The sequence below is a fragment of the Streptomyces sp. NPDC048462 genome (assembly GCF_043200175.1).
Lineage (GTDB): Bacteria > Actinomycetota > Actinomycetes > Streptomycetales > Streptomycetaceae > Streptomyces.
The window spans coordinates 1-56,382 of record NZ_JBICXG010000038.1; the positions used below are offsets into that span (position 1 = coordinate 1).

The window sequence follows — 56,382 nt, forward strand, 5'->3', positions numbered from 1 at the left end:
CGCCTCGAAGAACCGCGCCTTCAACACCGCGAAATCCACGATCCCCGCAACTCCCTGAACTCCAGGGTGTTGCGGGGATCGATAGAACCCGCCGACACGGAGGGCGGGGTATCGGTGCGCGTAGGAAGACACCGGAGGAGACAGAGGGGCAGAGATCCGTGCCGAAGGCGTCCAGGTTCGACCAGCGAGCCGTCGCGCTCGTCGAGCTGCGCGGCACGCAGACCGAGTTCGAGATGTTCGAGGGTGCGCTGGCAGACCGTGGCTGGCCGGTGCTGGCGAAGCACGGTGGTGCGGCGAGCGCCGTCACCGAGCGAGGCGTCAAGTACACGGTCGAGGCGCGTTTCCCCGGAAGCGCCTTCAACGCGGTCAGGGGTGCCCGTGAGCGGATCGAGGTCATCTCCGACGAACTGCAACTGGACCTCAACGTAGAGGTGGTCGACCGGGTGGTCCGGGACCCGATCGACCGGCCGTACTGGTTCGCCTACGAGCGGCCGGAAGTCCGCCCGGACCCGTCTTCGGCGTCCGGGTGGCAGCGGCGGTCGGAAAGGTGGCGTGTCTGGGCGGCCGAGAAGCTGGGCAGCCGGGACACCGGGCGGCATATCACCGCCGTATCGGTCCAGGCGGCCCGGCTCCTCGCCGATCGCCCCCTTCCCGGTGCGAGACCGCGGGCCGGTGGAGCCGCCGTCCGGCGGCCGCTCGGAGTGGACGCTGAAGTGCGGGTCACCCTTGGCACGAGCCGTGAGTCCGCGAAGCTGCTGCCGCGGGTCTATTCCCTTGCAGCGCTTGAGCTGGTTCTCGGCACTCAACTGGCCGGTTCACGCGTCGCCGGATTCGGCTGGTGGATGCGCGCCCTGCTGGTATGCGTCGTCGTCTGGACGCTGTCCGTGGTGCTCCGGCGTGTGGCGCCGGAGATGAGATGCCTGTTTCGCTTCGTGACCGCTGTTGTGATCGGAGGCGCCGGGGTCGCCATGGGTGCCTTCATAGTGAGGACTGAGCCTGCGGCGGGCTACGGCGCACGCATAGCGATCCTCACGCTCGGGGCCGTTGCGGTGCTCAACGGAGTCCGGCTGCTCGTTCGGCAGTGGAGTTGGCAGCGCACAGCGCCATGGCTGCTGCCCGCCCTGCTGCCGATCTTCCTTGGATTCCTCTCGCCCCTGGGCCTTGGGCTGCATCCGTTCTATCTCGACGCCTTCCGGCTGAACCGGGAAGACATCGAGATTCCGGAGGTCTACCAGCTCCTTGCGTCCCTCAAGCTCGCGATGTGTATGAGCCTGTGGCTCGTCGCTCTCGCGTTTCTCGGGTACATGAAGCACCTGCATCTGTACGTGAAGGACCGCTGGCTCGCGAACATGCTGTTCCTTGTGCTCAGCACCGTTCTTCTGGTCTCGGGGGTGGGGACGCTCGGGGTCCTCTCCGCGGCCCGGGCCGGGACGGCGGCAGTGGCCGACGCGAAGCACGGCCGCACCCCGCGTGCCTACTTTGGCATCGCCCCCGAATGGGTCTGCGCGCACCCGATCGGCAAGCCGGAGACGATTCCCGTCGATGGAGGTGAGTTCGTTCCCGTCCGTCCGTACCTGAAGGTGGGTGACGCCGCCGATACCGTCGTGCTCTGGGACGCGGACAACTCTCAGGCCCTCAAGATGCCCATGGCCAGGCTCCGCATCGTCCCTGCTGAAGAGCGGCGCCCCGCCTCCTGCGGTTAGCCCGCCGCGCGAGGTCTGAGCAGTGGAGGATGTCAACGTCCTCCAGGTGTAAGGGAATTCCTCCTCGACCCGGCAACCCCCCCGCCCTCCGGCGACGACTACAGGGAGACAGCGGCCGCCAAGCGAACGCACCGCGCCGCGTACGAGCCGCTCGGCACAGCACCCTCCCCGCACGTCGTCGTACCGAAGGGACATCATGCGCACCCACCTCCGCACCGGCAGCCGAGGCCTCACGGCCCTCGCCGCCGGAACAGTCGCCGTCGTCGCCGTCGCCCTGCTCCCGGGCTCCGCCGGGGCCGCCGAAACCTCCCCCGTGGGCTACGGGGCCGGCACGACCGGCGGCGGCAGCTCCGCCGCCGTGACCGTCACCAGCCTCGACGCGTTCAAGACGGCCGTCACCGGCACCGCCGCCAAGACCGTCAAGGTCAGCGGGATCATCTCGCTGAGCGGCCAGGTCGACGTCGGGTCCAACACCACGGTCCTGGGCGTCGGTTCGTCCTCCGGCTTCACCGGTGGCGGGCTGCGGCTGAAGAACTCGACGAACATCGTGATCCGCAACCTCAACATCAGCAAGCCGGTCGCCCCCGCGGACGGGATCACCGTCCAGAAGTCCACAAAGGTGTGGATCGACCACAACACGTTCTCCGCAGACCGCGACCACGACAAGGACTACTACGACGGTCTGCTCGACATCACCCACGCGTCCGACCAGGTCACCGTCTCCTGGAACACCTTCAAGGACCACTACAAGGGCAGTCTGGTCGGCCACAGCGACAGCAACGCGAGCGAGGACACCGGGCACCTCCATGTGACCTACCACCACAACTACTTCAACAACGTCAACTCCCGTATCCCCAGCCTCCGGTTCGGCACCGGCCACTTCTACGACAACTACGTCGTGGGCGCCTCGACGGCCGTGCACTCCCGGATGGGCGCGCAGATGCTGGTGGAGAACAACGTCTTCCGCAGCACCGAAGTCGCCATCACCACCATCCGGGACAGCGACGAGGACGGCTACGTCGTGGAACGCGGCAACGACCTCGGCGGCGCGGCCACCGAGATCTCGCAGGTCGGTACGTTGACCCAGGCGCCGTACTCGTACACCGCCGAACCCGCCTCGTCCGTCGTCTCCTCGGTGACCGGCGGAGCGGGCGCCGGAAAGATCCAGGGCCTCTCGTTTGGATCAGGCCGTGCCCCCGCACTGGTGGGGGTACGGCCCGCTGCCGGACCGGCCGCAACCCGCCGCCGGTCCGGCGCGTCCCCTTCAGCATGATCCGAACAGCCACGCCCGCCGATCTCGACGCGATCGTCCGCCTGCACACCGAAGCGCGTGCCACCTACTACCGCGGCCACCTCCCGGAGGAGGAGTACCTGGGCGCCGGGGAGGTCGGCCGCAGCCGCGGCGGCTGGGCGCGCGCCGTCGACCGGGACGACGCCACGGTGCTCTGTGCGGAGCGCGACGGTGTCCTCGCCGGCATCGCGGCCCACGCCGTGCGCGACGGCCGCATGCACCTGACCCAGCTCCACGTGGCACCGGACCGCTGGCGCCAGGGCGTCGGCACCGAGCTGCACGAGGCGTGTGTGGCCGCCTGGCAGCGCGACGGGGTGGCGGAGGCCCTGCTGGAGGTCTTCGTCCACAACACCCGGGCCCAGTCGTTCTACATGGCGCGTGGCTGGGCCCCCGACCCGAAGCACCCCCGCACGAGCGACCATCTGGTGCTGCGCCTGGCGGTGCCGGCCGCGGTGCGCGCCTGAGCGGGCGGGAATGACCGGGATTCACCAGAGGCACAGCCGGAAGTCCGGCCCGAGCTTGTTGGCCGCGTGCCGGACGCACCGGGTGATGGACAGCCATTCGTCCTCGGTCCGCCGCATGGCGTTGCCTTGGTCCTCCCACCCCCACAGGCCGAAGTCGTCCCCGTGAACCGTGTGGTTTCGGCCGCAACCGCAGCTATCTGCGGGTACGCCTCGTTCACAGCATAGAAGGAAGCTCCAGTCAGGCTGGATTCCTCGTTGTCCTTGAATGGGGCATGGGGGCCATCTCCGGATCGGGGTATCGCGTCAGTTGGACGCGAACGATACAACAGCGAAGTGACAAGGAAGAGCGGGGTTTGGCCTTGCTACGGCACCCCTCGCACAGGGCTCAATGGCCGCATGCCTGGAAAGACGGAAACTCAACGGCCGGCGTTCGAACTCCGCTGCGGCGGACTCCACTTGACGATTCAGCGCATCCCCGTACGCCTCTTGGCGGTTCTGGGGACGTGCGGTGGGTCGGCATTCACAGCGTGGCTTACCACGCGCTGAGGGGCCCGAACTCGATACGGGTCTTGATCCCGTGGCAGTCGTGGCACAGAGGCTGAACGTTGCCGTCCGTGTCCTCGCCGGCACGGGCAAGGGGCCGCACGGGGTCCACATCAACCGAGCCGGCGAGGACGAGCAGGCCGCACCGGGCACCACCACGGGCGCCGGCCGGAACACGGAGCCGAGCGGCCCCCGAGAACACCCGGACGAGCACCGCACGGCGGGCACGCCGAGCACGGACCGGAGCCGGCTTGCCGAAGTCCTGGTGGTGTTCCTCGCGGAGTCCGCGGTGCGTCGCCGGCTCGGTGCAGTCGATGCAGCGCACTGTGGCCCTCCTGCTTGATCCCGGCATCCGAGTGGGTTCACCGTGCCTGATGTCCGCTTTCGTCGTTTCATTGATCATGAAGAAGATCATTGCGGCCACCGCTCTCGTTCTCACCGGCATCGCTCTCGCCGCCCCTGCTCACGCCGACAACGACACCAACTTTGGCAGCGGCGTCAACGCAGCCAACAACTGGAATTTCACGGCCGCCGCCGTTTGTATGCAGGAGGTCGCCGTTGTTCCGGTCATGGGCGACTATGTGAGTGACCACGCGGACAGCTGTGCCAACGGCAACGTCGTCGACCACCCGGGCAACTGAGGGCTGTCCCGTAGCACGCCCTCGTCACTCTCCACCGGAGCCGAGCTCGCTGCACGAGGCGTGCGTGGCGGCCTGGCAACGGGCGGGGGTCGCGGAGGCCCCCGCCCGGAGGCGTTCGTCCACGACACGCGCGCAGTCGTTCTGCACGGAGGCCCGGGAATGACCCGGCCCCGGACGCGCGTTCTCCCAGGGTGCGGAGGGAGCCTCCGTGCCGCGTGAAGCGGCCCCCCGAGAGCCTGGAGAGTAGAAGAGTCATGCGCGTCGAGATCTGGAGCGACATCGCTTGTCCGTGGTGCTACATCGGCAAGGCCCGTTTCGAGAAGGGCCTGGCCGGGTTCGCCCACCGTGACGAGGTCGAGGTGGTGCACCGCTCCTTCGAGCTCGACCCGGGGCGGGCCAAGGGCGACACCGTGCAGGTTCTCGACATGCTGGCGCGGAAGTACGGGCGCAGCCCCGAGGAGGCGCGGTCCATGGAGGCGAACGTCGCCGCCAACGCGCACTCCGAGGGGCTCGGCTACCGCAGCGAGGGGCGCGACCACGGCAGCACCTTCGACATCCACCGGCTGCTGCACCTGGCCAAGGCCCGCGGCCGTCAGAACGAGCTGCTGGACCTCGCATACCGGGCGAACTTCGCCGAGGAGCGGTCCGTCTTCGACGGCGGGGTGCTGGTGGAGCTCGCCGTGGAGGCCGGACTGGACGCCGACGAGGCGCGTGCCGTGCTCGCCGACCCGCAGGCCTACGCGGACGAGGTGCGGGCCGACGAGCGGGAGGCGTCCGAGCTGGGCGCCAACGGGGTGCCGTTCTTCGTGCTGGACCGGCGGTACGGGATCTCCGGCGGCCAGCCCGCCGAGGTCTTCGCCCAGGCCCTGGAGCAGGCGTGGCAGGACCGCCCGCTGACCGCGATCGGCGGGGACGCCGCGGCCTGTGACGCCGACGGCGCGTGCGAGGTTTCGGCGGCGGGCGGCAAGGGCTGACCGCCGGCCACCTACACGCATAAGCATCGCTTGGGGATACCCCTTAACTATTGGTGATTGACTATGGGTTGGGGGGCCTCCAGGCTGGGCGCATGATGATCTCTTCGCTCAGCCGTGCGGTCGACGCCGAGTTCGCGCCGGAGACCGCCTACCTCAACACCTCCAGCTGCGGCCTGCTGCCACGTCGGACCGTGGCCGCTGTGAAAGCCCTGGCCGAGGAGAACGCCACCGGCCGCCGGGACAGTGCCGGGGACTTCGAGGCCGCCGACGCCGCGCGGGAGGGCTTCGCGCGGATCGCCGGTGTCGGGGCCGGCCGGGTCGCGGTCGGCAGCTCGGTCTCCGTCCACGTCGGGCTGATCGCCTGCTCGCTCCCGGCGGGGGCCGAAGTGCTTGCGCCCGAGGGGGAGTTCAGCTCTGTCGTCAGTCCGTTCGCGGTCCGCGGCGACCTCCGGATGCGGTACGTCCCGCTGGCGGGGCTGGCCGAAGCGGTGCGTCCGGAGACCGCGCTCGTGGCCTTCTCCGCCGTGCAGTCCGCCGACGGCCGCACCGCGGACCTGGACGCGGTGCGGGCAGCGGCCGCCGCCCACGGCGCCCGTACGCTCCTGGACGCCACCCAGTCCGCCGGCTGGCTGCCGCTGGACGCCGGGGCGTACGACTACACGGTCGCGGGCGGCTACAAGTTCCTGCTCTGCCCGCGCGGCGCGTCGTTCCTCACCGTCACCGAGGAGGCCCAGGAGTCACTCCCGGCGGTCTTCGCGGGCTGGGTCAGCGCCGAGGACCGGTGGGGCAGCACCTACGGGCCGGTCGCCCAGCTCGCCCCCGACGCCCGCCGCTACGACGAGCCGCCCGCATTCCTCTCGTACCACGGGGCCGATCACTCCCTCGCGCTGCTGAACGAGATCGGCATCGACGCCGTCCACGATCACGCCACCGGCCTGGCGGCCCGCTTCCGGGCCGGTCTGGCCGGGGCGGGACACGAGCCGGTGCCGGGGGACTCGGCCGTGGTCGCGGTGCCCGGACTCGGGGACCGTGCGGCGGAACTGATGCGGGCCGGGGTGATGGTCTCCAACCGGGCCGGCAACCTGCGCGCCGCCTTCCACCTGTACAACACGGCGGCCGACGTGGACCGCGCGCTGGACGTACTGACCGTCTGACCCCCGTGCTCCGCCCGCCGGCTACGACTGCGGGGCGTCCGCCGGCGGGGCTCCGTGCCACTTCCACGACGACACCCGTGCACGGCCCGGCAGTTCGGCGCGGCCGGTGGACCACAGCAGTACGGTCCACCGGTCGCTGTCGTCCGGGGCGTCGGGGAAGAGCCGGGCCAGCACCCGGTCGCACAGCTCCGCGGGGGGCGTCCAGTCGAGGCCCAGGCCCTCGGCCAGGTCATGGGTGTGCACCAGGGTCTCCACGATGCCCATCGCGGCGAATCCCTCCGCGTCGGAGATCCCGAAGCCGTGGTACGAGCGGACGTCCGGCGCGGTCGCGGCGACCATCGCCGCGAGCATCGCCCCGCTCGCCTCCAGGACCTGCAGCAGACCGGCCGTGCCGGCCGCCGGATCGGCGAAGATCGCGTTGGACGGTCCGCCCTCGCGGCGCGGGCTCCAGTGGAACGGCACCTCCCCGTCCAACGGCGGCGACTGCGGACCCAGTTGGGCCGCGTACGCGAAGAGGTCGTCGCTCAGGTGCTCCACGGTCTCCCAGCAGGTCCAGCTCAGCGTCCCGGCCGGGGAGTGCCAGTTGTCCGCCGGGGCCTCCTTGAGCGCGGCGACCGCGAGCCGGACCGACGAGGTCACGTCGGCCGCGGTGACCGGGAGCCTCGTCCCGGTCAGCTCCGCCCGCTCGCGCGCACTGCACTCCACGCAGAACTCGTTGCCCTCCGGATCGGCCAGGGTCGCCCAGCCACGCCCGTTCGGCTTGCGGTGATCGCCGACGAGGGTGGCGCCGAGGGCGAGCAGCCGCTCGACCTCCTCGTCCCGGGTGCGGTCGTCCGGCTGGACGTCGAAGTGCACGCGGTTCTTGGTGCTCTTGGGTTCGGGCACGGTGACGAAAAGCAGCGCGGTGCCGGGGGTCTCGACGAGGGCCTCGGGGTCACCGGGGAAGTCCTCGTCGGAGAGGGAGGAGCCCAGCGCCTGGGCCCAGAAGGTGGCGAGCTCGTAGGCGTCGGCGCAGTCGACGGTGACGTGGTGTACGTGTGAAGTCATGGGCCACACTGTCGCCCGAGGTCACCGGTCGGGTCCAGCGAGATACCCGGAGGCCCGGCAGGTCGGACGGGGTCCGACTCTCCCCGGGCGGGGCGGATCCGCCGCGGCGCCTCCTCGCGGTCAGGCGCCCAGGGGGTGCCGGGCGAAGGTGTCGCCGCGCGGCCGGACGCGGCCGAACACCACGTCGATCAGCAGTGCGCGGTCGCCCTTCTCCACCAGCAGGCCACCGATACTCGCCACCAGGCTGCCGGACTCGTCCAGGTACTCGGGCCGGGCGGCCCACGCCTCGTCGGTCGCGTCGGGGATCAGGTCGCGCGGCCGCAGCCGCACCGCTCCGTCCGGCACGCTTCAGGGCCTTCTTGAGCAAGCGAACACGCGTTCCTGAGAGCTGTCCGGCGCGTCCGGTGGGGGTAGGGGGGGGGGGGGGGGGGGGGGGGGGGGCCCCCCCCCCCCCCCCCCCCCCCCCCCCCCCCCCCCCACCGGCCTACTTCACCGGCATGAAGTCCCGCGCCCCGATGAACTCCGGGCGGCGGATCGGAGCCGCGAAGGGCTCCTCGGCCTCGTTCTCCACGCTGTTGAACACGATGAAGACGTTGCTGCGCGGGTACGGGGTGATGTTGTCGCCCGAGCCGTGCATGGCGTTGCAGTCGAACCAGGTCGCCGAACCGGCCTGCCCCGTGAAGAGCTTGATGCCGTGCCGGTCGGCCATCTTCGTCAGCGCCTCGTCGGACGGGGTGCCCGCGTCCTGCATCTGCAGCGACTTCTTGTAGTTGTCCTTCGGTGTCTCACCCGCACACCCGAGGAACGACTTGTGCGAGCCGGGCATGATCATCAGCCCGCCGTTGGTGTCGTAGTTCTCGGTCAGCGCGATCGAGACGGACACCGCCCGCATGTTCGGCAGACCGTCCTCGGCATGCCAGGTCTCGAAGTCCGAGTGCCAGTAGAACCCGGAGGCACCGAAGCCCGGCTTCACGTTGATCCGGGACTGGTGGACGTACACGTCCGAGCCGAGGATCTGCCGGGCCCGGCCCACCACGCGCTCGTCGCTGACCAGCCGGGCGAACACCTCGCTGAGCCGGTGGACCTCGAAGACCGACCGGACGTCCTGCGACGTCGGCTCGATGATCGAGCGTTCGTCGGCCCGGACCGCCGGATCGGCGATCAGCCGCTCCAGCTCGGCGTGGTAGCCGGCCACTTCGTCCGGCTCGATCAGCTGGCCGACGGTGAGGAAGCCGTCGCGCTCGAACCCCTGGAGGTCCTTCGCGGCGACCGGCCCCGGTGCGCCCGGCGCGGACCAGATGACCGGGTCCTGGCGGGGAGTGGTCATCTCGGCGGCGCCGCGCGATGGGTACAGGTCGGCGCGTACATCGGTGGTCATGATGGTTCAGCCCTCCTCGGTCAGCAGTGGGTAGACACCGTTCTCGTCGTGGTCCTCCCGTCCGGTGACGGGAGGGTTGAAGACGCACACGCACCGGAAGTCCGTCTTGGGACGCAGGGTGTGGTGCTCGTGTCCGTTCAACAGGTACATCGTGCCCGGGGCGATCCAGTGCTTCTCACCGGTCTCGTCGTTGGTGAGCTCTGCCTCGCCCTCCGTGCAGAGCACGGCCTCGATGTGGTTGGCGTACCACATCGACGTCTCCGTGCCCGCGTACAGCACGGTCTCGTGGAGCGAGAAGCCCACCTTCTCCTTGGCGAGCACGATGCGCTTGCTCTCCCAGGTGCCGGAGGCGGACTTCACATGCCGGTCGGTGTTCTCGACGTCACTGAACGATCGGACAATCACGGTGGGTCGGTGCCTTTCTCTCTACGGTGTATCTCATCGGGGCCGCCCTGGAGCGGCCCCGGGCCGGAGGCGGCCGGGTGACCTCGGAGACCGGGCACCCGGCCGCCTCTCAGGCGGTCTCGCGGACGCAGCGGGCCAGCGTGCGCAGGCCCTCGTCCAGCTCCTCGGGGGTGATGGTCAGCGGCGGGAGCAGCTTGACGACCTCGCTCTGCGGGCCGGATGTCTCCAGCAGCAGCCCCAGCTCGAAGGCGCGGGCGCACACGGCCGACGCACGCGCCGGGTCGTCGAACTCCATGCCCCACACCAGTCCTCGGCCCCGGAACTGCGCGCTGTCGTGCTCGCCGCAGATGGCCAGCAGGGTCTGCTCGACCTGCTCGCCCCGGGCCCGGGTCTGCTTCGCCATGTGGCCGTCGGCCCAGTAGGCGTCGAGCGCGGCGGCGGCGGTGACGAAGGCCGGGTTGTTGCCGCGGAAGGTGCCGTTGTGCTCGCCCGGCTCCCAGATGTCCAGCTCGCCCTTGAAGAGGCAGAGCGACATGGGCATGCCGTACCCGCTGATCGACTTCGACAGCGTGACGATGTCCGGGACGATGCCGGCCTCCTCGAAGGAGAAGAATTCGCCGGTACGGCCGCAGCCCATCTGGATGTCGTCGACGATCAGGAGCATGTCCTGGCGGTGGCACAGCTCCTGGAGCGCGCGGAGCCATTCGGCGCGGGCGACGTTGATGCCGCCCTCGCCCTGGACCGTCTCCACGATCACGGCGGCGGGCTTGTTGAGGCCGGAGCCCTGGTCCTCCAGGAGGCGCTCGAACCAGAGGAAGTCGGGGACCTGGCCGTCGAAGTAGTTGTCGAACGGCATCGGGGTGCCGTGCACCAGCGGGATGCCGGCGCCGGCCCGCTTGAAGGCGTTGCCGGTGACGGCCAGCGAGCCCAGCGACATGCCGTGGAAGGCGTTGGTGAACGACACCACGGACTCGCGGCCCTTGACCTTGCGGGCGAGCTTCAGCGCCGACTCGACGGCGTTGGTGCCCGTCGGGCCGGGGAACATCACCTTGTACGGCAGGTCGCGCGGCCGCAGGATGACGTTCTGGAAGGTCTCCAGGAAGGCCCGCTTGGCGGTGGTCGCCATGTCGAGGCCGTGGGTGATGCCGTCGCGCTCGATGTAGTCGATCAGCGCGCGTTTCAGCACCGGGTTGTTGTGGCCGTAGTTGAGCGATCCGGCTCCGGCGAAGAAGTCGAGGTACGAGTGGCCGTCCTCGTCCGTCAGGCGGGCGCCCTGCGCGCGGTCGAACACGGCGGGCCAGCCTCGGCAGTAGCTACGTACCTCGGACTCGAGGGACTCGAAGACACTCAGGGCGGGCGGGGTGATGGTCACAGCTGGTCTCCTGCGTGAGGGGGGTGTGACGTGCGGCGGTGAAGGGGATCGCGGCGGGCACCGGGGCCCGCCTGCGGAAGTGCGCGCTCAGGCGTGGAACGGGCCGATGCGGTAGAGCACTTCCGGCAGATGAGTGCCCTCCGGGAAGAGGCCGCCGTCGAAGAGCACCTCGCGCTCCAGCGCCACGTCGTGACGCTGGGCGTAGGACGTGAACAGCCGGTCCGACGCGGTGTTGTCCGGTGTGATCGTCGTCTCGACCGAGGCCAGGCCCTGGCCTGCGGCGACCCGTGAGGTCAGGTCGTCCAGCAGCTTCGCTGCCAGGCCGGTGCCACGGTGGCCGTGGTCGACGGCCACCTGCCAGACGACGAGCGTCTCGGGACGGTCTGGCCTGATGTACCCCGTCACGAAGGCGACCGGGCTGCCGGTCTCGTCGCGGGCGACCACGGAGGTCGCCGCGAAGTCACGGCACCACAGCAGGTAGCTGTACGAGGAGTTGAGGTCCAGGACCTTGGAGTCGCGGGCTATGCGCCAAATCGCGGCTCCGTCCTCCACTCGCGGGGTGTCGATGGTGATGAATTCGCTTCGGGCACGTGCAAAATCTGCTGGTGCGGCGGTCATGGATTTGAATTTACCCAGCAAATCCCGAAATCGCATCGAGGAAAGGGGTTGGGTGAAGACGCCTTCTGTGCTATCACGCGGGTGCGCGCTCCAGCGCGAACTGGTGGCGATTGCTCCCGAATTGACCCGGATTTATCGGGCAAAACGAACTCGATGTGGAGTCGGTCACAACGTGATAACTCTATGGAGACGCAACCGAAATGGGTGACAGGCCCTCGTGAAAACTGGTGCGTTTAGTCTTCGAGGAAGCGGGCAGAAGAATGCGGGGGGCTGTTCTCGATGAAACAGCTCCCCGCATTCTTGAATTGTGCACGATTTATTCGCTGGGCCAGGTTTCCGAAACCGCCTTGCGGGCAGCTTCGAAATTGACCTGCCGGCCCGTGTCGGCCAGCGCCGCCCCCAGAGCGGCGAGCGAGGAGAGCGCCGCGCCCCGCGTCGCGTCCACCCCGTAGTGATTGACCCGGATCATCTCCCCGGCCAGTGCCCCGCCGCCCGCGATCAGCGGCAGCGAGGGGTCCTCGGCCAGCGCCCGAGCCACCAGGCCCGCGGCGTCCACACCCTCCGGAGCGCGCAGCGTGGTCGCCACCGGTGCGGCGTCCTTCGCCTCGTGCACGTACGGGGCCAGCCCGCCGCCCAGCGCGAGCGCGCCGGCCCGGGTGGCGGCGGCCGCGGCGGCGTGCCGGGCCATGACGGCGTCCAGGCCCTCCGCCTCGATCCGCTCCGTACAGGCCTCCAGGGCCAGCATCTCCAGCTGGGCCGGAGCGTGCGGCAGCGCCTTGCGCCCGCCGTCGATCCAGCGCTCCTTCCAGTCCAGCAGCGAGAGGTAGGAGCGGCGCGGGGCCTGCGGATTGGCCGCCAGCCGCTCCCAGGCTCGGGCGCTCACCGACACCGCGGACACCCCGGCCGGGCCGCCCATCGCCTTCTGCGCGCCGATCACGCACAGGTCGACGCCCCACGCGTCCGGCAGCAGCGGCTCGGCGCCCACCGAGGCGACGGCGTCCAGCATGAACAGCGCCCCGTGCGCGCGCACGACCTCACCGATCTCCGCGACGGGGTTGGTGTTGCCGGTCGCCGCCTCCGCGTGCACCAGCGAGACGAAGTCGATCTCCGGGTTCGCGTCCAGCGCCCGCGCGACCTGTTCGGCGGTGACGGCGGTGTGGAAGGGCACAGCCAGGTCGACGACCTCGGCGCCGCAGTCGCGCAGCCAGTTGCCGAAGGTCTGCCCGTACGGACCCGTCACCACGTTCAGCGCGGTCGACCCGGGCCGGGCGCCGCCCCGGATGCAGCCTTCGAGGGGGAGCAGGGCCTCGCCCTGCGTGATGACGACATCCTGCTCGGTGGCCAGCAGACGGGCCACCCGCCGCTCGATCGCCGCGAAATGCGCGGCGGTGAGCGGGCTGAGGTCGAGGAAAGGGTGCGTCACGGTGGTGCTCTCTTCGGGATCGGTGCGGTGTGCGGGCCTGCGGACCGGGCCCGCACCGAGCGTACCCAGCACCTCGCGGCCCCCCGGGGGGTCCCTCGTACAGTGCTGTCCATGAGTGATCACCAGGCGCCGAGGGTGCTGCATGTGAAGGGGCGGGTGCTCGTCGGACCCGAAGAGGTCAGGGACGAACTCTGGGCGGTCGACGGGCGCGTCACGTACGAGCGGCCCGCCGGCGCGGACGGGGCGACGGTCCTCACCGGCTGGACGCTGCCGGGGCTGGTCGACGCCCACTGTCATGTCGGGCTGGACCACCACGGGGCCGTCGACACGGCGACCACCGAGAAGCAGGCCGTCGACGACCGGGAGGCCGGCGCGCTGCTCCTGCGCGACGCGGGTTCACCCGCCGACACCCGGTGGATCGACGACCGCGAGGACCTGCCGAAGATCATCAGGGCCGGCCGGCACATCGCCAGGACCCGGCGCTACACCAGGAACTACGCCTACGAGATCGAGCCGGACGAACTGGTGGCGTACGTGGCGCAGGAAGCGCGTCGCGGCGACGGCTGGGTGAAGCTCGTAGGGGACTGGATCGACCGGGAGGTGGGCGACCTGACCGCCTGCTGGCCGCGGGAGGCGGTCGGGGCCGCCATCGAGGAGGCGCACCGGCTGGGCGCCAGGGTCACCGCGCACTGCTTCGCGGAGGACTCGCTGCGCGATCTCGTGGAGGCCGGGATCGACTGCGTCGAGCACGCGACCGGGCTCACCGAGGAGACGGTCCCGCTCTTCGCGGAGCGCGGGGTCGCGATCGTCCCGACGCTGGTCAACATCGCCACCTTCCCCTCGCTGGCGCGCGGCGGCGACGCCAAGTACCCGCGCTGGTCGGCCCATATGCGCCGGCTGCACGAGCGGCGTTACGACACGGTGGGCGCCGCCTACGACGCCGGGGTCCCCGTCTTCGTGGGCACCGACGCGGGCGGGGTGCTGGCCCACGGGCTGGTGGCCGACGAGGTCGCGGAACTGGTGAAGGCGGGCATCCCGGCCCTGGAGGCGCTGTCCGCGGCGTCCTGGGGGGCCCGCGCGTGGCTCGGGCGGCCGGGCTTGGAGGAGGGGGCCCCGGCGGACCTGGTGATGTACGACGAGGACCCGCGGGCGGACGTGCGCGTGCTGGCCGCGCCCCGCAGGGTCGTGCTGAACGGACGGGTGATCGGCTGACCGGCGGGCCCCCGGGGCGGACCGGCCCGGGGGTGCGCCGTGTTGACCGGCAGTTACCGGAGCCCGGACCGTTCGTTGAACCACTTCTGCGTGCGCCCCGGTACTGCCGGCCCCGAGCCGCTCACACTCAGTGAAACGGGTGAACCCGAGGAACGCACGTGCCTGAATAATCGAATACAAGCACGGAAACCCCCCTTTGGGGTGAACTCACCTCAGGTATCCGCCAGTTCACCCTCTGTGCGTAAAGATTCACGGAGTCGAGGCCACCGGTGCCCGCGATGTCCCCCATTGGACGGCGCCGGCGGCTCCAAGTCTCTTGTGGGGGTTCCACCATCTTGAACAGCAACACCTTCCGCCTCGCTGCCCTTGCGGTCGCCGCCGCTCCCGTCGCGCTGCTGGTCGCCGTCCCGGCCCAGGCCGCCACCGCGACCACCGCCACGACCACCGGCGGCGGGAAGGCGAGCGCGGTAGTGCTCCGCACCGCACTCGACATCTCGCTCCTGAACAAGACGATCGATGTGCCGCTCAAGACCACGCTCAACGAGGTGCACGCCCCGGCCACCGCGAAGGAGACCGCGCTCAGCGTGCGGCTCGACGGCGTGGAGCACGGACAGCCGGTCAAGGTCCTGCGCGCGGATGTGGCGACGGCGAACGCGACCGTCGACAAGCACCGTGCCGAGGGCTACACGAACATCGCGAAGGCCCGGCTCCACCTGCCCGGACTGCCGTTGCTCTCGCTGATCGAGGTCGAGCAGATCACCACGAAGGCGGTCTGCGAGGTGGGCCACCGGCCGGTGGCCGAGGCGAACGTGCTGGGCCATGTGAAGGTGCTCGGCCGGCGCGTCACCCTCACCACCCAAGGCACCACCGAGATCAAGGTGCCCGGTGTCGGTGACGTGACGCTCGACCTGGCGAAGACGGACACGACCTCGCGCACCGCGGCGGCCACGGCGCTCCGGCTGAAGGTCTCGGTCAACCCGCTCAAGCTCAACGTCGCCGATGTGCAGGGCGAGGTCACACTCGCCGAGGCCACCTGCGAGACCCCGAAGGCGCCCGAGCCGGGCGGCTCCACGGGCGGTTCGTCAGACGGCGGCTCCTCGGACAGTGGTTCGTCCGACGGTGGTTCCGGTAACGGTGGTTCCGACAACGGAGGTTCGACCGACGGGGGCTCCAGCACCAACGGTTCCGGCAGCTCCGGCACTTCGGGCAACGGGGGTAGCTCGGGCAGCGGGGGCGGCAGCGGTTCCACCTCCGGTCACTCCGGTGGCGACTCCGGCGGCGGTGTGAAGACACAGACCGGAACCGGAACCGGCAACGCACCCGCGGCCACCGACGCCGACCTCGCGGAGACGGGCTCCAGCTCCACCACGCCGTACATCGCCGGTGGCGCGGCCCTGCTGCTGGCGGCCGGTGCGGGCGCCATGGTCGTGGCCAGGCGTCGTTCGCAGAACTGACATGCGGGGGAGTGAGTCAGGGCCCGAGGGGGCGGCCGGGGGGCCGTAGAAAACGGGGCGGGGAGCGGTGTTCCACGGACGGAGCACCGCTCCCCGTCCCTCGGCGCGATACCTGCCGGGCGGGACCGTCACCTGCTGACGGCGGTCAGCGCCTGGAGCGCCTGGTCGAGCACCTGCAGAAACCGGTTGGTCGTCGTACGGTCGCGCACGGCCAGCCGCAGCCAGTCGGTGCCCAGCCCCGGGAACGTGTCGCCGCGCCGGGCGGCGAAGCCCAGCATCCGCAGCCGCTCCCGTATCTCCGCGGCCCGTTCGAGCCGGATCAGGACGAACGGCGCCTCGGCCGGCTCCACCACCCGGATCTCGGTGAACTCGCGCAGCCCGGCGACCAGATGGCGCCGGTCCACCGCGATGCGCTCCGCGGCGGCCGCCGCCTCGGCCAGCGCGCTCGGCTCCACGCACGCCTCGGCCGCCGCCAGCGCGGGCGAGGAAACCGGCCACAACGGCTGCGCCTCCGCCAGCCTGCGCACGGTCTCCGGCGCGGCCGTGACGTAGCCGATCCGCAGCCCGGCGAGCCCCCAGGTCTTGGTGAGGCTGCGCAGGACCACGAGCCCGGGGACGTCCGTACGGGCGCACAGCGCCTCGCGCTCACCGGGCACCGCGTCCATGAACGCCTCGTCGACCACGAGCGTGCGCCCCGGGCGGGCCAGCTCCTCCAGGACGGCCGCGGGGTGCAGCACGGACGTCGGGTTGGTCGGATTGCCGACCACCACCAGATCCGCGTCATCGGGAACGGCGGCCGGATCCAGCCGGAAGCCGTCCTCGGCCCGCAGCAGCACCCGGCCCACCTCGTGCCCGGCCGCGCGCAGGGCGGCCTCGGGCTCGGTGAACTGGGGATGGACCACGACCGGCCGCCGGGCCGGCAGCGCGCGTGCGATCAGCACGAACGCCTCCGCCGCACCCGAGGTCAACAGGACCCGCTCGGGCGGCAGCCCGTGCCGTGCGGCGACCGCCGCGAGCGCGGGCCGCCCGTCCGGATAGGCGCAGAGCGCGCCCAGCGACGCGGCTATCCGCTCCTTCAGCCAGGCCGGTGGGGTACCGGCCCGTACGTTGACGGCGAGATCGGTCAGATCCCGGCCCCGTCCCCGTACCTCCGCGTCACCGTGATGCCGCAGATCGTGGGCGCCCGCGCCGGTCGCGTCGGGGCTCTCAGTGGGAGTGTGCATGACCGCCATGGTGGGGTGGGGGTGGGGGGAATGGCCGTCGTCGTCAGGGTGGGAGTACGGAAGAACGACTATGCGCCCCTCGACGGGCTTCACGCAACGGTCCGGACCCGACGGCGCGAGGTGCGTGACCGGCGGCAGGAGTGCCGTCGCCGCCCCCGCGACGGTGGGGTGCTCGCGCGGAGCCCGGCGGACGACGGCGCAGGTGACCATCGCCGCGCGCCCCTGCGGGCGCGACTTCCGCTTCGGCACGAGGAGTTCACCGCCCTCGGCGAGCGCGGCGGCCTCCGCCACCGAGGGCGTGCCGACGGCTGCGAGCGGTGCGCCGGACGGATGCGGAACCCCGACGCGGGCCAGCACCTCGGCGGCGTACGCCCGCAACGGCACACCGAGCTCGGCGGCGGCGGCCACGATCCCCGGCTCCCCGGCCCTGGCATCGACGGTCACCAACTCCGCGACGCTCAGCGGCGAGAGCCCCGCTCCGGCCAGAGCCTCCCGGATCAGCCCGACCACCTCGTCCCGCGGCGCGCCCCTGGACGCGCCGACGCCGACGGTCAGCGAGGCGGTCTCCGGCCCGGCCGTCGGCGGACCGGGAAGGCGACCGCAGGCGCTCTCGGTCATGGAACGGTCCTTCCGGGAGGAGTGATGGTGGCGCCCTGAGATGCGCGCACCGGGGTCAATCGGCTAGCAAGAGCCCATGGCGGTGTTCGTCGCGCTCGGCGCGTTCCTGATGACCCTGGCCGGTGGCTGGGTCGCCCAGCGCGTCACCGACCGCCGCCACCTCGTACTCGGCTTCGCCGGCGGACTGATGCTCGGCGTGGTCGGCCTGGACCTGCTGCCGGAGGCGATCGAGGCCGCCGGCGGCCTGGTCTTCGGGGTACCGGCGGCCCTGCTGCTGTTCGTCGGCGGCTTCCTGGTCGCCCACCTGGTGGAGCGGCTGCTCGCGGTACGCCAGGCCGCGCACGGGGCGGGCGAGGAACGGGTGCCCCAGGTCGGGCTGACGGCGGCGGCGGCGATGGTCGGCCACAGCCTGATGGACGGCGTGGCGCTCGGCGCGGCCTTCCAGGTCGGCGGCGGCATGGGCGCGGCCGTCGCGCTCGCCGTCATCACCCACGACTTCGCGGACGGCTTCAACACGTACACGATCACCAGCCTGTACGGGAACGCCCGCCGCAAGGCCCTCATGATGCTCTACGCGGACGCGGCGGCGCCCGTCGTCGGTGCGGCGACGACGCTGCTGTTCACCCTTCCGGCGGAACTCCTCGGCTGCTATCTCGGTTTCTTCGGCGGAGCGCTGCTCTACCTCGCCGCCGCCGAGATCCTGCCCGAGGCGCACCACGACCACCCGGCCCGTTCCACCCTGCTCTGGACGATTGCCGGAGTGGGCTTCATCTGGCTGGTCGTGGGCATCGCGGACTGACCTGCTCACCGCGCCGCGCCCCGTGCGCCGTCACCCGGCGCGAGCTCCGCCGGGACCTCCTGGCACCTCTGGACGAACCGGAGGGCCGTACCGGGCGCCGAGGCCCAGTGGGTGTGCAGGTAGCTCGCGTGCACGCCCCGGTGCACGAACCCCTCCACGCGCTTCTCCGGCCGGTGCATGCCCCACGCCGGCCGGTCCCCGGCGCCCGGCTCCAGCACGGTCCGGTGGAACTCGTGCCCGCGCATCCGGGTGCCGGCGGCCGCGAGCGCGCTGTCGGACAGGGCCACGGCCTCCCGGTAGCCGAGCGTCAGCCGCTGGGACATCCGCCCCTCGGCGCCCAGCACTCCGCACATCGGCAGCCCGTCGAGCGACCGCGCCAGATAGAGCAGCCCCGCACACTCGGCGGCCACCGGAGCCCCGGACGCCGCCAGCTCCGCGACAGCCTTGCGCAACGGCTCGTTGGCCGACAGACCGGGCCCGTACACCTCGGGGAACCCGCCCCCGATGACCAGCCCCGAAGTCCCTTCGGGCAGCGCCTCGTCCCGCAGCGGATCGAACGGCACCACCTCGGCCCCGGCGGCGGTGAGCAGCTCACTGTGCTCGGCGTAGGAGAAGGTGAACGCGGCCCCGGAGGCGACAGCGACACGCACCCGGCTCCCGCTCGGCCCCTCCGGCGGCCTGCTCGGCCCGGCCGGCGTCTGAGGAGCTGGTTCCGGGGCGGCGCCCCGGCCGAAGCCGCCCACCGCGCCCACCGCCCCGGCCGCGTCCCAGACCTCACCCGTCACCGGCGGCGCCGACCGCGCCAGAGCCATCAGCCCGTCCAGGTCGCACCCGGCCAGTACCTGCCCCGCCATCGCCGCGACAGCGGCCACCGCGTCGCCCCGCCGCTCCGCCACCGGCACCAGGCCCAGATGCCGCGACGGCACCGCCAGCTGCCCGGCCCGCCGCAGCGCCCCCAGCACCGGTACCCCGGACTCCTCCAGGGCCTCGCGCAGCAGCGCCTCGTGCCGGTCCGAGCCGACCTTGTTCAGGATCACCCCACCGATCCGCACCTGCGGGTCCCACGAGGCGAAACCGTGCACCAGCGCCGCCACCGACCGCGACTGCGACGACGCGTCCACGACCAGCACCACCGGTGCTCGCAGCAGCTTCGCGACATGCGCGGTGGACGCGAGTTCACCGAGCCCCGAGGCTCCGTCGTACAGCCCCATCACGCCCTCGACGACCGCCAGGTCACAGCCCAGCGCCCCGTGCGCGAACAGCGGGGCGATCAGCTCCGGCCCGCACATGTACGCGTCGAGATTGCGCCCCGGCCGCCCCGTGGCAAGGGTGTGGTAGCCCGGGTCGATGTAGTCGGGCCCCACCTTGTGCCCGGACACGGCGAGTCCGCGCCCGGCGAAGGCGGCCATCAGACCCGTCGCGACGGTGGTCTTGCCGCTGCCGGACGACGGCGCGGCTATGACCAGGCGCGGAATCGTCACCACTCGATGCCCCTCTGGCCCTTCTGCCCGGCGTCCATCGGGTGCTTGACCTTCGACATGTCGGTCACCAGGTCCGCCGCGTCCAGCAGCGCGGCGGGCGCGTTGCGCCCGGTGATCACGACGTGCTGCGAGCCGGGCCGGTCGCGCAGCACCTGGACCACCTCGTCGGTGTCGACCCAGCCCCAGTGCATCGGGTAGGCGAACTCGTCGAGCACGTACAGCCGGTGCGTCTCGGCGGCGAGGTCACGCTTGACCTGCTCCCAGCCCTCACGGGCCGCCGCCTCGTTGTCCAGCTGCTGGTCGCGCTGGACCCAGGACCAGCCCTCGCCCATCTTGTGCCAGACGACGGGCCCGCCCTCGCCGCTCGCGCCGAGCACCTTCAGCGCGTTCTCCTCGCCGACCTTCCACTTCGCGGACTTCACGAACTGGAAGACGCCGACCGGCCACCCCTGATTCCAGGCGCGCAGCGCCAGCCCGAAGGCCGCCGTCGACTTCCCCTTGCCGACGCCGGTGTGCACCATCAACAGCGGCCGGTTGCGGCGCTGCCGGGTGGTGAGTCCGTCGTCCGGCACACTTACCGGCTGTCCCTGCGGCACTATGCGGCCCTCCTGTTGTCGCCCTGAACGTCCTTGACCAGCCCGGCGATCGAGTCGGCCCGCAGCTCGTCGAGCGTGACGGCGGTGCCGCCCAGCTCAGCCGCGAGATCCGCCGCGAGGCCGAGCCGCACCGGCCCCGCCTCGCAGTCCACGACCACGGACGCGATGCCCTCCGCCTCGTGCAGCCGGGCCGCCCGCGCGGCCAGCGCCACCGGCTCCGGCCCGCCGGTCGCGCGCCCGTCGGTCACCACGACCAGCAGCGGCCGCCGCGACGGATCGCGCAGCCGCTCCACCCGCAGTACGTCATGGGCCTTCAGCAGCCCGGCGGCCACCGGCGTGCGGCCACCGGTGGGCAGCGTCTCCAGCCGCGCGGCGGCCGCGTCCACCGAGGAGGTCGGCGGCAGCACCACGGCCGCCTCCTTGCCCCGGAAGGTGATCAGCCCGACCTTGTCCCGCCGCTGGTAGGCGTCCATCAGCAGGGAGAGGACCGCGCCCTTCACCGCCGTCATGCGCTGCCGGGCCGCCATCGACCCCGACGCGTCCACGACGAACAGCACGAGGTTGCCCTCGCGCCCCTCCCGGGTGGCCTGCCGCAGATCGTCCCGCCGCACCACCAGGCCCGGCCCGGACCGGCCCCGCGCCCGCTGGTGCGGGGCGGCGGCCTGCACGGTGGCGGCCAGGTGCAGCTTGGTGAGCGCGCCCTGCGGACGCCGTGCGCCGGTGGTACGCCCGTGCTCGGTACGCGCCCGGGAGCGCCGCCCCGCCGCGCCCTCGCCCAGGCCGGGCACGCTCAGCATCTTCGTCCGGAACGGCTCGCCGGCCCGCACGGGCTGCTGCTCGCCGCCCCCGACGGGCTGCCCCTGCCCCGGCTCCCGCTCCTTGCCCTGCTCGGGCACGGACTGCTCGGGCCCCGGCCCCTCGGGCGTGTCGTCGGCGCCGTCTTCCGGCTGCGGCGGTGTGTCGGGCCCGTCGCCCTGCGGGGGCGGGCCGCCGCCACCGGGGCCGTCCGGGTCCGGATCCTCGTCCTCGCCGCGGTTCTGCTCCAGCGTGTCGTCGAGCTTGTCCTCGTCGAGCCCCGGCGCGTCGAACGGATTGCGCCGGCGCCGGTGGGGGAGCGCGAGCAGGGCGGCCTGCCGTACGTCCTCGGCCTGGACGTCGGTGCGCCCCGCCCAGGCGGCCAGTGCCGTGGCGGTCCTGGCCATCACGATGTCGGCCCGCATCCCGTCGACCTCGAAGGCCGCGCAGGTGGCCGCGATCTGCCGCAACGCCCCGTCACCGAGCCGCACTTGCGGCAGCAGTGCCCGCGCGGCCGTGATCCGGTCCCGCAGTGCGCCCTCCTCCTCGGCCCACCGGGCGGCGAAGGCGGCGGGGTCGTCGTCGTAGGCGAGCCGCCGGCGCACCACCTCGACCCGCAGATCGGTCTCGCGCGAGGCGGCGACCTCGACGGTCAGCCCGAACCGGTCCAGGAGCTGGGGCCTGAGCTCGCCCTCCTCCGGGTTCATCGTCCCGACGAGCAGGAAGCGCGCGGCATGCCGTACGGAGACGCCTTCGCGCTCCACGTACGAGGCGCCCATGGCGGCCGCGTCCAGCAGCAGGTCGACCAGGTGGTCGTGGAGGAGGTTGACCTCGTCCACGTACAGGATGCCGCGGTGGGCGTCCGCGAGGAGCCCCGGCTCGAAGGCCTTCACGCCCTCGGCCAGCGCCCGTTCGATGTCCAGGGCCCCGACGAGCCGGTCCTCGGACGCGCCGACGGGCAGCTCGACCGTCCGCGCCGCCCGTGACGCGCCGGGCGCCGGCTCGTGCGGGCCGTCGGGACACGCCGGGTCGGGCGATGCGGGGTCGCAGGAGAACCGGCACCCCGGGACGACGGACACCTCCGGCATCAGCGCGGCCAGCGCGCGCACGGCGGTGGACTTGGCGGTGCCCTTCTCGCCCCGCACCAGCACCCCGCCGACGGCCGGCGAGACGGCGTTGAGCAGCAGGCCGAGCCGGAGATCGTCCTGCCCGACGATGGCGGTGAAGGGGTACGGCGTACTCACAGGGCCTCCTTGGTGGCGGCGGTTTCCAGCGGTTCCGACGGGCGTTCGGGCCCCGGTGGCGGCTGCGGGGCGGGGACCGGTGTGCGGGGTCCCCGCACGGCCGGGCTCCCGGGGAGCGGGGGCGCTCCCGGCGGGATGAAGGGGAGTCCGGCGGGAGCGCCCGACTCGATGAGCCGCCACAGCGCGTCGGTGTCGGCGTGTTCCTCGATGAGGTCACCGAGGCGGTCGAGCTGCTCCTCGCGCAGTGCGGCGAAACAGGTGCCGGGGGCGGGGACGAAGCGGCGCCCCGCGGCCCGCGCGACCTCGGCCAGGAAGCGGCGGCGGAACGCGTCGCTCTCCAGCGAGCCGTGCCAGTGGGTGCCCCACACCGCGCCGGACCGGCAGCCGTCCAGGCGCCGCCCCCGTGCGTCGGTGAGGAACGGCTCGCCGCCGCGCACGTCCGCGACGCCGTGGTGGATCTCGTACCCCTCGACGGGGGCGCCGAGCGCCTCGCCGACCGGCCGGGCGAGGGTCTTCTCGCGGTCGAACCGCACGCGTACGGGGAGCAGGCCGAGCGCGTCGACCTGTCCGGCGCGCGACTCCACCTCGTCCTCGATGTGTTCGCCGAGGATCTGGTAGCCGCCGCAGATGCCGAGGACCGGGCGGCCCTCGGCGGCGCGCCGCAGCAGCGCGTCGGCAAGGCCGCGCTCGCGCAGCCAGGCCAGCGCCTTCACCGTGCCCCGGGTGCCGGGCACGATGACGAGATCGGCGTCGGACAGCTCCTCGGGACGGTCCACGAACCGCACCACGACGCCGGGTTCGGCGGCCAGCGCGTCGACGTCGGTGAAGTTCGACATCAGGGGCACCGCGCACACGGCGACGCGCAGGACGTCCTCGCCGTGCGGGGGCGCGACGACGGACTCGCGCACGGTGCCGCGCAGCGAGACCCGCAGCCCGTCCTCCTCGTCGATGCCGAGGCCGTGGGCGAACGGCAGCACTCCGTACGTGGGCCGCCCGGTGAGACCGAACAGCATGTCCAGGCCCGGCTCCAGCAGTGACACGTCACCGCGGAACTTGTTGACCAGGTAGCCGGCGATCAGTTCCTGGTCCTCGGCGGCGAGCAGCGCCGTCGTACCGAAGAACGAGGCGAAGACCCCGCCGCGGTCGATGTCCCCGACGACCACCACCGGGAAGCGGGCCGCCCGTGCGATGCCCATGTTCACGATGTCGGTGCGCCGGAGGTTGATCTCCGCCGGACTGCCCGCCCCCTCGCAGATCACCGCGTCATACGTGGACCGGAGCTGCTCCAGGCAGTCCACGACGGTGGACAGCAACTGCTCCTGCCTGCCGCCGTGGTAGCCGCGGGCGCTCATCTCACCGACCGCGCGCCCCATCAGGACGACCTGGCTGGAGCGGTCGCCGCCGGGCTTGAGCAGCACCGGGTTCATCAGCGCGGTCGGCTCCACCCGGGCGGCCTGGGCCTGCATGGCCTGGGCCCGGCCGATCTCGGCGCCCTCGCGGGTGACGAAGGAGTTGAGTGACATGTTCTGCGCCTTGAACGGCGCGACCTTCACCCCCTGGCGCACCAGCCAGCGGCAGATGCCCGCCGTGACGACGCTCTTGCCCGCGTCCGATGTGGTCCCGGCGACCAGCAGTCCGCCGCTCATGTCGGTCTCCGTCCTGAGGTGCGCGCACCCGGGGCAGGTGTGCCCGGACCGCGCGTCGAGGTGATCCGCCGTGCCGCGGCGCCCGCGCCCAGCCGGGCCGCCACGCTCACACCGAGGGCCAGCACGCCGATCCGGCGCGAGAGCCGTACGGCGCGTTCGATGTCCTTCGTCCCCACCGCCCGGCCGGCGGCGCCGTTGAGTACGGGGCGGTGCTCGACCCGGCCGCCGTAGGCGAGGGTGCCGCCGAGCCGTACGCCCAGCGCGCCCGCGAACGAGGCTTCCACCGGGCCCGCGTTGGGGCTCGGGTGCCGGTGGGCGTCCGTACGCCAGGCCCGCAGCGCACCCCGGGGCCGTCCCCCGGCGGCGACCGCGAGCAGCGCGGTCAGCCGGGCGCCGGGCCAGCCCACGAGGTCGTCGAGGCGGGCCGAGGCCCAGCCGTAACGCAGATGGCGGGGCGACCTGTGCCCGACCATCGCGTCCAGGGTGTTGGCGGCCCGGAAGCCGACGAGCCCGGGGACCCCGCCCAGCGCGCCCCACACCAGTGCGCCGACCACGGCGTCGGAGGTGTTCTCGGCGACGGACTCCACCACGGCACGGGCGATCTGCGGTCCGTCCAGGGACTGCGGGTCACGGCCGCACAGGCGGGGCAGCCGCTCGCGGGCCAGTTCGAGGTCGCCGGCGGCCAGCGCGCCGCCGATGGACCGGGCCTCGCGCCCGAGCGACGTACCGCCGACGACGGACCAGGTGGCGGCGGCGGTCAGGGCCACGGACGCGGCGGGACGGCGGCGCAGCGCACGGGCGGCCAGTGCCGCGCCTCCGGCGGTGCCTCCGGCGCAGACCAGGGTGTGCAGCGCGCCCCACCCGCGGTGGTCGCGCCACAGGCGGCGTTCGATGCCTGCCGCGGCCCGCCCGAAGGCGGCGACCGGATGTCCCCGGCGGGGGTCACCGAGCAGCAGATCACCGATCAGACCGGCCGTGGCGCCGTACGCGAAGATGCGATCGGCACGCACGGTTCAGCCGGCCGTCGCGCCTCGGACGCCCTTGGTGCGGGCAGCTGGCGGCGGGGGAGACAGGGATACGGACGCACGGCGGCCGGGCATGGCGATATGTCCTCACTCAGGGTCCGCGCCCTGGTTCGACGTGATCGGCGACCAGAGTCTCCTGGCTCCCGGATCCGCAGTACCCCCGGTCTTCCAGCCCACTTGGCGTGGACCGTGACTTCCGGTGGTGGGGGACTGCTCCCCGGTGACAGTGGCGGGACCGCGCCGGATTCGCACCGGCTTCCTCTGCTGTCGCCGTAATGGCTCCGGCAGTCCACCACGCTCCGCGAACGCCAGTCAACCTACCGTTGACCTGCGGCGGCGCAGTGTGCTGAGACCCACATCGGGCCGGCCGCACGCGAGGTGCGGCCGGCCCGATACGGCGGATGGTTCAGGTGCGGTGGGTCGGGGACTGCGGCTCAGGCGACGATCATGTAGATGCCGTAGGCCACCGCCGCCGCGCACAGCCCGAAGCAGGCGTACGCGCCCGCGCGGGCGAGCATCAGGGACCCGCCGGCCTGACCGCCCGGTGCGGCCGCCTCGGCCTGCCGGGAGAGGCCGACGATGCCCAGGGTGAAGAGGCCCACCAGCGCGACGGTGGCGACGAGAGAGACGCCGAAGACGGTGCCGAGGGCTGCCCAGTCGATGTTCATGGAGGATCTTCCTTACACCGTGGCAGGTCGTGCCGGGTCGGCGGCTACGGGCCCGGCCGGGGCCGGGATGGTGGTCTTGAGGTCATGCTGGGCCTGGGCCGCGGTGGGCGGCGGGCTGACGGCCGCGATGGCGGTGGTGACGACCCCGGCGGGTTCGGCGTTCCCGCCGGCCGTTGCGCCGTTCTGGCCGCCGGGCCCGACGTCGTCCTGGCCGACCGGCTTGCGGCGGGACAGGACCCAGATCGCTCCGGAGCCCGCGACCAGCAGCAGGGCGACGAGCACGACGCCCCAGGTGCCCTGCTTGGTGAGGAACTCCGCCCCCGCGCCGACCAGACCCGCGGCGGGCAGCGTCAGACCCCAGGCGACGAACATCCGGGTGGCGGTGGACCAGCGGACCACACCGCCCCGGCGGCCGAGGCCGGCGCCCATCACCGCACCCGAGCAGGACTGGGTGGTGGAGAGGGAGAAGCCGAGGTGCGAGGAGGCCAGGATGACCGTGGCCGCACTGGTCTGGGCGGCGAAGCCCTGCGGCGGCTTGAGCTCGGTGAGGCCGCTGCCCATGGTGCGGATGATGCGCCAGCCGCCCAGGTAGGTGCCGAGCGCGATGGCCAGACCGGCGCTGACGATGACCCAGACCGGCGGGTTCGCACCGGGGGAGAGCACCCCGCCGGTGACCAGGGCCAGCGTGATGATGCCCATGGTCTTCTGCGCGTCATTGGTGCCGTGGGCGAGCGAGACCAGCCCGGCGGAGGCGATCTGCCCGGCCCGGTAGCCCTTGGCGGTCGCCTTCTCCTGGGCGTCGTTACGGATCTTCCCGCCGATCCGGTAGGTCAGCCTGGTGGCCAGCAGTGCGGCCAGACCGGCGACGAACGGGGCGGCGACCGCGGGGAGCAGCACCTTGGTGACGACGGTGCCGCCGTCGACCGAGGACCAGCCCGCGGACATCACCGCGGCGCCGATCAGACCGCCGAAGAGGGCGTGCGAGGAGCTGGACGGCAGCCCGACCAGCCAGGTCAGCAGATTCCACAGGATGGCGCCGACGAGCGCCGCGAAGATGACCTCGGTTCTGAGGCCGTTCTCGTTGATGATCCCGCCGGAGATCGTCTTGGCGACCTCCACCGACAGGAACGCGCCGACGAGGTTGAGAACGGCGGACATCGCCACCGCTGTCTTGGGTTTGAGTGCGCCGGTCGAGATGGTGGTCGCCATCGCGTTGGCGGTGTCGTGGAAACCGTTCGTGAAATCGAACACTAGAGCTGTCACGATCACAATCGCGAGCAGCAGCGTGATGTGTTCCATTTACCCAGGCAATCGTTCGACGTCAGTGGCACGTGGAACGTAGGCAACCCGGGTGAACGGAAGATGAACTGAACAGGGCGTTGCGGTGACTCCAATCGGAGTGGCGATGCCCCGTTTGGCCGTGGTCCGACAGGGCGGGACGGGCGCCGGGCCGTGTGGGCCCGGAATCCGGGTCCGGCCGGCCTCCGGAAACAGGGCAGAAACATGGGCCGCTCATCAGTGGAAAGGATCTTCGTATGAGCGATCAGCGACAGGGTCCGGTCGAACAAGCCGTGGGCGTCGGACAAACCGCGGGCACCGGACGGGCCGGGGACGTCCGGCTGTCCGGGGACATCGGGCGGGCCTGGGGCGCGGTCGTCGCCACCGCCCGCCGGACGGCGGCCGACGGACTGGTCGTCGGCACCTCGGGCAACGTGTCGGCGCGAGTGGGCGGCACCGTCCTGGTCACCCCGAGCGGCGTGCCGTACGACCGGCTCCGCCCCCAGGACGCGGTCGGCGTCGATCTGGAGGGCAACCAGGTCCTCGGCGAGCTGGCCCCGACCAGCGAACTCCCGCTCCATCTCGCGGTCTACCGGAACACGACGGCGGCCGCCGTCGTGCACACCCACGCGGTGCACGCCACGGCCGTCTCCACGCTCGTCGCCGAAGTCCCGCCGATCCACTACGCGGCCGCACTGCTGGGCGGTCCCGTCCGGGTCGCCGCCTATGCCCGGTACGGCACCGACGAACTCGCCGCGAACATGCTGGCCGCCCTGCGGGACCGCACCGGCTGCCTGCTCGGCAACCACGGGACCGTCACCTACGGAGCAACCCTCGACGAGGCGTACGACCGCACCGCCCAGCTCGAATGGCTGTGCCGCCTCTGGCTCGCCGCGAGCGCCGTCCCCGGCCGCTCCCCGGCCCTGCTCACCCCGGACCAGCTGAGCGATGTCCGGGAGGCGCTGAAGGGGTACGGGCAGCCGGGCTGAGGCCGCCGGGGCGGGCGGCCTCGGCCCGGACGGCCCCCGCCCGCTGGCCGAGTGCGCGGGTGCCCATGAGACTGAGGGCGTGCGCCCGGTTACAGCGACGGCAGCAGTCGTCACCTCCCTCATCGGCGCCGGTGCGGCAGCGGTCGCGGCCGGCCGGTACGCCGGCGACGCCGCCCTCGGGGCGCCGTCCGGCCGTCCGTTCCCCGCCGACCGCAGACTCACCGTGCACGCGACGGCGGCGGGACAGGTCACCCTGACCCGTTCCTTCGCCGCGCTGCGCCCCGGCACCTACGGGCTGGCCGGTGACGACGTCCACGCCGTCGTCGGCCCGGTCATCGAGCAGGCCCACCAGGCCGCCGACACCGTCGTGCGCCGGCTGGAGCGCGTCAGCCACGGCACCCTGCGCCCCGGGGACAAGGTCCGCATCACACCCGAGGTGTACAGCGGCGACCCCACCGCGGCCCTCGGCCTCGGACACCGCGAGGTCGAGATCACCGGCGAACTCGGCGCCCTGCCCGCCTGGTTCGTGCCCGGCGCACGCGACACCTGGGTCATCACCGCGCACGGCATCGGCACCACCCGGGAACACCCCCTGAACCTGCTCCCCTTCCTGAACGGACAGCAGCTGCCGGTGCTCGACCTCGCCTACCGTGGCGACGCCGGAGCACCGCGCTCCCCGGACGGGCTCAGCCACCTCGGGGAGTCCGAATGGCGCGACCTGGACGCGGCCATCCGCTTCGCGGTCCGCTACGGCGCCGAGAAGGTCGTGCTGCACGGCTGGTCGACCGGCGCCTCCATGGCGCTCCACGCGTCCGCCAACTCCGCTCTCCGGGACCGGATCTGCGGCCTCGTCCTCGACTCCCCGGTCATGGACTGGGCCACCACCCTGCGCGCCCTGGCCGCCGCCCGAGGGGTGCCGTCCGCCCTGCGGCCGCTCGCCGTCCGGGCCGCCCAGGGGCAGACCGGGCTGAGCGGTGCCCGGCTCCTGGACACCTCGCTGCCCCGGACCCTGCACGTCCCCACTCTGATCTTCCACGGCCCCGACGACACCCTGGCGCCCTGGCAGCCCTCCAGGGTGCTCGCCGCCCGGCGCCCCGACCTGGTCGCCCTGCACCCCGTGGCACAGGCTCCGCATGCGGCGATGTGGAATGCCGACCCGGACTATTACGAGGAGACGCTGCGACGCTTCCTCACGCCCCTGATGTGAGCTGATGTGCCGCTTCGGCCGGTTGGTACCGGACGGTGCGCACCCCCCGGGACACCGGTGATCCGGGTTCCGTTTGGGCTTTCGGGCTGTCAGAGGCAAGACTGCTCCCCGTGACGTCCCGTACCCCGCGCGACTCCAGGCTGCGACTTGTCCGCCCGCGACCCCTCGCCACCGCTCACAAGGCCGTGATCACCCGGCGCACCAGGCCGGCACCCCGCCCGCCCGAGGGCACCCCGCCCAGGGCGGAACTGGCCCGCCAGGCCAGGACCGCTCTCGCCGACGCCGTGCGGATCGCCCGCTGGGCCGCCGGCGGCTCCCGCCCAGGCACCCCACCGCTGGCCCCCACGGCCCTCGAACGGGCCTCCTCGGAGCTGCAGTTGTCCCCGGGCCAGGTGCGGTCCGGCTGGGACCGGGCCCGGCTGGCCGGTCTCGTCGAACTGCACGGCGACACCGCACGGCCCGGCTGGCGGCTGCGCGCCTGGGACCGTGACGACTCCGCGGTGCTCCGCGGCTGGGTGGCGCTCTTCGACGCCTGGTCCCTCGTCCACCCCGCGCCGCGGGACATCGAGTCCACCGCGGTCGCGGAGGCCGTCGAGGCCGTGCCCCAGGTACTCTCCCTCCTCCAGCTCTCGGCGGGCCCGGTCACCGTGCCCGCCCTGCTCGACCTGCTGGGCCAGCGCGTCGCGGAACTCCACGAGGAGCGCTGCGAGGTGCCGTACGGGCCCCAGCCGCTGCCCGTCCCCGCCGAGGCCGCTCCCCCCGCCCACCCCGAGGCGCTGGTCGCCCTCCTCCTCGACTGGGCCCTGGAGGGGCTGGCCGCCGTCGGAGCGCTCACCCTCGGCTCCGGACACGCCACCCTCACCCCGCTCGGCAACTGGGCGGTCTGGGTCAAGCTGGAACAGATCTGCGTCGCCGCCCAGAGCCCGGCCGGGAACATCGAGCAGTCCGCCGCCGACATGCTGCTCGGCTGCGCCCGGCTCACCCCCGGACCGGCCCGCGCCGAGTACCGCGCCTGGCTGGCCGCCCGGCCCGTCGGCAGCGCCGTCGCGGAACTCCTCGCAGTGGCCCGCGGCCAGGACGCGCTGCTGCGCGGGCTCGCCTTCGAGGCGCTCCGGGTGGTCGGCGCACCCGCCGAGCCCGAGGTGCGCTCGGTGGTGGCCGACCCGTCGCTGCGCCCCTACGCGCTGCTGTGGCTCGCCGAGTACGACGGGGCCGACCCCGAGGACGCTCAGGACGTCCTCAGCCGCGAGGAGGCCACCTGGCTCTGGGTCGACACGGCGGCGGCCGTGGCCGACCACGGCGAGACCGCGCTGCTGGTCCGCCATCTCGACTCGGCCGTACAGGGCAGCGTCCCGGCCCTCCTCGACGAGGTGCGGGCCGTCGGCCATCCGCGTACCGTCCAGGTCCTGGTGGCGCTGGCCGCGGCCCACCCTGATCCCGCGCTCGCCAAGGCGGTCCGAAAGGCGGCCTTCCAGGTGCACACCGGCGGAGCCTGAGCGACCGGCCCGGCCGGCCCGGGGGGAGACCCCGGCCGGCCGGACCGCCGCCCCCGGGGTCCGCGGCCCGGGTCACGGGTCAGCCCGACGCCCCCGGGGAGTACGTACCGAAGGTCCACACGTTGCCCTCCGCGTCCCGTGCCATGTAGTCCCGCGAGCCGTAGTCCTGGTCGGTGGGCGGCATCAGGATCTCCACCCCGTGCTCCACCGCCCGCGCGTGGCGCGCGTCGATGTCGTCGACCACCACGTAGACACCGACCGGCCCGGACCCCCGCATCGCCTCCGCGAACCTCCCCTCGCGACCCTTGGAACCCAGCATCACCCTGCCGTTCCCGCAGGACAGCTCCGCATGCATCACGGTGCCGTCCTCGCCCTCGTACACCGCTTCCTCGGTGAAGCCGAGCGCCTCCGTCAGCGTCTTGATCGCGGCCTTCGCGTCGTCGTAGAGCAACGTCGGAAAGACCGACGGAACACCTGTCGTTGAGCCCGCCATCGTGCTCACCCCTTCTCGCCCGCTCAGGACCCCGCGCCTGACTCGTGTGTGATCTGTGTCTCAGTCTTCCACCGGGCACTGACAACGCCCTCCCGCGACGCCCGCGTCAGCGGAAGGTGTCGCAGCGGGCCGGGTCACCGCCGGTGAATCCGGTGGTGAACCACTGCTGCCGCTGCGCCGCCGAGCCGTGCGTCCAGGACTCCGGGGTGACCCGGCCCTGGAAGCGCTCCTGGATCCGGTCGTCCCCGACCGCCGCGGCCGCGTCGAGGCCGTCCCGGATGTCCGCCCGGGTCAGCTCGGTGATCAGCGGCCGGCCCGTGGCCCCGTCGGGCGTCGTCGTCGCGTGGTGCGCCCAGACCCCGGCGTAGCAGTCCGCCTGCAGCTCCACCCGCACCGCGTTGCTGTTCTCGCCGGTCCGCCCGTCCTGCGACCGGCCCAGCGTCCCCAGCTGGTTCTGCACGTGGTGCCCGTACTCATGTGCGACGACGTACGCCTGGGCGAAGGGTCCGCCGCTCGACCCGAACTTGGTCCGCAGCTCGTCGAAGAAGCCCAGGTCGAGGTAGACCTGCCGGTCCCCGGGGCAGTAGAACGGCCCCACGGCCGAGGTCGCGGAGCCGCAGGCGGTGCCGATCCGGTCGGTGAACAGCACCGTGCGGGCGTTCCCGTACGCCGCCCCGCGCCGGGCGAACTCCTGTTTCCAGTAGTCCTGGACGCTGTTGACCACCGCGACCGTCCGGCAGTCGTCCTTGGTGTTGGCGTCCCGGCCGGTCCGGCAGGACTGCTCGACCTGGGCTGCCGACGACGCGGTCGCCGTCGTCCCCGAGTCGCCCGAGGAGAGGCCGAGCTCGTCGGGGCCGACACCGAACAGCAGCCCAAGGATCAGCGCGATGACCGCCGCGATGCCGCCGCCCACGGTGGCCCTGCCGCCCGGGACGCGGCTGCCACGCACATCCCGTACCTCGGACGTGTCCAGATCGGCGTCGTCGTCGAACTGCATGGCACCACCCTCCGCTCCACGCGCGGCCGCGCACCGCCCTGCGCCGAGTATCAGATAGTTCACACCGCTATGCCCCTTATTGACTACGGAGGGGAGCCGGTCAGCAGCACACGGCGAGACCTCGGCGGCCGGGGCGGGAGCAGGCGGAAAAGCGATTGGACACCGCCAGTAGACTGGTCCTCATGGCAACTCTCCTTGTGCGTATGCGTGAGTAGCGGCGTCCGAGTCGTGAATCGCTAGGGTCTGCCCGCCTGCATCAGGCCGGGCTCGCGTGCAAACGACAGGCCCTGTCCGTACCTCCGCCGTCCATTCCGCCCTGGAGTTTTTCCCGTGATCACCGCCTCCGGCATCGAGCTGCGCGCCGGCGCCCGCATGCTTATCGAATCCGCCTCCTTCCGCATCGCCAAGGGCGACCGCATCGGCCTCGTCGGCCGCAACGGGGCGGGCAAGACCACCCTCACCAAGTGCCTCGCGGGCGAGGGAACCCCGGCCGGCGGCACCATCACCCGCTCCGGCGAGGTCGGCTACCTCCCGCAGGACCCGCGCACCGGCGACCTCGACGTGCTCGCCCGCGACCGCATCCTCTCGGCCCGAGGCCTCGACGAGACCCTCCGCAAGATGCGCGAGAACGAGGAGCGGATGGCGAACGGCAAGGGCGCCACCCGCGAGAAGGCGATGAAGAAGTACGAGCGCCTGGAGACGGAGTTCCTCACCAAGGGCGGATACGCCGCCGAGGCCGAGGCCGCCACCATCGCCGCGGCCCTCAGCCTGCCCGACCGGGTGCTCGCCCAGCCGCTCCACACGCTCTCCGGCGGTCAGCGCCGCCGCGTCGAGCTGGCCAGGATCCTCTTCTCGGACGCCGACACCCTGCTCCTGGACGAGCCCACCAACCACCTCGACGCCGACTCGATCGTCTGGCTGCGCGACTACCTCAGGAGCTACCGGGGCGGCTTCATCGTGATCTCCCACGATGTCGAGCTCGTCGAGACCGTCGTCAACAAGGTCTTCTACCTCGACGCCAACCGCTCGCAGATCGACGTCTACAACATGGGCTGGAGGCTCTACCAGCAGCAGCGCGAGGCCGATGAGAAGCGCCGCAAGCGCGAGCGGCAGAACGCCGAGAAGAAGGCCGCGACGCTCAACGCCCAGGCCGACAAGATGCGCGCCAAGGCCACCAAGACCGTGGCCGCCCAGAACATGGCCAAGCGCGCCGACCGGCTGCTCTCCGGCCTGGATGCCGTACGCGTCTCCGACAAGGTCGCCAAGCTGCGCTTCCCCGACCCGTCCCCGTGCGGCAAGACCCCGCTGATGGCGGAGGGGCTCTCCAAGTCCTACGGGTCGCTGGAGATCTTCACCGATGTCGACCTCGCCATCGACAAGGGCTCCCGGGTCGTCATCCTCGGCCTCAACGGTGCGGGCAAGACCACCCTGCTCCGCCTCCTCGGCGGCGCGGAGAAGGCCGACACCGGCGACGTCATCGAGGGCCACGGGCTCAAGCTCGGCTACTACGCCCAGGAGCACGAGACCCTCGACCCGAACCGCACCGTCCTGGAGAACATGCGCTCCGCGGCCCCCGACCTCGACCTGGTCGCGGTCCGCAAGACGCTCGGCTCGTTCCTCTTCTCCGGTGACGACGTCGACAAGCCCGCCGGCGTGCTCTCCGGCGGCGAGAAGACCCGGCTCGCCCTGGCGACGCTGGTGGTCTCCTCCGCCAACGTGCTCCTGCTCGACGAGCCCACCAACAACCTCGACCCGGCCAGCCGCGAGGAGATCCTCGGCGCGCTGCGCACGTACAAGGGCGCCGTCGTCCTGGTCACGCACGACGAGGGCGCGGTCGAGGCGCTCCAGCCCGAGCGCATCATCCTGCTGCCCGACGGGGTCGAGGACCTGTGGGGTGCGGACTACCGGGACCTGGTCTCGCTGGCCTGACCCGGCGCGGCCGTCCATTGATCCACTCCCACTGGATCATTCGGCCTACGCGTGATCCATCATCTGCGTGAGTACGTCTCGTACCTCGGCGCGGCGCCCGGCAGATACCTGCCGGGCGCACCCATTTCCGGGCGGAAATCCCGCGCGGCCCTGACCTGGACGTTTTTCCCGGGGCGTTCTCCGCAGGCCCCCAGCAGCCCGGCGGAATGCGAGATTCCGATCAGTCCGGCGCACTCCCGGGGCGTGAATCCGGTTGCACAGACCTTGCCGAATGGGTGGCCAGGAAGCGCGGGAGGGGTGATCATGAGAGTCCAGAGCGCACTTCCCACGAGGAGGCACGGGTGGCCGAGACTCTGAAGAAGGGCAGCCGGGTAACCGGCGCCGCGCGCGACAAGCTCGCGGCAGACCTGAAGAAGAAGTACGACTCCGGTGCGAGCATCCGGGCGCTGGCCGAGGAAACCGGCCGCTCCTACGGGTTCGTCCACCGGATGCTCAGTGAGTCCGGAGTGACGCTGCGGGGACGCGGCGGCGCGACACGAGGCAAGAAGGCCGCAGCGGCCTGACAGCCGTCGGCGGACCGGCGCGGATCGCCTGATCCGCTCCGGGGCCCAACGGTTCGGTGGTGGTCACCCGGTCGATCGTGCGGTCGACCGGGTGGTTACTGTTCAGTCACTTAGCTCTCTGCTGACTGCACTGACCGCACCCCGATCCGGAGGCGCTTCATGACCTCGCTCGACACTGTGCTCGACAAGGACGGCGTACGACTCACCGTCGACGACGCGGTTGCCACGGTGACCCTCACCAATCCGGCCAAGCGCAACGCTCAGTCCCCCGCTCTGTGGCGGGCGTTGACAGAGGCCGGACGGGCCCTGCCCGGCAGTGTGCGGGTCGTCGTGCTGCGTGGCGAAGGTGTGTCCTTCTCCGCCGGGCTCGACCGCCAGGCGTTCACCCCCGAGGGTTTCGACGGCGAGCCGTCCTTCCTCGACATGGGGCGTGGCCCCGAGGCCGAGCTCGACGCGGTCATCGCCGAGTACCAGGACGCGTTCACCTGGTGGCGTCGCAACGACCTCGTGTCGATCGCGGCGGTCCAGGGACACGCCATCGGTGCGGGCTTCCAGCTCGCCCTCGCCTGCGATCTGCGGATCGTCGCCGAGGACGTGCAGTTCGCCATGCGCGAGACCAGCCTCGGTCTGGTTCCCGACCTCACCGGCACGCACCCCCTGGTGCACCTGGTGGGGTACGCACGCGCGCTCGAAATCTGCGCCACCGGACGCTTCGTGCACGCGGCGGAGGCCGAGCGCACCGGCCTGGCCAACCTCGTGGTGCCCGCCGGGGATCTCGACGGAGCCGCCCGCGACCTGGCCGGCGCCCTGCTGGCCGCCCCGCGCGACGCCCTCGTCGAGACCAAGGCGCTGCTGAGCGGCGCCCTCTCGCGGACGTACGAGGAGCAGCGCACCGCCGAACGGGCCGCGCAGGGCCGTCGGCTGCGCGATCTGGCCGGCAGCTCCGACTGACCTCACCCGGCCGGGGGCACGCCGCCTCCGGCCTTCCGGCTCTCCGGCGCACCCGGCTCGGCCGGGGCCCCCGTCACCGCCGTGACCAGCACCGCGACCGGCGGATGCCCGTCCACCGCCTCCGTCACCGCCGCCCGCACCGCCAGTGCCACGTCGAGCGCGCGGTGGCTGTCGTCCGTGGCCAGCTCGACCCGGACGTGATCCGCGCCCGTGTGCACCGCCGGGCCCAGCACCCGGGTCAGCGCGAAGACACCGGGCACCCCCGCGGCCGCCCGGCCCGCTGTGCCCTCGGGCGTCGCCGGGCGCACCGCGGCCGGCTCCGGCTCGGCCCGCTCCGGCTCGGTGTCCAGCAACTCCGTCACCTGCAGATCCACCTCGCCGACCACCAGGCCGAGCCGCCGCGAGGCCGCCGCCAGCAGGGCCGCGCGCAGCGCCGCCGCGGCGACGGGCAGGGGCTGGTCCGCCGTCGCCGCCATGGTCGCCTCGATCCGCAGCGGGCCCGGCCCCAGCGCACTCGGCGGCGACGGTACCCGTGGCGCGGGGGCCGCCCCCGGATCGGCCACCGCGATCCTCAGCTCCCCGAGCACCGGCCCCGGCCCCGGGGCGCGTACGGCCCGGCGGAGCACCGCGACCGCGGCCCGTTCCGAGATCCAGGCCCCGTCCGCCGGACCGCCCAGAGGGAGCAGTCGGCCCAGGCCGAGTCGTTGCCGAACCGCAGCCGTCCATCCGTCGGCCCTGTGCGGGCTGTCAGCCGTCGTCATTCCCTCAGCCTGCCGCATCCACGGCGCGAGACGGGGCAAGCGCACTTAATGTGGGCAATGAAGTCCATTCCTGCCCCGAAGGGAAGAACGGCGATGACCGAGACCCCACAGCGGAACCGGCCAGAGAACCCCGACAAGGACGCGAGTTCGTCACTGACCAAGCGTGGCGGGGGAGACCCCGGCACTCGCGGCCGTACGACGATCGCGGACGGAGTGGTGGAGAAGATCGCCGGAATGGCGGCACGCGATGTGGTCGGCGTGCACGCGATGGGCAGCGGCCTCTCGCGTACCTTCGGCGCGGTGCGCGACCGGGTGCCCGGCGGCGGCAAGTCCGTCACCCGGGGCGTGAAGGCCGAGGTCGGTGAGTCGCAGACCGCCCTCGATCTGGAGATCGTCGTCGACTACGGCGTGTCGATCGCCGATGTCGCCCGTGACGTACGCGAGAACGTTGTCGCGGCGGTGGAGCGGATGACGGGTCTCGAAGTCGTCGAGGTCAACATCGCGGTGAGCGATGTGAAGCTGCCCGACGAGGAGGACGACGACGATCAGCCCGAGCCACGTCTCCAGTAGTCCTCCGGTCCGAGGTAGTTGAGGAGCGCACGATGAGCATGGCTGTGGTCGGCATGGTGGCGGGCATGGCGCTCGGATTCGCCGGGTACTTCGGCGGGTTCGGGGCCTTCCTGCTGGTGGCCGCGTTGGGGGCGGTCGGCTTCATCGCCGGCCGCTTCCTGGACGGTGACCTGGAGCCCGGCGACTTCTTCCGGAGTCGCGATCGCGGCGACCGACGGCGGTGACGGCCGTGTCGGGGGCGAGCGACCGGGTCGCCGCCGGGGAGCGCGGCGAGACCCGGATCGCCGACCGGGTGGTCGCGAAGATCGCCGCCCAGGCGGCGAAGGAGGCCGTCGACGAGCTGCCCGAGGAGGGCGCGTCGCCGCGCGCCACGGTCACGGTGCACCGGGACACCGCCCGGGTGCGGGTGAGCCTCGAGCTCGGATACCCCAGCGACATCGGCCGTCAGTGCGGCGCGGTGCGTCAGCGGGTCGCGATGCGGGTAAAGGCGTTGGCGGGGATGGAGGTGCCCGAAGTGGCCGTACAGGTCGAGCGCCTGCACCCCTCAGGAGCGAGCCTCGCGGCGCAGGGGAGGATCCGATGACCGAGCCCCAGAACCCGGAACACAGTACGCAGCGTCTGCCCACGGTCGAGCCGGTGGAACACGGTGACGTGCTCGAACTGGACCAGTCGGCGTCGTCCGCCGCCTACGACCCGGTAGCCGCCAAGGAGCGGGGCGAGGGCGGCGGCGGGCGCTTCTGGTCGGCCCGCCGCGTTCCGGCGGGCATCCTGGCCCTGGTGGTACTCGGCGGCTCCGGACTCCTGCTGTACGACGTGGCGGCGGTCCGGGCCGGGCACCCGGCGATGCAGTGGCGCCGCACGCTGGCCGACGAGCTGGCGCGGCGGCCGTTGGACGACGTCTGGGTGCTGACCGGTGCGGCGGTCGCGGCGGCGGTCGGCCTGTGGCTGATCGTCCTCGCGCTCACGCCCGGACTCCGCGACCTGCTGCCGATGCGCCGCGACCACCCGGGTGTCCGGGCCGCGCTCGACCGGACAGCGGCCGCGACGGTCCTGCGCGACCGGGCCGTCGAGGTGTCCGGCGTGCAGTCGGTCCGGGTCCGGATGGGCCGGCGCAAGGTGGGGGTGCGGGCCGTCTCGCACTTCCGTGAACTCGACGACGTACGGGCCGACCTGGACACCGCGCTCTCCACGGGGATCGGGGAACTCGGACTGTCCAGGCCGCCGGGCCTGTCCGTCCATGTCCGCCGTCCGGCGAAGAAGGGGTGAGCGGCGTGATCGGGACCGTCAACCGGGTACTCCTCGGCCTCGCCGGACTGGTGCTGGTCTGCGTGGGCAGCGGAGTGCTGGCCGCGGCCACCGGGCTCTCCGTACCGTCCTGGTGGCCCTGGTCCGGCAAGAACGACGTACTGCTCAGCGAGGCCGACCGGGAGCGCTGGCGCTCGGACGGCTGGTGGTGGCCGACGGTGATCGCGGTCCTCGCCGTCATCGTCGTGCTCGCCCTGTGGTGGCTGCTGGCCCAGCTGCGCCGGGCCCGGCTCTCCGAAGTGCTGGTGGACAGCGGGGACGGCGAGGGCGCCCTGCTGCGCGGGCGGGCCCTGGAGGGTGTGCTCGCCGCGGAGGCGGGCGGCCTGGACGGTGTGGCCCGCGCCCAGGTCGTACTGACCGGGAAGCGCAGCGCACCGCAGGCCAGGATCCGGCTGCTGATGGAGCCGCACGCGGCGCCGGACGAGGCGCTGGGCCGGCTGTCCGACGAGGCGCTGGCCCATGCCAGGGACTCCGCGGGGCTGGCCCGACTGCCCGCCGAGGTGCGGCTGAGGGCGGTCAAGCACCGCGCGGAGCGGGTGAGCTGACGGGCAGGGACCCGCAGGGCGGGCCGGAGACGAGGTCTCCGGCCCGCTCTCCCGGGTATCCGCGCCGTGCCTGCCACCCGTCCGGCCGTACGGGTCAGAAACCGTGCCGGGAGCCGCCGTCGACCGGGACCATGATGCCGGTCAGATACGAGGCGGCGGGCGAGAGCAGGAAGGCCGCCGTCCGGCCGAACTCCTGCGGGGTGCCGTAGCGGCGCAGCGGGATGTTGGCCTCGTTGGCCGTGCGCGAGGCCTCGGCGTTGCCCGAGAGCGCGTCCAGTTCACGGACCCGGTCCGTGTCGATCCGGGCCGGCAGCACGCCCACGACCCGGATGCCGCGCGGGCCCAGTTCGTTGGCCAGCGACTTGGCGAACCCGGCCAGGCCGGGGCGCAGGCCGTTGGAGATGGTCAGCCCGCCGATCGGCTCGTGGACGGAGCCGGAGAGCACGAAGCCGATGACCCCGCCGTCGCCCAGCGCCGCGGCCGCCGTACGGGCGAGGCGCACCGCGCCGAGGAAGACCGACTCGAAGGCCGACTGCCACTGCTCGTCGGTGTTGTCCGCGGCGGAGCCGGGCGCCGGACCGCCGACGCTGATGAGGATGCCGTCGAGCCGGCCGAACCCCTCCTGCGCGGCGTCGACCAGCCGTTGCGCCACGGACGGGTCCGCGTTGTCGGCGGCGAGCCCGACGGCGTCCGGGCCCAGGTCGTCGGCGGCGGCCCGGACGCTCTTCTCGTCCCGGCCGGTGATGATCACCTTCGCGCCGTCGTCCACCAGCGCCCGCGCCGTGGCGTTGCCGAGCCCCCGGGTCGCCCCGGTGACGATGTACACACGGTCCTTCAGTCCAAGATCCATGGCTCTATCCTGCCGTCTCGCCCGCGGCCGTGTCCTCGGGGGGCAGCCCCTCGGCCAGCGCGACGGCCGTCCCCACCAGGCCGATGTGGCTGAAGGCCTGCGGGAAGTTGCCGAGCTGGCGCATGGCGGCGGTGTCGTACTCCTCGGCGAGCAGTCCCACGTCGTTGCGGAGCGTCAGCAGATGCTCGAAGAGTTCGGTGGCCTCCTCGGTGCGCCCCGTCATCCGCAGCGCGTCCGCCAGCCAGAACGAGCAGGCAAGGAACGCGCCCTCGCCGCCCGGCAGGCCGTCGATCGAGGTGCCGTCGGTGCTGTAGCGGCGCACCAGCCCGTCGCTGCCCAGCTCGGCGCGGACCGCGTCCACCGTCCCGACGAGCCGGGGGTCCTCGGGCGGCAGGAAGCCGGTCCTGGCGATCAGCAGGGTCGAGGCGTCCAGGTCCCGCGATCCGTAGGACTGGGTGAAGGTGTTGCGCACCGGGTCGTACCCCTTCTCGCAGACCTCCCGGTGCACGGCGTCCCGCATCGCCCGCCAGCGGTCGGCGTCGCCGGTCAGGGACGAGTCCTCCTCCAGGCTGCGCACGGCCCGGTCGGCCGCCACCCAGGCCATCACCTTGGAGTGGACGAAGTGGCGGCGCTGGCCGCGGATCTCCCACAGACCCTCGTCGGGCTCGCGCCAGGTGGACTCCAGGAAGCCGAGCAGGCTGAGCTGGAGGTTCCAGGCGTGCGGCTTGTCGCCCAGTCCCGCGTCCCGGGCCAGCCGGAGCGAGTCGATGACCTCCCCGTACACATCGAGCTGGCGCTGGCGGACCGCGGCGTTGCCGATCCGGACCGGGGCGGAGTTCTCGTAACCGCGCAGCCACGGCAGCTCCGACTCGGGCAGTCTGCGCTCGCCCGCGAGCCCGTACATGATCTGCAGGTCAGCGGGGTCCCCGGCGACGGCGCGCAGCAGCCAGTCCCGCCAGGCGCCCGCCTCCTCCAGATAGCCCGCCGAGATCAGTGCGCCGAGGGTGAGCGTGGAGTCCCGCAGCCAGCAGAAGCGGTAGTCCCAGTTCCGTACGCCGCCGATCTCCTCGGGCAGCGAGGTGGTGGGGGCCGCCACGATGCCGCCGGTCGGGCCGAAGGTGAGCGCCTTCAGGGTGATCAGGGAGCGGATCACGGCCTCCCGGTAGGGCCCCTGGTACTTGCAGCGGGCGGCCCACTCGGCCCAGTCGGCCAGGGTGTTCTCCAGCGCCTCGAAGGGATCGACCAGATCGGGGCGGGGCGAGTGCGAGGGGTGCCAGGTCAGCACGAACGCCACCTGCTGCCCGGCGGACACGCTGAAGGAGGAGCAGGTGGAGAACTGCTGGCCCCACGTCTTGACCGGCGGCTCGCTGCGCAGCCAGGCGGAGTCGGGCCCGGCGACCGCCACCCGGTGGCCCTGCGAGCGGCGCACCCAGGGCACGACCGAGCCGAAGTCGAAGCGCAGCCGGAGCACCGAGGTCATGTCGACGGTGCCGCTGATCCCCTCGACGATCCGCATCACATCGGGTGACTCGTCGCGCTGCGGCATGAAGTCGATGACCTTGACCGTGCCGGTGCGGGTCTCCCAGAACGTCTCCAGTACGAGGGAGTCACCGGCGTAGGCCCGCCGGGTACAGGTGTCCGCGCCCTGCGGTGCGATGCGCCAGTGGCCGTTGTCCTCGTCACCGAGCAGTGCCGCGAAGCAGGCGCCCGAGTCGAAGCGGGGCAGGCAGAGCCAGTCGACAGAACCGTTCTTTCCGACCAGGGCAGCTGTCTGGAGATCGCCGATGAGGGCGTAGTCCTCGATGAGTGGGGTCACGTTCTGGCGTGTTCCCGAACATCGCCCCGGCTAAGCAGCCGTAGTGCGACGTGAGGCGGGAGTCACCCCGCCGGGCGACGGTCGCGGTACGGGCCGGCGCCGGCCGACACCTCGTCAGGCCTTCGCGGGCTCGGGCTTCCCGGGCTCCGCCGCGGTGTCCCGCGCTTCGGCCGCCTCGGCGGCGGCCGCCACCAGGTCGCGCTTCTCGCGGCGGGCCAGCACCACGTAGCCGACCGGCACCCCGGCGGCGAAGAGCCACCACTGCACGGCGTAGGCCATGTGCGGGCCGATGGAGCTGTCGTCGGGGGCCTCGATCAGCTCCGGCTTGTCGCCGGAGGGCACCGGGCCGGTCTGCTCCAGGTAGCCGCCGAGCACCGGCCGGGAGAGCAGCTTGGCCTGCTGGGCGCTGTTGATCAGCATCACCTGGCGGTCCGGCAGGTCGGAGAGGTCCTTGATGCCGCTGGCGCCGGTCGTCTCGTCGGCCTTGAGCCGCCCGGTGACCGTCACCTCGCCCTTGGGCGCGGCGGGTACGTCGGGGAAGGCATGCTGGTCGTCGGCGGTGGGGATCCAGCCCCGGTTGATCATGACGGTGCCGCCGCCCTTGAGGTCGAACGGGACCAGCACGTGGAAGCCGATGCTGCCGTCGGTGGACGTCCGGCGCCGCACCACGACCTCGTGCTTCTCGTCGTACGTCCCGGTGGCCTTCACCGCGCGCCAGTAGTCGGAGCGCGGAACGACGTGACCGGGGGAGGTGAGTGCGGCGACCGGAACCGGCTTCGCCTTGAGGTTGTGCGAGATCAGGGCGTTCTGCGCGACCTTGTGCTCATGCCGGTGCAGCTGCCAGAAGCCCAGCTCGATCATCGTGGGGATCATGACGAGGGCGAGGAGGGCGAGGATCAGCCACTGCCGGGTCAACAGGAAGCGGTACACCCCATGACGGTACAACCGTGGCATGGGGCGCATCGCGCAGGGGGTGGCGGAAGGGGGGCCTCGCCCGGTGCTCAGACACTGTCGATGATGCCCACCTTCCCCTCCGCGCGGGCGCAGTGACCGCCGCAGAACCAGTGCCCGTCGACCTCGACCCCCTGGCCGATGACCTGGACCCGGCAGTGCTCACAGATCGGCGCCATCCGGTGGATGGCGCAGGAGAAGCAGTCGAAGACGTGCACCGCGCCCTGCGCGTGCACCTCGAAGGACATCCCGTAGTCGTTTCCGCATACCTCGCAACGTGCCATGCGCCACAGGGTGGGACGCGAGGGCGCCGACGGGCGAGCGGTGGGCGGGCGAGTCGCCCCCGGTTCACTCCGATGACGGCGCGGCCGGAGACCCCTGCGGCGCGGCGGCCACGTCCCGCAGGAGATGGGTGAACGCGCTCTCCTCCAGGATCGGGGTGCCGAACGCCTTGGCCTTCACCGTCTTCGACGTCGCCGCGTCCGGATCGTTGGTGACGAGCAGGCTGGTCAGCCGGGAGACGCTGGTCGCCACATGCAGCCCGGCCTCCACCACCCGGTCCTCCAGCAGCTCGCGGTCGATCGAGGTGTCCCCGGAGAACGCCACCCGCATGCCCTGCATGAGGGGTTTGTCCTTCTCGTACCGTCCCGGGTTGGGATACGGGCAGGCCGGGCGCTTGCGCGCGGGACGCCAGCTCGCCTGGCCGCCGCCGTACGGGGCCTGGTGACCGATCCGAGGGGTGACGGGGGAGTCCGACCACTCGGTCAGCGGCCGGCACTCCAGCAGCGGCAGCCGGAGCCCGCCGCCCGCCGCCGCGTGCAGGCTCGGGCGGAAGGCCTCGGCCAGCACCCGGGCGTCGTCGAGGGCGTGGTGCGCGTGCTGCTGCACGACCCCGAAGTGCGCGGCGAGCGACTCCAGCTTGTGGTTGGGCAGCGGCAGCCGCAGCTCCTTGGAGAGCGCGATGGTGCACAGCCGCTGCTGGACCGGGGCGATCGCCGCGGCGCGCGCGTACTCCCGGGCGAGCATCGACCAGTCGAAGGCGGCGTTGTGCGCGACCAGCACACGGCCGGCGAGCCGTTCGGAGAGCTGGGCGGCGATCTCGGGGAAGAGCGGGGCGCCTTCGAGCACGTCACTGGTCAGCCCGTGGATCCACACGGGGCCCGGGTCCCGCTGCGGGTTGACCAGGGTGTACCAGTGGTCCTCGACGTTGCCCTGCGCGTCCAGGCGGTAGACGGCGGCGGAGATTATCCGGTCGTCCCGTGCGAGGCCGGTGGTCTCCACGTCGACGACCGCGTACCCCTGCGGGTAGGCGGTCGGCCACGGTGCTGCGGTCTGGCGGTCGTCGAGCATGGTCACAGAGAATACGGGCCACGACCGACAGTCCCCTATTCGGCCGTCACCCCCGCTCCGCGTCGCACGGACCGGAACCCGCCAGGAGCCCGTCCACCAGCGCCCGCACGGAGCCGGCGAACAGCCGGTCCGGGTCGGCCGGCCGGGCCAGAGCGCGGGCCAGCGCAGGATCGCCCCCGGCCGTCGACCCGCTCCACAGATCGCCCTCGCCGGGCGACTGGACGGGGGACCGCTCCCGGTTTCGCTCCACCAGCAGGAAGCCGACGGTGTGGATCTGCACCGACCGCACCGCGGCCGCCGCCCGCGCGCCGCGCAGCCCGGCGGCGTGCACCTCGTGGACGAGCGCCTGCTGCGCCGGCAGGAACATCCGTTCCGTCAGCCCCCTTTCGTGGACCATCGCGATCAGATGCGGCCGGGCACGCAGCTCGCGGCGCAGTCCGCGGGCCACCGAGACGATCCGGGCGGCCGGGCCCCGGCCGCTGGGGCGCAGGGTGCCCATCTCCTGCACGGTGCGCTCGACGAGGGCGTCCAGCAGCGACTCGCGGTTGCCGACGTGCCAGTAGATCGAGGTGACGGCGGTGCCCAGTTCGGCGGCCAGCTTGCGCATGGTGAGGGTCTGCGGACCGTGCTGCCGCACCAGTGCGGCGGCGGCCGCCAGGACCTCGTCGCGGGTCAGCGCCGATCGCGCCACAGCTCCTCCAGTTCCAGAACTCCGTTACACGCACGGCTATTTACCCTTCATCGTCTCCGGTGTAACTGTGTTACAGAGCCCGGCGGACAGCCGGGCCGCGGACGACCGAGAAGGGTGGCACCGCATGGCACGGGTACGGTACGGCGCGCGCACCGAGGCCGAGATCGCGGCATCCCGCGAGGCCCGCTCCAGGCTCCCCGACATCTGGTCCACCGGCGTGAGCGCCGTCTGGGAGAGCGACCCCGACGCGGTGGCGGCCGTCCTCCCACCGCCCCTGAAACCGGCCGGGCGACCGCTCGTCCGGGCGAGCATCAGCAAGGTGGACCTGCCCGGCTACCCGCTCGGCGCGGGCTCCGTCGCCGTCGCCGCCGTCCACGACGGGCACGAGGGCTGGTACCCGCTGGTCATGCCGATGACCCACGAACGGGCGCTGACCGGCGGCCGCGAGGTGTTCGGCGAACCGAAGAAGCTCGGTGAGGTGAGCGTCGAGCGCGAGGGCCTCGTCGTCCGGGCCGCCCTCGTCCGCCACGGCATCGCGTTCGTCGAGATCAGGGGTGCGGTCGACGGACCGCTGCCGCTGCCCGAACCGGCCACGAAGCTCGACTTCTACTTCAAGTTCCTGCCCGCCGTGGACGGCGACGGCTTCGACTCCGGCCCCGTACTGATCCACTGCACCCGCCACGAGAAGGTCCGCAAGCTGGAGCGGATCACCGGCGACGTGGTGCTGCGCGAGTCGATGTACGACCCGGTCGCGGACCTGCCCGTGCGCAGGCTGGTCGAGGTCACCATCGGGGAGAAGACCAGCGACCAGCGGGGCCGGGCCGTGGAGCGGGTCAGCGCCGACGCGCTGCTGCCGTACGTCCACCAGCGCTACGACGATCCGCAGCAGATCCACGACGGACCGCCCGAGGGGAGCGTCCGATGAGGCTGGAGGAGGGCCAGACCGCCGTCGTCACCGGGGCCGCCAGTGGGATCGGCCTCGCCATGGCCCGCCGGTTCGCGGCCGAGGGGCTGAACGTCGTCCTCGCCGACGTGGAGGAGGGCGCGCTCGACAAGGCCGCCGGCGAACTGCGCGAGGACGGGGCGCGGGTGCTGGCCCGGCCCGTCGACGTCAGCGAACGCGACTCCGTGCAGGCGCTCGCCGAGGCCGCGTACGACACCTTCGGTGCCGTGCACGTGCTGTGCAACAACGCCGGAGTCGGATCGGGCGCAGAGGGCCGGATGTGGGAGCACGAGCCGAACGACTGGAAGTGGGCCTTCGCGGTCAACGTCTGGGGCGTCTTCCACGGCATCCAGGCCTTCGTGCCGCGCATGCTCGCGGGCGGCGCCCCCGGCCGTGTCGTCAACACCTCCTCCGGCGACGGCGGGATCGCCCCGCTGCCCACCGCGTCCGTGTACGCCGTCACCAAGTCCGCCGTCGTCACCATGACCGAATCGCTGTACGCGCACTTGCGGGCGGAGGGCGCGGCCGTCGGCGCCTCGGTCCTCTTCCCCGGCCCGCACATGCTCCGCACCGGACTGTGGGAGTCGCACCGCAACCGCCCCGAGCGGTACGCCAAGGAGCGCCCGCGCCGCACCCCCTACCGCAGCCTCGACCAGTGGGAGGGCGCGATGAGGGCGGCGGGCCACGAGGTGGAGTTCACCCCGGTGGAGGAGGTCGCCGCGACCGTCGTCGACGGCATCCGCGCCGACCGCTTCTGGATGCTCCCCGACAGCGAACGCAGCGACAGCCAGATCCGGGCCAGGTCGCAGTCGATGCTCGACCGGGCCGATCCGTCCTACCTGGAGAACTTCATACTCGACTGAGGAGTGAGCGATGACGACCGATGACGACCCGTACCTGATCATCTCCTCCGACTGCCACGCCGGACTGCCCACCGAGGAGTACCGCCCCTACCTCGACAGCCGGTTCCACCGCGAGTTCGACGAGTTCCTCGCCGGCCGCGACCACCGCCGCGAGGAGATGACCCGCCTCGGGGTCCGCAACGAGGCCTTCGCCGACAAGTGGTTCCAGGACAACGAGGAAGGCCTCAGGGGCGGCTGGGACGCCACCCAGCGGCTCAAGGAACTGGACGGCGACGGGGTGGCGGCCGAAGTCGTCTTCCCCGACGCGGACGCCGTGGACAGCCGCACCGCGGCCCCCTTCGGCGTCGGCCTCGGCCTCTCCGGCGACCAGGACCCCGAGCTGGGCATGGCCGGGGCGCAGGCCCACAACCGCTGGCTCGCGGAGTTCGTCGCCCAGCACCCCGAACGCCACTGCGGGGTCGCCCTGCTGCCCGTCACCGGCGAGACCGGCCGGGTCGTCGCGGAGATCCACCGGGCCAAGGAGTCCGGCCTCGGCGCCCTGATGATCCCCTCCATGTGGGTCGACAAGGCCCCGTACCACGACCGGCGTTACGACCCCGTCTGGGCGGCCGCCGCCGAGACCGGGATGCCGGTCGTCACCCACTCGGGCGCCGCACCGCGCCACGAGTACGGCGACCACCTGGGCATCTACGTCTCCGAGGTCACCTGGTGGCCGTCGCGCCCGCTCTGGTTCCTCCTGTGGTCCGGCGCCTTCGAACGCCACCCCGGGCTGAAGTTCGGCGTCGCGGAGTCCGGCTGCTGGTGGCTGCCCAACCTGCTCTGGTTCATGGACCGGCTCTACCTCGGCGCCCACGGCGGCAAGAAGCTCTCCCCGTTCGCCGAACTGAAGCGGCCCCCGCACGAGTACCTGGACCGCCAGGTGTTCGTCTGCGCCACCAACACCAAACGCCGCGAGCTCGCCCAGCGGTACGAGATCGGCGTCGACAACATCCTCTGGGGCAGCGACTTCCCGCACCCCGAGGGCACCTGGCCGAACACCGCGAACTGGCTGCGCAACACCTTCCACGACATCCCCGTCGACGAGACCCGCCGGATGCTCGGCCTGGCCGCCGCAGAGGTCTTCGGCTTCGACACGGACAAGCTCGCACCCGTAGCCGCCCGTATCGGCCCCACCCCCGCCGACCTCGGCCAGAGCGCCGACCAGAGGGCGGTCCGGGCCTCCTGGGCCCGCTCGCGCGAGGTCGGCAGGCACTGGCTGACCGACCACGACTTCCCGGTCCTGGGGGCGTCATGACCGACCCCCGCCCCGCGCACCCCGTGCGTGACACGGACCGCTACACCGTCATCTCCGCCGACTGCCACGCCGGCGCCGACCTCCTCGACTACCGGCCGTACCTGGAGTCGGCCCACCACGACGACTTCGACGCCTGGGCGGCCACCTACGTCAACCCGTACGAGGACCTGGTGGCCGACACCGCCGACCGCAACTGGAACTCGGCGCGCCGCCTCGCGGACCTGGAGGCGGACGGCATCGTCGCCGAGGTCGTCTTCCCCAACACCATCCCGCCCTTCTTCCCCTCCGCGTCCCTGATGGCGCCCGCACCCTCCCGGGCCGAGTACGAACAGCGCTGGGCCGGGCTGCGCGCCCACAACCGCTGGCTCACCGACTTCTGCGCCGCCGCGCCGGGACGTCGCGCGGGCGTCGCGCAGATCCTCCTCAACGACCCGGCCGAGGCGGCCCGCGAGGTCCGCCGCACCAAGGAGGCCGGACTCACCGGCGGCATCCTGCTGCCCGGCGCCCCGCCCGGCTCCGGCGTCCCGGAGCTGCACTCCCCGGCGTACGACCCGCTCTGGGCGGTCTGCGCGGAGCTCGACGTACCGGTCAACCACCACGGCGGCTCCGCGTCCCCGCCGCTGGGCGACGAACCGGCGGCCCGCGCCGTCTTCATGGTGGAGACCACCTGGTTCTCGCACCGGGCCCTGTGGCACCTGATCTTCGGCGGCGCGTTCCGCCGCCACCCCGGGCTGCGGCTCGTCCTCACCGAACAGGGCTCGGGCTGGATCCCCGGCATCATGGAGATGCTCGACTACTACCACGGCCGGCTCGTCGCGTCGGCCTCCCGGGCGGCCACCGCGGAGTCCAAGTTCGGTGCGGGGCTGGCCGGTTCGATGGGCGCGAGCCCCAGCGAGGTCTGGCGCGACAACTGCTACGTGGGCGCGAGCTTCATGCGCCCGCACGAGGTGCCGCTGCGCGACCGGATCGGCCTCGACAAGATCATGTGGGGCAGCGACTACCCGCACGACGAGGGCACCGCCCCCTACTCGCGGGAGGGCCTGCGGATCGCGTACGCCGGGCTGCCGCCCGCCGAGGTCGCGGCGATGACGGGCGGCAACGCGGCCCGCGTCTACGGCTTCGACCTGGCCGCCCTGGACCGGATCGCCGCCACCGCCGGCCCGACGGTCCAGGAGATCGCCGAACCCCTGAAGGAGGTCCCCGAGGGCGCGACCAGCCCCGCGTTCGCGCCGGGCGGGTCGGTACGCGTCTGGTGACGCCGCGAGGTGAGACCATCCCCGGATGAGCGATCCCCAGGCGCACCACGAACCGCACAGCACGGGTATGGGCGCACGGCTGAACTGGCTGCGCGCCGCCGTGCTCGGCGCCAATGACGGTGTGGTCTCCACCGCCGGTCTCGTCGTCGGCGTCGCCGGGGCCACCGACGACCGCAGCACCCTGCTGACCGCAGGCCTGGCCGGGCTGCTGGCGGGGTCCATGTCGATGGCCGCGGGCGAGTACGTGTCGGTCTCCACCCAGCGCGACTCGGAGAAGGCCGCACTCGCCACGGAGAAGCGCGAGCTCCAGGAGATGCCGGAGGCGGAACTCGCCGAGCTCACCGGACTCCTGGAGGGCAAGGGCCTCAGCCGCGAGGTCGCCCGCGAGGCCGCAGTCCAGCTCACCGAACGCGACGCGCTGCGCGCCCACGCGGAGGTGGAGCTGGGCATCGACCCGGACGACCTGACGAACCCCTGGCACGCGGCCGGCGCCAGCTTCCTCGCGTTCACCGTGGGCGCGCTGCTGCCCCTGCTGGCCATCGTGCTGCCCCCGACGTCCCTGCGGCTGCTGGTGACCGTGCTGTCGGTGCTCGCCGCGCTGGCCCTGACCGGCTGGTGGAGCGCCCGCCTCGGCGACGCGGCGGTGGGGCCGGCGCTGCTGCGGAACATGGGCGGCGGTGCGCTCGCGATGGCCGTGACGTACGCGGCGGGGGAGCTGCTGGGGGCGGCGGGGGTGTAGGAGCCGCAGGCGAGGCCGGGCCGCCGTACGCACGGCGGCCCGGCCTCGTCTCCCGCTCTCCTGACCGGTGAGTCAGCGGTTCAGGGCGAACGCCTGCGCCGAGGAACCGTCGCACACCTGCTGCGACAGCCTGGCCCCGTTGGCGGTGGAGGCGCCGTCCACCGACAGGCACTTCCCGCTGTGCCGCGCGACGAACCGGAACTGTCCGGCCGTGCCGACGGGTTCCGCCTTCCACTGCTGGTTGGTGCCCGCGACGTACGACCACAGATGGACCTTGGTCCCGGCCGCGGTGGCACCGGGACCGCCGTCCACGTCCCACACCTTGCCGCCGTTGCGGTTGACAACCTGGTAGGTGCCGTCGCCGGCCGGCCTGAACTGCCAGCTCTGGTTGGCCCCGGTGCCGCAGCTCCACTGCTGGAGCGCGGTGCCGTCGTCCGTGCCCCAGTCGGCCGCGTCGAGGCAGGCGCCGCTGTGGCTGTTCGTGACGTGGTACCAGGCGCTGGAGTCGATCGATCCTTCGGCGGGCGGCTCGGTGGTCGAGCCGTCGGTACCGCTCCACACGAACGTGGCGACGGCGCCCGCGGGCAGGGTGTAGACGAGGGACTTCCCGTTGTCGGTCAGCGAGAACTCCTGGGCCCCGCTGCCGCTGTTCACGACGTAGGCCGCACGCGTGCCGTCGGGGTTCTGGAAGACCACGTTCTCGACCCCGCCGCCCCCCTGGCTGGTGGAGCCGATGCGGGTGGCGCCGGGCTTGACGAACTTGGTGAGATGGCCGAGGACGTAGTACTCGGCGTTACGCGTGACGCCGCCGTTCGCGATCTCGACGACGCCGTTGCAGCGGTCGGCGCAACCGCCCTGGTGGGGGCCGCCGTTCTGGTCGAGGGCCAGGTTCCAGTCGACGACCGTCTCGCCACCGTTGCGCATGTTCTGCACGACGAGGTTCTCGGCGTGCCAGGTGAGCGTGTCGGCGTACGTGGTGCTCCGGTCGGCGCTCTCGGTGCCGGAGCACTCCGTGAAGAAGACGCGCTTGCCGGCATTGACGACCTGCTGCTCCGCCGAGGGGGTCCCGCCGTAGCAGTGGAAGGCCGCCCCGATCACCCGGCTCATGCCGGGAGTGGCGGCGAAGACCTCCAGCGGGTAGTTGGGATGGTCCCAGTTGTGGTCGAACGCCAGCAGGTTCGTGGGCAGGCCGGCCGCCGTGAGGGTGGGGTCGAGCACCTTGAAGAAGGCGGCCTGCTCGGACGACGTCATCGTCATGGACGGGTAACTCGCGGCGAACTCCGGCTCGTTCTGCACGGTCAGGTCGGTCAGGGTGATGCCCTGCTGTCCGTAGGCCTGGATCGCGTGGACCAGGTAGTCGGCGTACGCCTGGTAGTTCGCGGGCTTGAGGCTGCCGCCGTTCAGCGCGTTGTTGGTCTTCATCCAGGCGGGCGGCGACCAGGGTGAGCCCATGAAGCGAATGGCCGGGTTGACCGCGGTGGCCTGCTTCAGGACCGGGATGATCTCCGCCTTGTCCCGGTCGATGGAGAAGGATCCCGGGGTGTCCTCGTACGTGGAGAGGCTGCTGTCGGCGTTGAAGTCGCTGCTGCCGAGGGGCTGGCGCAGGTAGTTGAGCCCGATCCCGTCGCCGTCGGAGGAGAAGAGCGACGTCATCAGCGCGGTGCGCTTGTCCTGCGCAAGGCCCTGGATGAGATGGGCGGACGCGCCGGTCACCGAGGCGCCGCCCCCGGTGAAGCGCTGCCCCTTGCCGGCGGCGTCGACGTTGATGTCGACGGACCGGGGCGTGGAGGTGAACGGGACATCGGCCTCGGCCGACAGCCGCTCGGCGCCGTCGCGGGTGGAGACCCACACCTGGGCGGTGGGGTCCGCGGCGTGGGCGGCCGATCCGGTGCCTGCGAGGCCGATCGCGGCGACGGTCAGTGCGAGGGCTGCGCCTGCGGCGCGCGCCCGTGGTCGGAAGGGACGGTCGTGGGACATGTGCGGCTCTCCTTAGGACGTACCTGGGGGTGGTGCGGCTGCCGGTGGAGCGAGCGGGGCGGGAACGGGCCGCCGGAGGCAGCGCGGCCGACTCGGGGCCGGAGGTCCTGTCCAGCCGTGGCGGGGGAGTGCGTCGTGGGGCGACGGCGATATAGAAGCACACTCACTAAGTGGTTAGTAAGTAGTCGGTCGCACTCTCCTTCGCGCCGCGCGCTCCCTCCTGGGGCGGTACGGACTCGGCCCGCAGTTCCGTCGCACGCCAGGTCTAAGCTGTGCCGGTGAGCAACCAGTCAGCCGGCAGTCCCGGGCGCACCTCCGGGGCGCGCACGCCGCGCACGCCGCGCAGTCCGGAGGCCCGGCAGCGGCAGCGGGACATCCTGCACATCGCGATGGACACGTTCGCCGCCCGTGGCTACAACAACGCCTCGCTCGCGGAGATCGCCGACCGGGCGGGGCTGACCCAGGCGGGGGTCCTGCACTACTTCCGCTCCAAGGCCCTCCTGCTCACCAGCGTTCTCGAACTGCGCGACCAGACGGACATCGAGCAGCTGGGCCCCGACCGCCCCCAGGGCCTGGAGTTCCTGCGCCACCTGGTCCACACCGCCCTGCGCAACGCCGAACGCGAAGGCATCGTCCGGCTCTACGCCGTGCTCTCGGCCGAGTCCGTGACGGACGACCACCCGGCACAGGAGTACTTCCGGGACCGCTACGACGGGCTGCGCTCCTTCGTCTCCGACGCCCTGCGCGAGGCGTGCGGCCTTCCCGCCGAGGACGCGAAGAAGGCCGAGAACGCCGCCAACGCCGTCATCGCGGTCATGGACGGTCTCCAGGTGCAGTGGCTGCTGGCCCCCGCGTCCGTGGACATGGCGGCGTCGACCGACCTCGTGGTCACGTCCCTGCTGGCGGCGCTCGCGCCCGGCAGGTTCGGCCCGGGGGCCGTCACCCCGGCGCCCGCTCCGCCACCGGCCGGGTGAGCGGCGGACCTGTATCCGGGCGGCTGGGGCCCGGCGCGCTCTTGGCAGAAGTCACCAAAGATTGCTGACAGCGCGTCTCGCATACTTGTTGGTAACAACGTCTGGTCCTGGGCCGTCCTGCGGCTCTACGGTGCTGGAATGCCGACGAACCTGCCCGATGTAGTGCTCTGGTCCATACCGGCCTTCGTCCTGCTCACCGTTCTGGAGATGGCCCTCCACCACTTCCACCCCGACGAGGACGCCGCCGGTTACGAGGCGAAGGACGCCGCCACCAGCATCACCATGGGGCTGGGCAGCCTGGTCTTCGACCTGCTGTGGAAGGTGCCCATCGTGGCGGTCTACACGGCGGTGTACGAGCTGACGCCGCTGCGCGTGCCCGTCCTGTGGTGGACCGTCCCGCTGATGCTGCTGGGGCAGGACTTCCTCTACTACTGGTCGCACCGGGGCCACCACGTCATCCGGATCCTCTGGGCCTGCCACGTGGTCCATCACTCCAGCCGGAAGTTCAACCTCTCCACCGCGCTGCGCCAGCCCTGGACCTCGCTGACCGTCTGGCCGTTCTACCTCCCCCTCATCGCCTGCGGCGTGCACCCGGCCGCCCTCGCCTTCTGCTCCTCGGCCAACCTCGTCTACCAGTTCTGGGTGCACACCGAACGCGTCGACAAGCTGCCCCGGCCCTTCGAGTACGTACTGAACACGCCCTCCCACCACCGGGTGCACCACGCCTCCCAGGGCGGCTACCTCGACCGGAACTTCGGCGGCATCCTGATCGTGTGGGACCGCTGGTTCGGCTCCTTCACGGCGGAGACGGAGCGGCCCGTGTTCGGGCTCACCAAGAACATCGACACCTTCAACCCGCTACGGGTCGCCACCCACGAGTACGCCGCCATCGCCCGCGACGTGCGCGCCGCGGGCAGCTGGGGCGAGCGGGCCGGGCGGGTCTTCTGCGGGCCCGGCTGGCAGCCGGCCGGTGCGGCCGTGCGCAAGGCCAAGGCGGCCACCGCCGTTCCCGCGCCGGAAAGCACCGGATGAACGCCGCCCCGCTGACGAACGCCGGCCCGCCCGCGGACCGGCGGGAGCGGTTCGTACGCCCCCTGCGCATCGCCTTCCTCGCCGCCTGCGCCGTCGACCTCGTCGGGGTGCTCACCGACACCGGGGCCGCGCACCTCGTCGCCAAGCCGCTGCTGATGCCACTGCTGGCCGGGTACGCCGCCGCCCGGCGCGGGCCCCGGCTGCTGATCGCCGCACTGCTCTGCGGCTGGCTGGGCGACGTGTTCCTGCTGGCCGACGCCGATGCCGCGTTCCTCGTCGGGATGGGCGGCTTCGCGGCCGGGCACCTCTGCTACCTCAGCCTCTTCGGGCGGGCCCGTGGCGCCCTGCTGCCCGCGCTCCTGTACGCGGCCGTCCTGGCCGTCTTCATCGCGCTGCTCTGGGACGGGCTGCCGGCCGGACTGCGGTTGCCGCTGACCGGCTACAGCCTGCTGCTCACCGCCATGGCCTGCCGGTCCGGGGTGCTCGGCCGGTACGCGGCCACCGGAGGCGCGCTCTTCCTGCTCTCCGACGCGCTGATCGCCACCGGCATCGCCGACCGGCCGCAGCCGCCCGCCCCCGACTTCTGGGTCATGCTCACCTACGTCGCGGCCCAGCTCCTGCTGACCCTGGGCGTGCTCGCCCCAGGGGCGAAAGGGGATGGTGTGGTCAGTGGGGCGTACCGTGAACGGAGTACCAGCATCTGAGATCAGCAAGGACCCCCACGCATGCGCGCCACCGTCATCCACGCCCCGCACGACATCCGCGTGCAGGAGGTCCCGGACCCCGCGATCCAGCAGCCCACCGATGTGGTGCTGCGGGTCCTGCGGGCCTGCATCTGCGGCAGCGACCTGTGGGCCTACCGGGGCGAGTCCGCCCGCCGGCCCGGCCAGCGCATCGGCCACGAGTTCCTCGGGATCGTCGAGGAGGCCGGTGCCGGCGTCAACGGCTTCGCCGTGGGAGACCTGGTCGTCGCCCCCTTCGTCTGGTCCGACGGCACCTGCGCCTACTGCGCCGAGGGCCTGACCACCTCCTGCCCGCAGGGCGGGTTCTGGGGCTCGGTCGGCTCCGACGGCGGGCAGGGCGAGGCCGTGCGCGTCCCGTTCGCCGACGGCACGCTGGTCAAGCTGCCGGCCGCCGCGGCCTCCGACGACCGCCTGCTCACCGCGCTGCTGGCCCTGTCCGACGTCCTCGGCACCGGCCACCACGCGGCCGTCGGCGCCGGTGTGAAGCCCGGCAGCACGGTCGCCGTCGTCGGTGACGGCGCCGTCGGCCTGTGCGGGGTCATGGCCGCCAAGCGGCTCGGTGCCGAGCGGATCATCGCGCTCGGCCGCCACACCGCGCGCACCGACATCGCCCGCGCCTTCGGCGCCACCGACGTCGTCGCCGAGCGCGGCGACGCGGCCGTCGCAGCCGTACGGGAACTGCTCGGCGGCGAGGGAGCACAGGCCGTGATCGAGGCCGTCGGCACCGAGCAGTCGATGCGCACCGCCGTCGGCATCACCCGCGACGGCGGCTCGATCGGCTACGTCGGCGTACCGCACGGCAGTGGCACCGGACTGGACCTCGGCGTCATGTTCGACCGGAACATCGCCCTGCGCGGCGGCGTCGCCCCCGTACGCGGCTACATACCGGAGCTGCTCCCCGACGTCCTGTCCGGCGCCATCGACCCCTCGCCCGTCTTCGACCTCGCCATCGGCCTCGACGACGTCCCGGCCGGCTACCGGGCGATGGACGAGCGCACGGCGCTGAAGGTCCTCATCAAGCCGTGAGCCAGGCGGCCGCGTCCGCCCCCAGCGCTCCGGGCGGACGCAGCCAGTCGGCGGGTGACCCCTCGAAGGAGACCGGCGACAGCGCGTGGCGCAGCCGTCCCAGCGGGCCGTCGGTCTCCGTGAGCCACTTCTGCGGGTCGTAGGAGCCGTCCGCCACGCGGCCCGGTGGCGTGGGGATCTCGTCGGTCAGCCAGGCCGCGGTGCGGGCGAGTGAGAGGGTGACCAGCCGGGAACCGCCCTCCTCGTGCTGCTCGGTCAGCGCCCGCAGCACGGCCGCGGCCAGCAGATAGCCCGTGCCGTGGTCCAGCGCCTGGGCGGGCAGCGCGCCCGGCGCACCGTCCTGCGCGCCCGGTGCGGTCTCCGTCGCCGCGATGCCGGTGGCGACCTGCACCAGGCTGTCGAAGCCGCGCCGCCCGGCCCACGGACCGGGCCCCCAGGCCGACAGCCGCCCGATCACCAGACCCGGCCTGCGCGCGGCCAGGGACTCCGCCGTCAGCCCGAACCGGTCCAGCGCGCCGGGCCGGTACCCGGTGACCACGACGTCCGCCCCGGCGAGCAGTTCCTCGAAGGCGGCGCGGCCCGTGCGGCTCGCCAGGTCGAGGGCCGCCGACCGCTTGCCGAACCCCGTGTCGCCGTGTGCGTCCGGGCTCTCCGGGAGCTGCGGGGCATCGATCCGCAGCACGTCGGCGCCGAGCAGCGCGAGCGTACGGGTGCCGACCGGGCCCGCGATGACCCGGGTGAGGTCCAGGACACGCAGCCCGGAGGCGGGCCGCAGCGGGGCGCCGTCGAGTGCGGCCGTCCGGCGTGCCGGGGCGGCATCGATCCGTTCCCGCTCCACCAGCGGGACGCCGGACAGCGCGAGGCGTCGCGGGTCGGCGGCCCACTCCCCGGGCGTCCTGGCGGCGACGGCCAGTCCGCCCGCGGCGTACACCGTCTGCTCGATCTCGGCCGCCCGCCGCCCCGCGAACGACGCGCTCACCGCCGGCACGGCCCGGTCGTCGGAGGTGGTCGCGGACAGC

At 72.5% G+C, this 56,382-nt stretch carries 56 protein-coding genes and 1 riboswitch (1 of these 57 only partly in view); of the genes, 30 read left to right on the forward strand and 26 right to left on the reverse strand.

Features of this window, described 5'->3' with window-relative positions; translation table 11 throughout:
- Positions 1–158: 158 nt before the first annotated feature.
- The 7 genes from ACGFU6_RS35940 (at position 159) to ACGFU6_RS35970 (ending at position 6,770) form a co-directional block, all read left to right on the forward strand.
- Entirely contained in the window at positions 159–1,703 is a 1,545-nt protein-coding gene (locus ACGFU6_RS35940) for a hypothetical protein (RefSeq protein WP_393616764.1), read from the forward strand.
- A gap of 196 nt (positions 1,704–1,899) precedes the next feature.
- A complete protein-coding gene (locus ACGFU6_RS35945) occupies positions 1,900–2,976 on the forward strand; it encodes a polysaccharide lyase family 1 protein (RefSeq protein ID WP_393616765.1) in 1,077 nt (358 codons plus the stop codon).
- A complete protein-coding gene (locus ACGFU6_RS35950) occupies positions 2,973–3,458 on the forward strand; it encodes a GNAT family N-acetyltransferase (protein WP_393616766.1) in 486 nt (161 codons plus the stop codon). Before ACGFU6_RS35945 ends, ACGFU6_RS35950 begins: the two co-directional genes overlap by 4 nt.
- A 586-nt stretch (positions 3,459–4,044) precedes the next feature.
- Positions 4,045–4,344, forward strand: coding sequence for a hypothetical protein (locus ACGFU6_RS35955; RefSeq protein WP_393616767.1), 300 nt, complete (start codon positions 4,045–4,047; stop codon positions 4,342–4,344).
- 58 nt (positions 4,345–4,402) lie between these two features.
- On the forward strand, positions 4,403–4,642 hold the full coding sequence (locus ACGFU6_RS35960) for a hypothetical protein (RefSeq protein ID WP_393616820.1): 240 nt from the start codon (positions 4,403–4,405) through the stop codon (positions 4,640–4,642).
- Between the two features lie 254 nt (positions 4,643–4,896).
- Entirely contained in the window at positions 4,897–5,616 is a 720-nt protein-coding gene (locus ACGFU6_RS35965) for a DsbA family oxidoreductase (protein ID WP_393616768.1), read from the forward strand.
- Between the two features lie 92 nt (positions 5,617–5,708).
- The gene (locus ACGFU6_RS35970) at positions 5,709–6,770 is read left to right on the forward strand and encodes an aminotransferase class V-fold PLP-dependent enzyme (RefSeq protein WP_393616769.1); all 1,062 of its coding nucleotides are present in this window, start codon (positions 5,709–5,711) and stop codon (positions 6,768–6,770) included.
- A 21-nt stretch (positions 6,771–6,791) separates the two neighbouring features.
- On the opposite strand, the gene ACGFU6_RS35975 is transcribed toward ACGFU6_RS35970, so the two are convergent.
- The 7 genes from ACGFU6_RS35975 to ACGFU6_RS36005 form a co-directional block, all read right to left on the reverse strand.
- Positions 6,792–7,817, reverse strand: coding sequence for a VOC family protein (locus tag ACGFU6_RS35975; protein WP_393616770.1), 1,026 nt, complete (start codon positions 7,815–7,817; stop codon positions 6,792–6,794).
- A gap of 120 nt (positions 7,818–7,937) precedes the next feature.
- A complete protein-coding gene (locus tag ACGFU6_RS35980) occupies positions 7,938–8,162 on the reverse strand; it encodes a hypothetical protein (RefSeq protein WP_393616771.1) in 225 nt (74 codons plus the stop codon).
- 139 nt (positions 8,163–8,301) lie between these two features.
- Positions 8,302–9,195 (reverse strand): ectoine hydroxylase, encoded by an 894-nt coding sequence (gene thpD, locus ACGFU6_RS35985; protein ID WP_393616772.1) that lies wholly within the window; start codon positions 9,193–9,195, stop codon positions 8,302–8,304.
- 6 nt (positions 9,196–9,201) lie between these two features.
- Positions 9,202–9,600 (reverse strand): ectoine synthase, encoded by a 399-nt coding sequence (locus ACGFU6_RS35990; RefSeq protein ID WP_123526820.1) that lies wholly within the window; start codon positions 9,598–9,600, stop codon positions 9,202–9,204.
- A 109-nt stretch (positions 9,601–9,709) separates the two neighbouring features.
- On the reverse strand, positions 9,710–10,972 hold the full coding sequence (ectB, locus tag ACGFU6_RS35995) for a diaminobutyrate--2-oxoglutarate transaminase (RefSeq protein ID WP_393616773.1): 1,263 nt from the start codon (positions 10,970–10,972) through the stop codon (positions 9,710–9,712).
- A gap of 87 nt (positions 10,973–11,059) precedes the next feature.
- On the reverse strand, positions 11,060–11,590 hold the full coding sequence (gene ectA, locus ACGFU6_RS36000) for a diaminobutyrate acetyltransferase (RefSeq protein ID WP_393616774.1): 531 nt from the start codon (positions 11,588–11,590) through the stop codon (positions 11,060–11,062).
- Positions 11,591–11,906: 316 nt separating this feature from the next.
- Positions 11,907–13,013: a pyridoxal-phosphate-dependent aminotransferase family protein gene (locus tag ACGFU6_RS36005; RefSeq protein WP_393616775.1), complete on the reverse strand. Its 1,107-nt coding sequence runs from the start codon at positions 13,011–13,013 to the stop codon at positions 11,907–11,909.
- A 135-nt stretch (positions 13,014–13,148) separates the two neighbouring features.
- On the opposite strand from ACGFU6_RS36005, the gene ACGFU6_RS36010 reads away from it, so the two are divergent.
- Positions 13,149–14,225: an amidohydrolase family protein gene (locus tag ACGFU6_RS36010; RefSeq protein WP_393616821.1), complete on the forward strand. Its 1,077-nt coding sequence runs from the start codon at positions 13,149–13,151 to the stop codon at positions 14,223–14,225.
- Positions 14,226–14,560: 335 nt separating this feature from the next.
- Positions 14,561–15,679: an SCO1860 family LAETG-anchored protein gene (locus ACGFU6_RS36015; protein WP_393616776.1), complete on the forward strand. Its 1,119-nt coding sequence runs from the start codon at positions 14,561–14,563 to the stop codon at positions 15,677–15,679.
- A gap of 128 nt (positions 15,680–15,807) precedes the next feature.
- On the opposite strand, the gene cobC is transcribed toward ACGFU6_RS36015, so the two are convergent.
- Complete coding sequence (gene cobC / locus ACGFU6_RS36020) at positions 15,808–17,520, reverse strand: Rv2231c family pyridoxal phosphate-dependent protein CobC (RefSeq protein ID WP_393616777.1); 1,713 nt, start codon at positions 17,518–17,520, stop codon at positions 15,808–15,810.
- Positions 17,521–17,596: 76 nt separating this feature from the next.
- On the opposite strand from cobC, the gene ACGFU6_RS36025 reads away from it, so the two are divergent.
- Complete coding sequence (locus ACGFU6_RS36025) at positions 17,597–18,319, forward strand: ZIP family metal transporter (protein WP_393616778.1); 723 nt, start codon at positions 17,597–17,599, stop codon at positions 18,317–18,319.
- 5 nt (positions 18,320–18,324) lie between these two features.
- Here ACGFU6_RS36025 and ACGFU6_RS36030 read toward each other — a convergent pair whose 3' ends face one another.
- The 7 genes from ACGFU6_RS36030 to ACGFU6_RS36060 all read right to left on the reverse strand — a co-directional run bounded on the left by ACGFU6_RS36030 (position 18,325) and on the right by ACGFU6_RS36060 (position 27,073).
- Entirely contained in the window at positions 18,325–19,803 is a 1,479-nt protein-coding gene (locus ACGFU6_RS36030) for a cobyrinate a,c-diamide synthase (RefSeq protein ID WP_393616779.1), read from the reverse strand.
- A complete protein-coding gene (gene cobO, locus ACGFU6_RS36035) occupies positions 19,797–20,396 on the reverse strand; it encodes a cob(I)yrinic acid a,c-diamide adenosyltransferase (RefSeq protein WP_393616780.1) in 600 nt (199 codons plus the stop codon). Before cobO ends, ACGFU6_RS36030 begins: the two co-directional genes overlap by 7 nt.
- Positions 20,396–22,435: a putative cobaltochelatase gene (locus ACGFU6_RS36040; RefSeq protein WP_393616781.1), complete on the reverse strand. Its 2,040-nt coding sequence runs from the start codon at positions 22,433–22,435 to the stop codon at positions 20,396–20,398. Before ACGFU6_RS36040 ends, cobO begins: the two co-directional genes overlap by 1 nt.
- On the reverse strand, positions 22,432–24,081 hold the full coding sequence (locus ACGFU6_RS36045) for a cobyric acid synthase (RefSeq protein ID WP_393616782.1): 1,650 nt from the start codon (positions 24,079–24,081) through the stop codon (positions 22,432–22,434). Before ACGFU6_RS36045 ends, ACGFU6_RS36040 begins: the two co-directional genes overlap by 4 nt.
- Positions 24,078–25,091 (reverse strand): cobalamin biosynthesis protein, encoded by a 1,014-nt coding sequence (locus tag ACGFU6_RS36050; RefSeq protein ID WP_393616783.1) that lies wholly within the window; start codon positions 25,089–25,091, stop codon positions 24,078–24,080. The genes ACGFU6_RS36045 and ACGFU6_RS36050 overlap by 4 nt, the downstream gene beginning before the upstream one ends.
- A gap of 144 nt (positions 25,092–25,235) precedes the next feature.
- A riboswitch (cobalamin riboswitch) is annotated at positions 25,236–25,369 on the reverse strand.
- A 171-nt stretch (positions 25,370–25,540) separates the two neighbouring features.
- Positions 25,541–25,774: a hypothetical protein gene (locus tag ACGFU6_RS36055; RefSeq protein WP_393616784.1), complete on the reverse strand. Its 234-nt coding sequence runs from the start codon at positions 25,772–25,774 to the stop codon at positions 25,541–25,543.
- 12 nt (positions 25,775–25,786) lie between these two features.
- Positions 25,787–27,073, reverse strand: a complete 1,287-nt coding sequence (locus ACGFU6_RS36060; RefSeq protein WP_393616785.1) for an anion permease — start codon at positions 27,071–27,073, stop codon at positions 25,787–25,789.
- 236 nt (positions 27,074–27,309) lie between these two features.
- Between ACGFU6_RS36060 and ACGFU6_RS36065 the strand changes: the two genes are divergently transcribed.
- The 3 genes from ACGFU6_RS36065 (at position 27,310) to ACGFU6_RS36075 (ending at position 30,744) form a co-directional block, all read left to right on the forward strand.
- Positions 27,310–28,041: a class II aldolase/adducin family protein gene (locus tag ACGFU6_RS36065; RefSeq protein ID WP_393616786.1), complete on the forward strand. Its 732-nt coding sequence runs from the start codon at positions 27,310–27,312 to the stop codon at positions 28,039–28,041.
- Between the two features lie 79 nt (positions 28,042–28,120).
- Entirely contained in the window at positions 28,121–29,248 is a 1,128-nt protein-coding gene (locus tag ACGFU6_RS36070; protein WP_393616787.1) for an alpha/beta hydrolase, read from the forward strand.
- A 185-nt stretch (positions 29,249–29,433) separates the two neighbouring features.
- The gene (locus ACGFU6_RS36075) at positions 29,434–30,744 is read left to right on the forward strand and encodes a hypothetical protein (protein ID WP_393616822.1); all 1,311 of its coding nucleotides are present in this window, start codon (positions 29,434–29,436) and stop codon (positions 30,742–30,744) included.
- A 79-nt stretch (positions 30,745–30,823) separates the two neighbouring features.
- Here ACGFU6_RS36075 and ACGFU6_RS36080 read toward each other — a convergent pair whose 3' ends face one another.
- Entirely contained in the window at positions 30,824–31,237 is a 414-nt protein-coding gene (locus ACGFU6_RS36080) for a VOC family protein (protein WP_393616788.1), read from the reverse strand.
- Positions 31,238–31,343: 106 nt separating this feature from the next.
- Entirely contained in the window at positions 31,344–32,234 is an 891-nt protein-coding gene (locus ACGFU6_RS36085) for a neutral zinc metallopeptidase (protein ID WP_393616789.1), read from the reverse strand.
- A 330-nt stretch (positions 32,235–32,564) separates the two neighbouring features.
- Between ACGFU6_RS36085 and ACGFU6_RS36090 the strand changes: the two genes are divergently transcribed.
- From ACGFU6_RS36090 to ACGFU6_RS36100, 3 genes are all read left to right on the forward strand, one after another.
- Positions 32,565–34,163 (forward strand): ABC-F family ATP-binding cassette domain-containing protein, encoded by a 1,599-nt coding sequence (locus tag ACGFU6_RS36090; protein ID WP_393616790.1) that lies wholly within the window; start codon positions 32,565–32,567, stop codon positions 34,161–34,163.
- Between the two features lie 341 nt (positions 34,164–34,504).
- Entirely contained in the window at positions 34,505–34,726 is a 222-nt protein-coding gene (locus tag ACGFU6_RS36095; RefSeq protein ID WP_007263382.1) for a helix-turn-helix domain-containing protein, read from the forward strand.
- A gap of 159 nt (positions 34,727–34,885) precedes the next feature.
- Positions 34,886–35,677 carry an enoyl-CoA hydratase/isomerase family protein gene (locus ACGFU6_RS36100; protein WP_393616791.1) on the forward strand — a complete coding sequence of 264 codons (792 nt, stop codon included), beginning with the start codon at positions 34,886–34,888 and terminating at the stop codon, positions 35,675–35,677.
- Positions 35,678–35,679: 2 nt separating this feature from the next.
- On the opposite strand, the gene ACGFU6_RS36105 is transcribed toward ACGFU6_RS36100, so the two are convergent.
- Entirely contained in the window at positions 35,680–36,438 is a 759-nt protein-coding gene (locus tag ACGFU6_RS36105; protein ID WP_393616792.1) for a hypothetical protein, read from the reverse strand.
- Positions 36,439–36,531: 93 nt separating this feature from the next.
- On the opposite strand from ACGFU6_RS36105, the gene ACGFU6_RS36110 reads away from it, so the two are divergent.
- Genes ACGFU6_RS36110 through amaP form a run of 5 tightly spaced genes read left to right on the forward strand, consistent with a single transcriptional unit; the run spans position 36,532 to position 38,858 of the window.
- Positions 36,532–37,008: an Asp23/Gls24 family envelope stress response protein gene (locus ACGFU6_RS36110; RefSeq protein WP_390092481.1), complete on the forward strand. Its 477-nt coding sequence runs from the start codon at positions 36,532–36,534 to the stop codon at positions 37,006–37,008.
- Positions 37,009–37,040: 32 nt separating this feature from the next.
- Positions 37,041–37,232: a hypothetical protein gene (locus ACGFU6_RS36115; RefSeq protein WP_073735273.1), complete on the forward strand. Its 192-nt coding sequence runs from the start codon at positions 37,041–37,043 to the stop codon at positions 37,230–37,232.
- Entirely contained in the window at positions 37,229–37,591 is a 363-nt protein-coding gene (locus ACGFU6_RS36120; RefSeq protein WP_393616793.1) for a hypothetical protein, read from the forward strand. The genes ACGFU6_RS36115 and ACGFU6_RS36120 overlap by 4 nt, the downstream gene beginning before the upstream one ends.
- The gene (locus tag ACGFU6_RS36125; protein ID WP_393616794.1) at positions 37,588–38,274 is read left to right on the forward strand and encodes a DUF6286 domain-containing protein; all 687 of its coding nucleotides are present in this window, start codon (positions 37,588–37,590) and stop codon (positions 38,272–38,274) included. Before ACGFU6_RS36120 ends, ACGFU6_RS36125 begins: the two co-directional genes overlap by 4 nt.
- Positions 38,271–38,858: an alkaline shock response membrane anchor protein AmaP gene (amaP, locus tag ACGFU6_RS36130; RefSeq protein WP_393616795.1), complete on the forward strand. Its 588-nt coding sequence runs from the start codon at positions 38,271–38,273 to the stop codon at positions 38,856–38,858. The genes ACGFU6_RS36125 and amaP overlap by 4 nt, the downstream gene beginning before the upstream one ends.
- Before the next feature lie 94 nt (positions 38,859–38,952).
- On the opposite strand, the gene ACGFU6_RS36135 is transcribed toward amaP, so the two are convergent.
- The 6 genes from ACGFU6_RS36135 to ACGFU6_RS36160 form a co-directional block, all read right to left on the reverse strand.
- Positions 38,953–39,708: an SDR family oxidoreductase gene (locus tag ACGFU6_RS36135; protein WP_393616796.1), complete on the reverse strand. Its 756-nt coding sequence runs from the start codon at positions 39,706–39,708 to the stop codon at positions 38,953–38,955.
- A gap of 4 nt (positions 39,709–39,712) precedes the next feature.
- Positions 39,713–41,524 (reverse strand): glycoside hydrolase family 15 protein, encoded by a 1,812-nt coding sequence (locus ACGFU6_RS36140; protein ID WP_393616797.1) that lies wholly within the window; start codon positions 41,522–41,524, stop codon positions 39,713–39,715.
- 114 nt (positions 41,525–41,638) lie between these two features.
- A complete protein-coding gene (locus ACGFU6_RS36145) occupies positions 41,639–42,454 on the reverse strand; it encodes an SURF1 family protein (protein WP_393616798.1) in 816 nt (271 codons plus the stop codon).
- Positions 42,455–42,525: 71 nt separating this feature from the next.
- Positions 42,526–42,759: a hypothetical protein gene (locus ACGFU6_RS36150; protein WP_393616799.1), complete on the reverse strand. Its 234-nt coding sequence runs from the start codon at positions 42,757–42,759 to the stop codon at positions 42,526–42,528.
- Between the two features lie 64 nt (positions 42,760–42,823).
- Positions 42,824–43,831, reverse strand: a complete 1,008-nt coding sequence (locus ACGFU6_RS36155; RefSeq protein WP_393616800.1) for a DEDDh family exonuclease — start codon at positions 43,829–43,831, stop codon at positions 42,824–42,826.
- A gap of 40 nt (positions 43,832–43,871) precedes the next feature.
- Positions 43,872–44,516, reverse strand: coding sequence for a TetR/AcrR family transcriptional regulator (locus tag ACGFU6_RS36160; RefSeq protein WP_393616801.1), 645 nt, complete (start codon positions 44,514–44,516; stop codon positions 43,872–43,874).
- A gap of 124 nt (positions 44,517–44,640) precedes the next feature.
- On the opposite strand from ACGFU6_RS36160, the gene ACGFU6_RS36165 reads away from it, so the two are divergent.
- Genes ACGFU6_RS36165 through ACGFU6_RS36185 form a run of 5 tightly spaced genes read left to right on the forward strand, consistent with a single transcriptional unit; the run spans position 44,641 to position 49,611 of the window.
- Positions 44,641–45,441, forward strand: coding sequence for an acetoacetate decarboxylase family protein (locus tag ACGFU6_RS36165; RefSeq protein WP_393616802.1), 801 nt, complete (start codon positions 44,641–44,643; stop codon positions 45,439–45,441).
- Entirely contained in the window at positions 45,438–46,322 is an 885-nt protein-coding gene (locus tag ACGFU6_RS36170) for an SDR family NAD(P)-dependent oxidoreductase (RefSeq protein ID WP_393616803.1), read from the forward strand. The genes ACGFU6_RS36165 and ACGFU6_RS36170 overlap by 4 nt, the downstream gene beginning before the upstream one ends.
- A 10-nt stretch (positions 46,323–46,332) precedes the next feature.
- Positions 46,333–47,616: an amidohydrolase family protein gene (locus tag ACGFU6_RS36175; protein WP_393616804.1), complete on the forward strand. Its 1,284-nt coding sequence runs from the start codon at positions 46,333–46,335 to the stop codon at positions 47,614–47,616.
- Positions 47,613–48,872 carry an amidohydrolase family protein gene (locus ACGFU6_RS36180; protein ID WP_393616805.1) on the forward strand — a complete coding sequence of 420 codons (1,260 nt, stop codon included), beginning with the start codon at positions 47,613–47,615 and terminating at the stop codon, positions 48,870–48,872. The genes ACGFU6_RS36175 and ACGFU6_RS36180 overlap by 4 nt, the downstream gene beginning before the upstream one ends.
- Positions 48,873–48,897: 25 nt before the next feature.
- Positions 48,898–49,611 (forward strand): VIT family protein, encoded by a 714-nt coding sequence (locus ACGFU6_RS36185; protein WP_393616806.1) that lies wholly within the window; start codon positions 48,898–48,900, stop codon positions 49,609–49,611.
- A 72-nt stretch (positions 49,612–49,683) separates the two neighbouring features.
- On the opposite strand, the gene ACGFU6_RS36190 is transcribed toward ACGFU6_RS36185, so the two are convergent.
- Entirely contained in the window at positions 49,684–51,588 is a 1,905-nt protein-coding gene (locus ACGFU6_RS36190; RefSeq protein ID WP_393616807.1) for an RICIN domain-containing protein, read from the reverse strand.
- A gap of 278 nt (positions 51,589–51,866) precedes the next feature.
- Between ACGFU6_RS36190 and ACGFU6_RS36195 the strand changes: the two genes are divergently transcribed.
- The 4 genes from ACGFU6_RS36195 to ACGFU6_RS36210 all read left to right on the forward strand — a co-directional run bounded on the left by ACGFU6_RS36195 (position 51,867) and on the right by ACGFU6_RS36210 (position 55,363).
- Positions 51,867–52,562, forward strand: coding sequence for a TetR/AcrR family transcriptional regulator (locus ACGFU6_RS36195; RefSeq protein WP_393616808.1), 696 nt, complete (start codon positions 51,867–51,869; stop codon positions 52,560–52,562).
- A gap of 138 nt (positions 52,563–52,700) precedes the next feature.
- Positions 52,701–53,594 carry a sterol desaturase family protein gene (locus ACGFU6_RS36200; protein WP_393616809.1) on the forward strand — a complete coding sequence of 298 codons (894 nt, stop codon included), beginning with the start codon at positions 52,701–52,703 and terminating at the stop codon, positions 53,592–53,594.
- Entirely contained in the window at positions 53,591–54,298 is a 708-nt protein-coding gene (locus ACGFU6_RS36205) for a lysoplasmalogenase (protein WP_393616810.1), read from the forward strand. Before ACGFU6_RS36200 ends, ACGFU6_RS36205 begins: the two co-directional genes overlap by 4 nt.
- A gap of 21 nt (positions 54,299–54,319) precedes the next feature.
- A complete protein-coding gene (locus ACGFU6_RS36210) occupies positions 54,320–55,363 on the forward strand; it encodes a zinc-dependent alcohol dehydrogenase family protein (protein ID WP_393616811.1) in 1,044 nt (347 codons plus the stop codon).
- Here ACGFU6_RS36210 and ACGFU6_RS36215 read toward each other — a convergent pair.
- Positions 55,353–56,382, reverse strand: the 3' portion of a protein-coding gene (locus tag ACGFU6_RS36215) for a CoA transferase (protein WP_393616812.1). Its footprint extends 389 nt past the window's final position; the window shows 1,030 of its 1,419 coding nt (coding positions 390–1,419); its start codon lies off the right edge, out of view; the stop codon is at positions 55,353–55,355. The genes ACGFU6_RS36210 and ACGFU6_RS36215 overlap by 11 nt on opposite strands.

Bases quoted from the DNA above. Each gene is read 5' to 3' on its own strand.
- ACGFU6_RS35945 (WP_393616765.1), top strand. From the start codon at position 1,900: ATGCGCACCCACCTCCGCACCGGCAGCCGAGGCCTCACGGCCCTCGCC.
- ACGFU6_RS35950 (WP_393616766.1), top strand. From the start codon at position 2,973: ATGATCCGAACAGCCACGCCCGCCGATCTCGACGCGATCGTCCGCCTG.
- ACGFU6_RS35960 (WP_393616820.1), top strand. From the start codon at position 4,403: ATGAAGAAGATCATTGCGGCCACCGCTCTCGTTCTCACCGGCATCGCT.
- ACGFU6_RS35965 (WP_393616768.1), top strand. From the start codon at position 4,897: ATGCGCGTCGAGATCTGGAGCGACATCGCTTGTCCGTGGTGCTACATC.
- ACGFU6_RS35970 (WP_393616769.1), top strand. From the start codon at position 5,709: ATGATGATCTCTTCGCTCAGCCGTGCGGTCGACGCCGAGTTCGCGCCG.
- ACGFU6_RS35975 (WP_393616770.1), bottom strand. From the start codon at position 7,817: ATGACTTCACACGTACACCACGTCACCGTCGACTGCGCCGACGCCTAC.
- thpD (WP_393616772.1), bottom strand. From the start codon at position 9,195: ATGACCACCGATGTACGCGCCGACCTGTACCCATCGCGCGGCGCCGCC.
- ectA (WP_393616774.1), bottom strand. From the start codon at position 11,590: ATGACCGCCGCACCAGCAGATTTTGCACGTGCCCGAAGCGAATTCATC.
- cobC (WP_393616777.1), bottom strand. From the start codon at position 17,520: ATGACCGAGAGCGCCTGCGGTCGCCTTCCCGGTCCGCCGACGGCCGGG.
- ACGFU6_RS36025 (WP_393616778.1), top strand. From the start codon at position 17,597: ATGGCGGTGTTCGTCGCGCTCGGCGCGTTCCTGATGACCCTGGCCGGT.
- ACGFU6_RS36045 (WP_393616782.1), bottom strand. From the start codon at position 24,081: ATGAGCGGCGGACTGCTGGTCGCCGGGACCACATCGGACGCGGGCAAG.
- ACGFU6_RS36055 (WP_393616784.1), bottom strand. From the start codon at position 25,774: ATGAACATCGACTGGGCAGCCCTCGGCACCGTCTTCGGCGTCTCTCTC.
- ACGFU6_RS36060 (WP_393616785.1), bottom strand. From the start codon at position 27,073: ATGGAACACATCACGCTGCTGCTCGCGATTGTGATCGTGACAGCTCTA.
- ACGFU6_RS36065 (WP_393616786.1), top strand. From the start codon at position 27,310: ATGAGCGATCAGCGACAGGGTCCGGTCGAACAAGCCGTGGGCGTCGGA.
- ACGFU6_RS36080 (WP_393616788.1), bottom strand. From the start codon at position 31,237: ATGGCGGGCTCAACGACAGGTGTTCCGTCGGTCTTTCCGACGTTGCTC.
- ACGFU6_RS36085 (WP_393616789.1), bottom strand. From the start codon at position 32,234: ATGCAGTTCGACGACGACGCCGATCTGGACACGTCCGAGGTACGGGAT.
- ACGFU6_RS36100 (WP_393616791.1), top strand. From the start codon at position 34,886: ATGACCTCGCTCGACACTGTGCTCGACAAGGACGGCGTACGACTCACC.
- ACGFU6_RS36105 (WP_393616792.1), bottom strand. From the start codon at position 36,438: ATGACGACGGCTGACAGCCCGCACAGGGCCGACGGATGGACGGCTGCG.
- ACGFU6_RS36110 (WP_390092481.1), top strand. From the start codon at position 36,532: ATGACCGAGACCCCACAGCGGAACCGGCCAGAGAACCCCGACAAGGAC.
- ACGFU6_RS36115 (WP_073735273.1), top strand. From the start codon at position 37,041: ATGAGCATGGCTGTGGTCGGCATGGTGGCGGGCATGGCGCTCGGATTC.
- ACGFU6_RS36125 (WP_393616794.1), top strand. From the start codon at position 37,588: ATGACCGAGCCCCAGAACCCGGAACACAGTACGCAGCGTCTGCCCACG.
- ACGFU6_RS36135 (WP_393616796.1), bottom strand. From the start codon at position 39,708: ATGGATCTTGGACTGAAGGACCGTGTGTACATCGTCACCGGGGCGACC.
- ACGFU6_RS36150 (WP_393616799.1), bottom strand. From the start codon at position 42,759: ATGGCACGTTGCGAGGTATGCGGAAACGACTACGGGATGTCCTTCGAG.
- ACGFU6_RS36165 (WP_393616802.1), top strand. From the start codon at position 44,641: ATGGCACGGGTACGGTACGGCGCGCGCACCGAGGCCGAGATCGCGGCA.
- ACGFU6_RS36170 (WP_393616803.1), top strand. From the start codon at position 45,438: ATGAGGCTGGAGGAGGGCCAGACCGCCGTCGTCACCGGGGCCGCCAGT.
- ACGFU6_RS36175 (WP_393616804.1), top strand. From the start codon at position 46,333: ATGACGACCGATGACGACCCGTACCTGATCATCTCCTCCGACTGCCAC.
- ACGFU6_RS36180 (WP_393616805.1), top strand. From the start codon at position 47,613: ATGACCGACCCCCGCCCCGCGCACCCCGTGCGTGACACGGACCGCTAC.
- ACGFU6_RS36185 (WP_393616806.1), top strand. From the start codon at position 48,898: ATGAGCGATCCCCAGGCGCACCACGAACCGCACAGCACGGGTATGGGC.
- ACGFU6_RS36190 (WP_393616807.1), bottom strand. From the start codon at position 51,588: ATGTCCCACGACCGTCCCTTCCGACCACGGGCGCGCGCCGCAGGCGCA.
- ACGFU6_RS36200 (WP_393616809.1), top strand. From the start codon at position 52,701: ATGCCGACGAACCTGCCCGATGTAGTGCTCTGGTCCATACCGGCCTTC.
- ACGFU6_RS36205 (WP_393616810.1), top strand. From the start codon at position 53,591: ATGAACGCCGCCCCGCTGACGAACGCCGGCCCGCCCGCGGACCGGCGG.
- ACGFU6_RS36210 (WP_393616811.1), top strand. From the start codon at position 54,320: ATGCGCGCCACCGTCATCCACGCCCCGCACGACATCCGCGTGCAGGAG.